Genomic DNA, 57,671 nt, shown 5'->3' with positions numbered 1-57,671 from the left:
CGTAGGGATCATACGGCTCTACGATCCTCTCCTCATCTTCGGTAGCCGGACCCGGTTTGAAATAGTTATTTACAATATTATAACGGCCGTTTTCACCGCCGTAAATGCTGTTATCTTCCCAGTTGTAGATCACATTATTTCTGAAGTCCACAAATTCCCCATCAAGATTTTCAGTAGTTTTTGAGCCACTGAAACGAGGGTTTCTGCTGTGGTTGCTGGCAATTAAATTATGATGAAAAGAGACATTTTCGCCACCCCAGATTCCGCCGTAACCGTGATCTCCTTTGGAATGCACAGAACTGTTAAGCGCTTCAGAAATGATACACCACTGCATCGTAAAGTCCTTATTCTGGTAGAAAGAGGCATTTTCATCTGTGGCCCAGCTTACAGAACAGTGGTCTAAAATGACATTTTTGACACCCCGTCCTTTAAAGGAATCATCGGCAATGCCTTGTTTGTCGCCCATCCTAAAGCGCATGTATCTAATGATGACATTATCATCTTTTACTGCCACAGGATAGCCCTTAATGGTAATGCCATCTCCCGGCGCAGTCTGCCCGGCAATGGTAAGATTGCCTTTGTTGATATCTAATGGCCTTTCGAGTTCTATAGTGCCTGAAACTGCGAAAACAATAGTACGAGGACCATCCTTTAAAATGCCTTTTCTAAGACTTCCTTCTCCATCATCATTTAGGTTTGTAACGGTGTAAACAATGCCGCCCCGGCCACCGGTTGCATACCTTCCAAAGCCCTCTGCTGAAGGAAAAGCCAGTTGCTGTGCCTGTAAGGGCAAGCCTACCAGTATAGCTGCAATTAAAAATTTTATTTTCTCCAGGCAATTGCGCATATTTTTTATTTTTTTCTCTTTAAAAGTTTTCTAATAATATTGGATCTTAAAGGCTTTCGTTCCGTCTTCAAGACTCCTTCTACCATAAATTTAATTAGGCAAAATCAACCGGATTATAAAAACCCGGTTAATAGTGCCTAGTAGAGTAGATTTCTAAACTTATGTTTTTAAATAAATATTCTTTTTCTAATCATTAGAATTATTTAGAATTCAAAAGCTCCAAGATCTGGTGCAGCACCATTGTAAGGTAAGCCTACATCCACTCCTGCGTCAATCAAATCACTGTCTGATTCTAAATGGAAAAAACTAACGTCGGGGAGGCTACCGTCAGGCTTCCTGGGACCTGTTAATTCAGAATAATCTATACTCACAAAATCATTTACAGAAGATTCAACTCCCTCCATCCAACTGTTATTGGTCACATCAAGAGTAGTCGCATTGATGCTGCCGACTTCCCCAAGAACATTACTATTCTTAATTGTTAACTTTTCAAGTGGATTTGTACTGCCAAAACCATAATTGGTTCCGTTATCATAAGCAGAGCAATTGTAAAGTGTCACCTCTCCTCTATTACTGTTGTGGTCAAAGCCATCATACCTATTTCCTACAGCAATAGACCTTATGTAAATCGCATTATGCTTCAAATCTTTGTTATCACTACCACCCGTTTTAAAGCCGTTTCCGTCACCACCGCTTACAGAACCATCTTTGAGATATCCATTTTGGATTGACCAGCAATCTTCATGAATAGTAGTGACATTATCTGCATTTCTTAAATAACCGTCCCAACCATCATCAAGGTTTTGCCACGCCCTACATCCCACGAATTTATTACCGGTACCTACATCTAATTTGCTGGCAAATCCGTCCGCATTTTCTAGTGTAGAATCTGCATTGAAGAAAGAGTCACAATTAAGTATAGTATTGTTCGCAGCACCACTGTTCAACTGAAGCCCTGTATCTGCACATTCAGAAAAAGTACAGAACTCAACAAGGTTGTTGCTTCCTGTTATCTGCATTCCATTGTCTCCTGCCTTAGTAACATCAATGCCTTTGATGTGCCAGTAATTTGCCTTCAACTCTATACCTCTATTGGAAGAATTTTCAGCCATTGAAGAAAAATCGAATTTTGGCCTGGTGTCATCACCGGGATGAGCCAACAATGAGATCATATTACCCGCACTACCACTCGTGTTTATTTCTATGGTAGCATCGAAGGTATAATCACCTCCACGGATGTATATATTTTCACCGGGAATGGCCACTGAAATTGCATCCAGAATTTCCTGTGATGTAGAAACCACTTTACCGTCTATTGAGGAAGTATTATCTCCGGTACGGAATGAGTAGGTGTTACTTAAAGCGCTATTCTTTCCATCTCTGGTTTCAATACGCCAGTAGTAGACAGTATTGGGTTCTACTTCAACATCTATGGTAGAAACTGTAAGTCCTTTCCATTCTTCAGATGGTTCCTGGTTGCCATCAACCTCATCAGCAAATAATGTATAGGTAAGAGGATCTCCATCAATATCTGCGGAAGCAGCTTCCCAGGTTAAAGTAACCTTACCATCAACAGGAGATACCGTTACCCCGGAAGCAGGTGAAACTAATGTAGCCGGAAAAGGTGCATTATTAGATCCTGCCTCACCCGCAACATAAAATTTATGAGGATCTGAACTGGTAGTCTCTTCTCCCGCATTTTTTGCCACCACACTCCATGAATATGGATAACCTCTTTCGAGTCTAACTACAAGTGAGGTCGAGGTAAGGTTAGGTCGCTGTGTTACTTCCTGCGTTACCAGATTGGTAATTAAAAGATCATACCTTTCTGCATCAATAGCTTCATTCCATTCAAAAGCTACTTCGGCCATATTCGCAATAACGTCTCCTACTTCACATTCTGTATTATTTTGCGGCATAACCAGTTCGGCCTTTCCGGGAGGTGTAGCAGAAATTATTTCGGCATCATCATCTTCTGAACAGGAAACTGTTATAGTGCCCAGCAGAATAATGAAGAACATTTTTATACAGGATATATTTTTTATGTTTTTCATAATTTAATCACTTTAATAGTTTGACTTACCGTGGCGGATTTCAATTGAAGGAAATACACACCTTCCCTGTAGTTGGTAAGGTTGAGTGGAAGCAATCTATCTACAGGAATTCCCATTCTTCCTGAGAAGTATTCCTTTCCATTAAGGTCAAGCAGGGAAACATGTATATTGGGATCTAACCCATTGATATAGACCTTAAGATCTCCCCGGGTTGGGTTTGGAAACAGTACAACCTCTTCAGACATTAATACCTCATCATAAAATATTCCCTGACAGCCAGAATCTGTGTAGACAGCAAGTTTATTCGTGCCTGGCTTAAGATCTAAGGTTACTTGAGATTGTGATGTGGTCGTGATATTCCCGTTATGTTCAATTGTGTAAAGATTGGCCCCATCTAATGATAAGGTCACGGTATTAGCCGCATAATCTACCGAAGAATAAGCTTCTAAAGGAGTTGGTCCTTCTACTGTTATTTTAAAACACTGCTCATACCCATCCTGTCCATCAACAGTCATACAGATATCATAACTACCCGCAGCTAAATTTTCAATCTTTGCTGAAAAGTTGTTAGAAGATGAAAGTGTAGCAGAACCTGTACCTGCACCAGATAATGAAACATTATAGGTATAATTTCGATCTTTGGCAGTGATGGATACAAACCCGTCTCCGTTTCCATTACAGCTCACATCATGCACAGCTATGTTGAAATTATCTGATGGCAAATTGAAGACTTCACATCCAAAAACATCAACGATCGCTCCTTCAGTAGAATTAGGACAGCTATCCTCACTATCTACAAGTCCGTCGCCGTCACTATCATCACATACATCTCCAATCCCGTCACCATCAGAATCGGCCTGGTCGGCATTTGGTGTGAATACGCAATTGTCATCCACATCAAGTATCCCATCATTATCAGAATCATCAGTCGCTATTAGGTTTGGTAACGGGTCCCAGCCATCATTCCCTTTAGTGAAATTAAAAGGTTTGATCTCGGTGTCATCATTAAGCACTGGGGAATCGAGTACTGTAGACCACGACACACGATCGTCCATGTGATTTTCTCCGGAAGCTTCGACTGTTCCGTATTCGTACATTTTTTCAGATTCACCTCCAAGGGAGCTTTTCCAGCCTTCTGGTTCGATCAAAGACTTTCCTTCAAAACCTGGATAAGTAGAAACGGCAATATTGGTATTATAGAAAACAACTTCGCTGGTGTGTGCCTGCCATGGCCTTCCAAAAAAGCCAGGTTTGGAACCCTGATTTGAAGCTGTATTTACACCTGGTATTGTTGAAATAATATTAGTTTCGTACATAAGGAACCCTCTTCCTCCGTCTTGTTGCGCAGCAGTAATATAAGCAGCATCACTACTTACATCACTTGTATTAAGAACCAGGTCAGATTTGTAGAAAACAGCGGTCATTCCGCCAAAAATGTAATCTACAGCACCCATCATAGCTCCTTTATAGATCACCACCCTGGAATCAGACCCTCCGTAGAAGGAATCCTGTCTTCCCACGATTCGACATTTGTCAAGAATGATCTTGTCTGAGCCACTCGCAATCCCTATTGCCGCGGCACGTTCAACAAAGCTTCGATCCTGCACGCTGGTATTGCCATAATCGGTAGGACGTTCACCTCTGTTACCGCTAACCATTACCACTACGTCTTCAGATTCTTTTTGAGAGATATACTGGTTGAAGGAATTTTCGATAATTAGATCTTCAGCAATAAAACCGTCTGCTGCAACCACTAAAGTAGCATTCCAGTAAGAACCATTAGTAGTTCCTGAAACGTTATTGTATGGTTGACTTCCATTGGCTTTATTAACCTCCAGCGCATCTTCGCTCCATTTATTATCAGTTCCCTGGCTATAATAGTTGTAACCATAACCATAATAGGAGGTGATACGAACGGCGTTATCTGCAATACCTACACCTTCATTTGTCAATTCAATACTTGGAATGGATGCGGCGTTCTTTAGAGTAATATTATCTTCCTTAATTACTACCATTTCCTCGTAATTTCCTGAATCTATAAGAACCGTTACACGTTCATCATTAGGCCTGGCCATCCTTGAAATTGCAACGAGAGCAGCATTTATGGTTTGATAATCTTTATCTTTTCCTACTGTAATTACTTCAGAATAAGCCACCACATCTATTACCTCAATATTGGTAATATAGGAAGTAGCATTAAATGTGATCTCAGCCATTCCTGCTTCGGTACCCGGATAAGTATAGGTAACATACTCCATTTGTGAAGTACTGCCACTGCTGGTGGTTATTGCATCACCGCCGTCAATGGTAAAGTCGGCAGCATAATAAAAAGTAACCACCATTTTCTGTCCGGGCTGCATGGGAACCGAAATTGTGCCTTCGCTTCCTGCAGACAAATGGCCTTTGGCCTGCTCATTTTTAATATTTCCTGTAAAAATTAGACCCTTATAATATTCTGTTTCAACAGTAATATTTGTATCGTCAAAAGTCCAATTTGAAACACTTTCAAAGTCAAGCGTTTTGGTTACTGCTTCTCCATCCACAGTCAAATAAGAAGTAAGGGAAAGTTCTAGTGGATATGCTTCCAAACCAGATACATTTACCTCATAAACCCCGTCTCTTAGAGCTACAGAATTTATATCTGAGAAAGTATATAAGTAATCTGGTTCATTAATATTTGTAAAGGTTAACGTTAAATCCCCTTTTTGAGCCTCAGTTAATCCATTAGTTTCGATTGTTACATTCTGTAATGGTTTTGGTTTAAAAACAACATCTGTAGTTGTTGCTCCAGTAATTTGAACGGTATTATCGGGGATGTGAAAATCGTTCACTCCATCTGCCTCTATAGTATATTCAATATTTGGTTGCAACTGTACAGAATAGGCTTCAGCATCAACATCAAGCATAGGCTGAGGAACATAAATACTATTGGCATCTGGATCTGGAGTAAAAGTAAGAGCCAGATCTGAGATATTTTCTCCCAGACCAATCACCGATCCAGAAACAGTAAAAAGCTCTACTTTTTGGATAGTTATGTCGTAAGATGTAGTGCTTTCAGTTACCTCCAGGCTGCTACCATTGGAAATAATATAACCATTGGCTCCTTCGAGAGATAGATTATATTCATAACCTACCGGTAATTTTACTTGGTAAGTTCCATCTGTTGGTATGACATTCCATTTTTTTCCAGCGCTATTTGTAAAAGTTATAGAATAATCAACAGGAATCCCTGATGCGGATGAAAGATCTACATTCCCATTGAGGCTGGCGTAAATAGCCGGAGTTCTTATAATTCTAAAATAGCTTGGTTTATCGGCCGCGTCATAGATATTGTAGGTTCCGCTGGCTTTTGCAACAAAGTTTACCTCCATGGGTTCACCGCCCACACTTACAACATCGTCCTGTAGGTCTGGATCTGCAACATATTCAAAATGAAGTTGACCAACTCCATCCTGACCAAGAACCCAAAGTGTCACTTCATCATCTTCACTAAGCTCAAGGCTCATGTACCTGTCGCGCGCTCCTCTCGAATTAATATAAACTCTTCCCGTAAATTCCTCAGATGAAACATTTTCATCATATCGGGTAAGGTTGGTATTAGAAGTACGTAACCTGTCGTTTCCGCCGCCTACCCAGCTCAAATCACCTTCAGTAAAATCCGGGAAGACATTGCCTGCAGTTCCCGGAGGAATGGACTCATCATACCACGAATTGATAATATCTTCAGTTAATTTATTATTGTACTGAGACTCGTCAAGTTGTGCTGCCCCAAAATCCCAAACATCTGGTAGACCATTGGATGTACCACTGCCAATTTCCTCTACAGTAATGTTGTAAGTGGAAGTACTTTCATCGACACTTAAAGTTGTACCGTTAGTAATTTCATATCCTTCTGCTCCTTCCAGGGAAATGCTATATTCAAAACCTACAGGTAAATCTACCTGATAAGATCCCCCATCAACTTCAGCACTCCAGGTTTTTCCTGACTCGTTAGTGAAATTTATGATGTAGTTATTGGGAATTCCTGCAGCATCAGTTAGATCTACATTCCCACTAAGTGCAGCATAGGTAACAATTTTACGCGCTATTCTAAAGTAGCTAGGCTTATCTGTATCATCATAGATACGGTAGGTCCCTGCAGCTTTTGCAGTAAAGCTTAATTCAGTAAGTTCATCTCCAACAGCTACGATATCGTTTTGCAAGGTTGGATCTGAAATATATTCAAAATGGATATTTCCGTTACCTTCTTGAGTAAGCGTCCATATAGTTACAACATCATCCTCATTAAGATCTATACTGAAATACCGGTTTGTGGCTCCTGATGAATTTATATAGATCCTTCCCTTAAATTCGTCGTAATCTGAAATATTTTCATCGTAACGGGTCAGATTTGTATTAGAAGTTCGTAATCGGTCACTACCGCCTCCGGTAAAGCTTAGATCACCAACAGTAAAATCTGGTAATTTATTATCTGAGCTTCCTGGCGTAATGGATTCATCGTACCATGAATTGATGATCTCTTCAGTTAACATATTTGAATATTGAGACTCATCAAGTTGTGATGCACCAAAATCCCAAACCTGGGTAAGGCCCTCAGAGGGGATTGATACAGCCTGCTCAGTAACCACCTCTAACCCGGGAAGGTAGGTATCATTACCTGTTCCGGCAACAGTCTTAAAATTTAAAGTTGTAGCAGGCCCAGTATAGGTAAATTCATAGGTATCCTCAAGGTCATTGACTACCTTTGTTGGTACTTCGCCCAAAGATGCTCCTGTAGACACATCTGTACCTATCATGTTAAGACCCGAATGTTTAGAACCTATGAAGCGTATGGTAGCGCTCCCCTCTACAGAAACATTTATTTCCTGATCAATTTTGAGATTGAGCCCATAGGTCTCTGAGTGAAATGTGTAATCTCCTCCCAGGGTTAGTTTACCATCAGGGCTTTGTTTAGCACTTATTATAGTCCCATCGGTAAAATCATAGGTGACTATATTTTGCTCCTGGGAGTACCCAGTAAAAATCCCTATTAAGAGAAAGAGGGATATGAAGTGTAATTGTTTAATCATTCTTTACAAGATTTAAAATTAAAAATACATCCTATCCTATGTCAGGATTCTTAACTGCTTTTAAATTTAAAAGCGCGTAGCTCTTCTTTTTATGTTTAAGGATTATCCTTTTGAATACTCTTATCTCAGTAAAGTGTAAAAAAGGGTTTGCGTCATTACAACGCACCCCCTTTTTCGCATCTAAACTAACCTACCATCTTATCTCCAACGGGGGTCACCCACGTTATTATCTATTAATGTTTGATTTGTGACAGTAAAATCTCCTGTTGACGGATCAACAAAACCTGGATCAAGTGTCATATAGTTACTATCATCGAAAATATATTGCGAGGTATCATAAAATCCTGGAGCATTGAAGTAATTATTGTTACTAAAGCTTGGAGACTCGTCAATACCAGATCTATCGGCATAACCTTCGGATGCAGTATTTACGATTAACGTATTTCTTACGGTTACGTCATTCGATACAAACCGGACATATAACAACCTGCTACTATCTTTATTAGAACTGGCGTAAATGGTGGTGTTTTCAATAAGGATATTGGCAGTTAAACCAGTTTCATTAGACGTTCCACTGGCATCCATCCTAATAAAATCACGGTCTGGGGCAACGTTATAAAAAGTACTTGCATCAATGTGGACATTCAGAACATCTGAACTTCTAAAATCTATAAAATCCCCACCTGCAGTTAAAATGTTGTAAATAATACTGTTTTCCACAGTAAGTGTTTGTAAAATCGCACCAGTTTCATTTCCAGCAATAAACGAGCGGCCATAATCATGTATATTACTTCCACTAATAAATAAGGAATTGAAATTTCCGGCACCTGTATATCTTATTGCATCTGATAGTAATGCTGCACCTTCACCACCATTTAAATCAAGATCTATTAAGGCAACATCTGTAGCACCTCCCACGATTTCAAAATTCAAAGTCAACAAAGGCTTATCGAAGCTTCTCAAGCCTCTTATGGTAAGAGATTTATCCAAAGTTATGGTACCTGTTTGCTCGGTATAATCTCCCGGTTCCAGAACAAGAATGGCACCTTCTTCTGCATCAGCTATCATTTGCAGTAAATCATCTTCTGGAGTAACTAATATGCCATCACCTATGTCAATCCCGGTGGTAAATTCTTTTACTCCCCTTATTTGGCTTCCGTTAAGTAAAACAGCAGTATACTCAGTTTCTGAGGTAAGACCAGTCACTATAGCCACTCCGTTAGCCATTTCCTCTGCTGTAATGGTATAGGTAATATCCCCGGGACTGAGTTTAATTTCGGTAATCTCACTTCCGGGAGCCCATCTAAATGTTGCTTCTTTTGCCAGAAAATCACCGGGTTGTTCTTCAATAAAGATTTGTTCGGTTAAAGTTCGTACCGTAGTTACTGCCCAGGAGGAATCATCAAGTCCTCTCTCACTTATTGCTTTTACTCTAACAGAATATAAAGTTTCACTTTCTAAAGGCACCAGGAACGGTAATTCATCTGCATTCACCTCAACTGTTTTGACAATATTGTTGAATTGTAATGAATCATTAGAAAACTCCACTATATAACTATTTGCATCTCCGTTTAGGGTCCAGTTCAACTCTACATTTACCTGATTCCTTACGAACGCCTTTAAATTTACTGGAGCAAATTCCCGGCTTACCGGAAGCTCTTCGATTAGCTCTTTATCATAATCACAGGCCGTAATAGTAACTGCAACCAGGAGAGCTATTAGTAGACTTTTAAAGATATCTTTTACTTTCATAATTTATAAATTGATTCTGTTTCTTGGGTTCTAGTACCCGTAATCGTTCACCAATTGACCATTACTCGCATCAATGAAAACCTGCCATATGGGCCAAAATTGTCTGTTATCTGGATCAACTCCCGGCTTGTACAACGAGTTAATTATTTCATCCAGGGGCTGGTTCCATGAATAGGAAGTATATTCTGGCCCCGGGTTACCCGTCTCACCTCTGTTTAACCCATAAACATCCAGAGTTATACCGTCTTCTTTGTATTTGAAATACAGGGTGGTTGGTACATTTACGTAATCACCAGTCCTGTTGGCAAGATTTTCTAACTCCTGTCTTTCTTCATCAAGCTTTTCACCTAAAAGGTTCCAACGGATAAGGTCCATTTTACGATCCATTTCCCCTGTAAATTCATACTTGTATTCTTCAACAATAGCATTGAACATTGCTTCTTTAGAACCAAGGCCATCGACATAGGCATCTACTTTTTCTGCATGTACTTCGGAAGGAAATGCCCTGCGTCGAATCTCTTTAAGATATGGCGCTGCGGCTCCCGGGCCTTCCAGTTCATTTGCTGCTTCGGCTGCAGTTAGAAGAACTTCAGCATATCGCATATAAATAAAGTTTACTCCATCATCATTTGTAGAAGTTACTTTACGATCCATCCATTCATATCGATACTTTCCGAAGTACCACCTGTTTATACCCGTGAGTTCTTGTTTAGCAATACCATCTACTGCAGCACCCCACTCAAAGGGTACAGCCGAAACATCTCTACGAGTATCGCCTTCATCAAAATCATAATATATTGTTGGCGTAGGCCCGGCATTACCACCTCGCGGTTGCTCTGTAAACTGGTCTACAGTGTTATGAGGCACAGCAAATGAAAATAACACCCTGCCACGACCATCGGCGAAAGGTATTTCCCAAAGAGATTCTCCACCCGCATTGGTGTCTTCACTATTGTACTTCCTCCAGAAGCCTTCAAAAGATGGTTCAAGATGTGCCCTTCCACTGTTTATAACAGCACGGGCTTCTTCAAGAGCCAGACGATACATTTTCTCAACAGAGAGATCTGGATCATTGCTTCTTCTCACCCCATCAGGATATTGTTGATATCCGGCAGCTACCAAAGCAAGACGAGCCCTGAATCCTTTTACAAAAGCCTTATTTATACGTTCTACGGAAGAGGTTGTAGCATTTTCATTTGGCCATGCAACTAAAGTTGCTGCTTCTCCAAGATCTGCAATAAGTTTCTTGTATATGGTATCGCGACTGGTTTTTGGTAAGTATAGTGTCTCTGAAGAAATTGGCTCAAAACGAGCAGGAACATCTCCCCAGGTTTTCATAAGATCTGCATAATAAATTGCTCTATATGTTAGTGCCGCTCCTAAAAGTTGACCAAAAGCATTCCCGGGTTCAGGATTTCCAAAGAGACGAAGATTTTCTATAGCTATGTTTGCTCTCTCAATCCCCTGGTACATCATAGCCCAGGCATTATTATCTGTATTCATCCTGGAATTGCTGGGCTTGGCATCATAATACAACAAGTCGGCATCCGAACCTTCACTTCCAGAACTGTAGTTGTACTCAACATCAGTATTAAACCCGTAGTAAGGAATCCATCTTCCCCTATAGGAGTTAGTCTGTCCCATGGGTTCAAGAATGCCATCCACAGCTCCCTTCGCTAAATCAAGCGTAGAAAAAATAGTCGATTTATCGAGTGTTGAATTTGCAGGTGCTTCCAGGAAGTCTTCATCCAGAAAATCATCCTCGCAAGAAACCACCACGAATATTAGAAGCAATACCGAAAAGATTTTAAATAAGTTTTTCATTTTCAAGTAATTTTTTTTTAAAAATTAAGGTTTAAACCAAATACCACTTGCCTACTTCTTGGAAATGGAGAATAATCTACTCCTGGTGTAAGTGGCGTTTTTCTTCTGGTAGAAACCTCAGGATCAAGACCAGAATAGTTGGTAAGAACAAACACATTATTTGCAGTTGCATACACTCTTAATTTGGTCAAATTAGCTTTTGCTACAAGAGACTCAGGCAAGGTGTAACCTAATGTAAGTGTATTCAATCTCAGGAATGAACCATCTTCCACTGCCCAATCACTAAATACATAATTACGCATGTAAGGCGACCACATAGTTGTGTTAGCATTGGCAGCTGCCAGTTCTTCAGGGTCGCTTATAAGCTGGCCGGTTTCAGGATTAAGATTCGTCCACCTGTTACCATCTGCCATTACAGTACTTAGATTTCTGTATTGACCACTTTCACTAGCAGTTGTAAACTGAATTTTATTAGCATTATATACATCATTCCCTACGCTAAAGTTGAAGGCTGCAGAAAAATCAAATCCGTAAGCATAAGCATCTATGACAAACCCTCCTGTGAAATCGGGATTTGCATCACCTATAATAGAATTATCTTCAATATTCACTACGCCATCTCCATTTATATCTTTTAGTTTTAAGGATCCCGGCATTAACTCCCCTACAATATCTGTAGCATCTACTACATCAGATTTAAGAGTGTAAGAATTAAGTTCAGGGTCATAATTAAAATCTGACACTTCATAGCGACCATCATTCTTAAAACCATACATGGCTCCAACCGGATGTCCTACCCAAACAGCATAATCCCCATTAGAAATCTCTGAAGAAGCCCAACCAGAATAATCCTGGTAATCTTCTAAAGTACCCAAGGAGTTAATCTTGTTCTTATTGGCCGACATATTCAAGCCAAAACTCAATCCATAATTCTCCTCTGCTAGCGGATAAAAATTTAAAGACCCCTCGACCCCGGTGTTCTGAATCTCCCCAAGGTTTCGGTATTGAAATTCATATCCTGAACCCGGTGTTCTAAAAGCAAGTAATAGATCTGTGGTCACATTTTTATAGGTCTCCACACTACCTTGTAGTAGCCCCTTCATAATTTCGAAATCAATACCTGCATTCTGTGTCACAGTAGTCTCCCATTTCAAATCAGGATTAGCCAAAGCGTTGGAAGCCGCCCAGTATGTGGGGATGCCATTAATATAAGTGGTGGTTTTTGACTGGAAGCTCTGTACCGTTTGACCAGCGGGAATATTATTATTTCCTGCCTCACCATAACTTAATCTTAATTTTAGAGCATCCAGCCATTCTACGTCTTGCAGGAAGTCTTCTTCATTTATTTTCCAGGCTACTGCGGCAGATGGAAAATACCCCCATCGGTTATCGCCCAAAAATTTACTTGATCCATCAGCCCGGAAAGTTGCAGTAAGTAAATATTTACTTCTGAAATCATAATTTACACGACCAAAGAAGGACAAAAGCTTGTCATCAGGTCGGTAGAAATTGTCCACGCTTTGTGGAATACCCTGGGTAGTTAATTTTCTTGTTGTCTCAAAATCAAAATCTTTAGGGAATCCCTGAATTTCAGCCGTTTCTTCATTATCCTTGGTTAGAATCATTTCCTGCCCTACCAATAATTTGAGATTATGATCTTCTCCAAGATGTTTGTTAAAGTCATAGTTAATGGTGTTGGCATTCCTAAAGCTTTCACGCTTTCGATCGCTATAGACCAACGATGGCAATCCCTGGTTGTCGGCAGATGGTCTATTTCTTGCGTAATAAGTAGACCTACCATAATAGCGGTAGTCTTGCTCAATACGATAATCAAGACCAAAGTCAGATTGAAATCTTAGATTATCCATAATATCCCATCCAAAACTTCCAAGCATATTATAACTCCTTCTTAGTTGCTGTCTTTGGTTATCGGCAGTAGCTACAAAAGGATTAACCAAATACCCTGTCAGGGCCTCATCGGTGTTAGTTGTAGTAAGACCAGAAATAGGTATTGGAGAATATTGAACACTATACTTAAGTCTTGAATCTGCAGAGGACACTTCATTTTGCTCATTGGTTCCTCCACCATCAATCTCAGTATCTGAATATCTTACTGTAAAAGACAAGTCTACCTTTTCACCTGCCTGGCTCTTAAGTGCCAGTGACAGGTTATCTCTTGTATAAGCTGAACCCAACATTATAGTATTTACATCATAATGGGCATAATTAAAGCTGTAGTTGGCTTTCTCAGACCCACCTCTAATAGAGATATCATGACTTTGAACTTCACCCATGTTTCCATAGACTTGTTTTTGCCAGTTATTTCCTTCCTGGCCCACATATAGGTCGTAATCCTGCCAAAGACCAAAAAGCTGCTCATAGGAGTCAAGGTTCTCTGGATCATCTAGTAAAGCATATTCATATTGCCACTTAACGAAATCTTCCGGACTCAAAACATCAATGGTATTAGCAATTTTTTGAAAACCATGAAAAGCATTTACACTCACATTGATCTTCCCATTAACCCCATCTTTGGTAGTTATGATAATAACCCCGTTAGCCCCTCTGGACCCATAAATAGCTGTAGATGATGCATCTTTTAAGACCGAAATACTGGAAATATCGGTCGGGCTGATATCAGACATACTGGCCACAGGAAATCCATCTACAATAATTAAAGGAGAACTATCCTGTGTTAATGAACCATTACCTCGTATTCGAATATTAATTTCGGCATCTGGTGAACCTTCGGTAGCGAGCACCTGTACCCCGGGAAGTCTCCCTGTAAGGGTTTCAGCCACACTAGCCCTGGCCTGTTCATCTAGTTTTTCTCCGGAGATGGAAGCCACTGACCCTGTTAAATCTGATCTTCTGGTAGTACCATAACCTACTACTACAACTTCATCTAAAGCATTTTGATCCAACTCAAGTGCCGCATCAATGGTAGTTCTACTGTCTACTTTAACTTCGAGAGGGGCAAACCCCACGTAACTGAATATTAAAACAGCATTAGGACTCGAAACTGTAATAGAAAACTCACCGTCAAAATTTGTCATAGTTCCGTTAGAAGTTCCTTTTTCAAGAATATTGACACCAGGAAGAGGTTCCTGAGTTGCTGCATCAACTACAGTTCCATTCACAGTAGTTGTATTCTGAGACTGCGCATCAACTCCTAGCAGCAGGAGAAACCCGCAAACCAAAAGAAACTCCTTAGAGAAAAGACTAAATAATTTCATACTCATAATTCTGGACTAAAATTGGTTAATCATTTAATAGTTCTGGTTAAGCTATCCGTCATTCAAAGGAAATTGCAACTAAATCGTTTTCGTTATTTCTATTGAATATTCCCAGCCATTTGAGAAAAAACAACATCAAAAAACTGGAGTTCTTATCATTTAGTTAATGAGCTTCCTTATTATTTTAATATTTGATAATTAAAACAGATTTATAAGCTCTTTTCCACAATGTAATCGATTACACAAACCTAGAGAAAAGAATCAATAAAAGCAATTTTTACATAAATAAAATTAATAGAAATTTAATACAGATGTAAAACCAGTGTTAAAAAATGTGGGGATTAATCGACTTAGAGCGATTTTAAGTCAGGGAACAATACCACAAATCGATAAAGAGGAAATACTTTTATGCAATCGATTGCCTTAAATAAAATGAGGGAAAGTGCGAGAAATAAAATGTAAAAACATTCATATGACAGGTCGGTGCCTCATCATTCACTATTAAAGAAAGTGCAGGGAATTAAAATTATACTTCAGCAATTATATCAAGGAACAGGCTCTCAAAAAAGTCATTTTTGAGCACCTGCTGAAGGTCTTCCAGATATACTACTGCTATAAGTTGCACTAGTGTGGAAAATTTTTAAATCAGAAAGCTTTTAAGACCTTTTCTAACTCCGATCGTCTCAACTTCAGGAAGAGCTTTTCGTCTTTTAAGGAAGCTCAATGGAACTTTAGAAACTGTTATTTTTGATGATAAGACAGAACTTCATTCTTTTTTAGAAATAACCTTCCTTACCGCTTCATAAATTCTGTGCTTTGCAGCACCATAAGGTCTAAAAGCTGTAGCTCGTTTTCTTTTTCTAATAGTGCGTGAGATACCCCTTTTTTGTGCAGATAGGCAATAAAAGCCAGGATCTCTTCCTTATCGATCTTTAAGACCTCCTGAAAAAATTCGTGGTCATACCGGTTCAGCAACTCCCGCTCAAGCAGGTCATAACCTGCCCTTGCTCTTCGTATTTCCTGAGACCTGTCTTTTGGAGCCGGAGCTACAAGATCTACAAGGCCGCCAATGATCTTTATTGGCTGAAAACCATATTCCATATTTGCCGACATTCCCGGATTTGTAACACCTGTCTGGGCATCGGGTGAAAAGGTGTAATCCATACCCATGATTTCCGCGGCAGACCAGGTGGGAAGGTCTAGCTCTAAAACGGGAATGTTTTTAAGATCTGCTGCAAGGTTTCCGGTGAGGTTATGAGGCTTTATTACTACTTCTGCAAGTTCATTAATATCTTCGGTAATCTCTACCTGCAAAATTTGCGTACTTACCATATTCTTATCAACTACCACCAGAAGATCTCTATATTGTACAGCCGAAATGTAAAGAGAATCATTTAAGCCCGCACTAATCGTAAAATCTCCATTCCTGTTAGAAACACTACCTTTCCCGGTGGTTTTGTTGTAGATCGAAATTCCCTGCGCGTCAGCTTCCGCAGGTACTTTTATGCTTCCCTTAATTTCGACTTCCCCTATAGATTGAGCAGCAGCCGTAAACGAGGTGAAAAGCAAAATAAAAATGTAGATATGCTTCATATTATAAATAACGACCAAATTCAGGCATAATTACATCAAATGCGTAATAATTAAAGAAAAATATTAAAACTCACCTCTCAAAAATGTCAATTTTACTGGGTGTTTTTTCTTAACTCTTAATCTTCAGAAGGAGAATTCGCCTTCTGCTGTTTGTATTTCTGGCTTTGCGCTACTAGAAACTCTATTAGCAACATCTCATTCTTTGGTTTCAGCATTTCTTCCGTAATGCCATTATCTGCAGCAAAATAAATGAAATCTGATATATCCTCTTCCGGGATATTAAGCTGATCCTGGAAAAATTCATCATCATGAAGTTGAAGAATTTGCTCATCAAGGTCGTCATCACCGCCCACCGTTGTCGTGACATCACGAGAGGTGAAAATATTCCTAAAGATGTTGGCAAAATTCATTCCGCTGTAAATCATCCCACTACGCATAGCTGCATTGGGAGGAGAAACCAGTGAATCGGGTCGAAAAGTGTGATTATACGGATTAATTTCTGCAGCAGATTTTGTAGGGAGATCGGTCGATACCACAGGAATAATCTTTACATCTACCTCTACATTTCCTGAAAGATCATACGGGCTCACTACAACTTCCGGTAGTTCGGTTACTGCTTCAGAAATAAAAACGTTGAGCTGCCGGTTCTCTACAACGCCTTCATCTACCACTACTGAAAAATCCTGAAATTGAAGTGCCGAGAACTGTAAGGTATCTCCGGCCACCACTCTTATGGTAAAATTCCCCCGATCATTTACCACCGTGGCACTTTTGGCCGTGCGGTTCACTACGGTAATACCCTGGGGCGTCTCCCCTACCGGCGGGGTTACACTACCATTGATCTGCACTCTGTCCTGAGACAAAACTGTGAAGGAAATAAAGAAAACAATACAGGATAATAAAGATTTCATAATGCTGATTTTCTTAAAGGAACAAAATCTATTCTTTATAAAAATTTAATTCCCGACTAAACTTTCGTTAAATATCCTTCAACCCAAAATATATATTCATTAGCCTCTGAAGCCTTGTTCAAGCCATTTTATTTACCATCTTAACCTGCTTTCTCTTCAGAATTGGCCAAATTTTAGAATCTCCCTGTGTCATATTTTTTAATTTTACATCAATTACTAAACAAGCCGCATGAAAAATCTTATTCTTGCCAGTACTTCTACCCTGCACAACCAGGAATATCTTGAATATTTACTGCCCCTCCTAAAAAGCCATTTTAGAGACTGCAGCAACATTCTGTTTATTCCCTATGCCCGCCCCGGCGGAATCTCTCATGAAGATTACACTGCAACTGCACAAAAAGCTTTTGAAAAAGCAGGCCTTAAGATTAAAGGCATCCACGAATTTGATTCTCCGCATGAGGCTGTGAAACAGGCTGACGGATTTTTTACCGGTGGAGGCAATACCTTTCTCCTTGTACAACAGCTCTACAGGCACGATTTGCTTGCTGTACTTAAAGAGGCTGTAAACCACGGAAAACCTTACCTGGGTACCAGTGCCGGGACTAATATTGCCGGGCTCACAATGAAAACTACCAATGATATGCCTATTGTGTACCCGCCATCCTTTAATACCCTTGGGCTCGTGCCTTTCAATATCAATCCGCACTACCTGGATCCCGATCCTAAATCAACCCACAAAGGGGAAACCCGCGAAACACGTATCATGGAATTTCACCGTCACAATACACCACCGGTAATAGGCCTTCGCGAAGGGAGCTGGCTGGAAGTAAAAGGAAAAGACATTAAGCTTAAAGGAACACTTACCGCCCGAATTTTTGAAGCCGATAAAGAGCCCTTTGAAGTAGAACCGGAAACAGTGCTGAATGACCTCAACTAGCGTAGATTACCAAAAGATCCTCAACCAGATCAACCAGGAATTTATAGACCAGCCACGGTCGGGCAAAGTGGCATCTTACATCCCCGAACTGGCCAAGGTGCCATCGAACAAATTTGGCATGCACCTCTATGATCTTGACGGAAGTAACTATTGCTTTGGCGACAGCCAGGAACGCTTTTCTATCCAGTCAATTTCCAAGGTTTTCACCCTCTCCCTTGCCATGAAAGTCATGGGAGATAAGCTGTGGAACCGGGTGGGCGTTGAACCTTCGGGAGACCCTTTTAACTCTCTTTCGCAGCTCGAGAACGATTCGGGTATTCCCCGGAATCCTTTTATAAACGCGGGAGCGCTTGTAGTAGCCGATGTACTGGTATCTTCCTTTAGTAATGCCAAGGCTGCACTCCTCACCTTTCTTCATGAAATAACCGGAAACCCCCAAATTGATTTTGATCCCGTGGTGGCCGCCTCCGAGCAGTCTAAAGGTTACCGTAACTACGCCATGGTTAACTACCTAAAATCTTTCGGAAATATTGAGAACGATGTAGAAGATGTGCTCGATTTCTATTTTCACCAGTGCTCTATCGCCATGTCTTGCCAGGAACTGGCTAATGCTTTTATTATTTTCGCAAATAACGGTACAACCATAGGCTCTGAAAGAGAGTTTCTCACCGGCCGACAGGTAAAAAGGGTTAATGCGCTCATGCAAACCTGCGGATTTTACGATGAAGCCGGGGAATTTAGTTTTGAAGTGGGCCTGCCGGGAAAAAGTGGCGTGGGCGGCGGCATAGTTGCTGTTCACCCCGACAGGTTTGCAGTGGCAGTATGGAGTCCGCCGTTGAACCCCAAAGGAAATTCAGCGTTGGGAATGGCTTCCCTCGAACGCCTCACTACCCTCACCGGATTTTCAATCTTTTGATATTTCTGAAAGTCAGATTGATCCTTGGCTCCTTAATTCTTTTTGACTTCGGAAGGCTGTGCAACCAGTTTTTCTGAGTATCTCCGGTCATAAGCAGAAGGCTGCCCGGTTCAAGCTGAAGTTCTATTTTTTCGGCTGAAGTTTTGTGCTTAAAAACAAATCTACGTTCAACACCCAGGCTTACAGAAGCTATTGCCGGCTGCTTTCCCAACTCTGCTTCTGCATCACTGTGCCATGACATTCCCTCTTCCCCGCTGTGGTAGAGATTGAGCAGGCACGAATTGAACTCCAGGCCCGTCACCTCCTCTACCCTTTTTCGCAATTCTAATAACTCCGGGATCCAGAGCTTTGCTTTTTTTGTCATTTTTGAATAGGTGTACTCAAATTCGCGGTCGCCATACCAGGCAGTCTTTCGGGCGGTAACAATTTTCTTCCCAAAGATCATAACCTCATCATGCTGCCACGCCACCTCATCCAGCAAATTATTGAAAAAACGCTGCTCTTCACTTTCGTTAAGTATTTTTCCGAAGTAGTAACTTTTCCCATCACTGGGTAATATATTTGGAGGATAAGCAGTCTGCATCACTTTTAAGTTTATAATTAAAAGGTGTTACTGCTGAAGTTAAAAAAAATTCCTGAAGTCCCAATATTAGCTCAGAAGGAAGAGATTTCCATCTCCATCTCGTACTGGTTTACGGGATTCGAAAAATGCCATTTTTGAAGGGTATTTATCAGGCTCTCTCTTGCGGCACTTACATTTTTCAGCTTAACTTCTTTTGCTAACCAGCCTGCAGCAGTCAGAAGCTCGGGGTAATTATCTCTTTTTGAAAACAATTGAATGATATTCCCGCCATTATCGATCACCAGGTAAGCTTCAGGAGAGTCGGGATCTCCTAAACACCAGGTTTGAACCCGGTTTTGCATCAATGCTACAGCTTTGGCCGTATGGTCCCAGGAATAAAGCGCTTCCTCATAAAGCCCACTCTGAATTACCTGCGAAAAATGACATTTTTGAAGGGTAATTTCCGAAGAAGTTTCAGGAAGAGATCCGGTAAAGCTGCGGAGTTGTCGGGTAATCTCGAAGCCTATGCGGTTATACACTTTTAAAGCCCTTTCATTCTCACAGATCACTTCCAGCAGACATTTTTCAACTCCGTGAACCTTTAAAACAGGAATAGCGTGTTCATAAAGTTGATCTACGATTGCCCTTCCGCGGTAATTAGCTAGCACTCCTGTGCCGGTGTTATATGCTGTAAGTGACTCCCGGTGTTGATCCACACAATTTATAATATAGCCCACCAGCTCATCTTCATCAAACATTCCAAAGGAGAGCTCCCAGTTTACACGGGCAATGGTGAATCGCTCCCACCAGTAGTTAGGATCTTCGGGCAGTTTTATAAAATAACCTTCAAAAGCAGAAAGAAAGCAGGAAAGCACATTTTCAAAGGGAACGCCGGCTAGATTTTTTATCTTCATGGATCATTCTAAAAAAGGTTTAAAATTAAACGAATCCATTATTTAATCAATCTATCATTTCCGGGATTCGTAAAAAGGGAAGTCTGTTGAAGAATTATACTAAACCCTTTAGATGAGATGGCGTTCATTCGTAACCTAACGAGGGAATTTCCGAAGCTTCGGAAGTTGGCGCGGATTTGTAATCCGTGCAGCAGCAAAAAAACCCCCGACTTTCGTCGAGGCTTTGAGCGGGAGACCGGGTTCCCCTCGACGGAGTTTATCCCGAGCCTGACGAGGGGCTCGGGATAGGCTTCTCACCCAATCTCCCGCAAAAAAAAAGCCCCGACTGTCGTCGAGGCTTTGAGCGGGAGACCGGGTTCGAACCGGCGACATTCAGCTTGGAAGGCTGACGCTCTACCAACTGAGCTACTCCCGCGTTGATATTGCTCTGCAAATATATATCGAAAGTTTTTATTGCTCAAGAAAAATTTACAGCTTTTTTAAAAAGTGATACCCTTTGATTTCATAACCTTCATTGAGGTAAAACTTATGACTTCGGTAGTTTTGAACGTAACTGTTTAATTCTGAAGTTTCACAGCCTTTTTCGGTCGCGTATTTATAGATAAATTCAAATAAACTTTTTCCTACGCCTTTGCTTCGGTATTCTTCCTTAATAAAAATATGATCGGGTTCACAAGAACGCCCCGCATAATGCCGCGTCATAAACCACAACCCAAATACACCCACCGTTTGCTCATCATGTGTGATCTTAAAGCATTCGTAATTTTGATCAAACATTTCAGAAAACCTTTGGGTAAGGATCTCGTTTGAAAATTGCTGCCCCATTAACTCCTGTACCATAGGCAGGATATGCGGAATTTCTTCCTTTAAAATCTTGTTAAATGCAAGGTTCATCCCCATCTTTTCTGCAAAAATAGTCATATTTTTAGCTACCAATCATTTAAAAAACACAATGAAAGACACAGATAAACCCGGAAAAATTCAGGACCGCATAGAACAGTCCCTACTCAACGAACGCAAAATTTTTCTTTGGGGCACAGTGAACGAGAAAACTGCAAAACATGTTATTGAAAGAATGATGTACCTGGATGCCACGGGAGATGATGAAATACAATTCTATATAAGCAGTCCGGGAGGATACGTAACATCGGGCTTTGCAATCTATGATACGATGCTGAGCCTCAACAGCCCGGTTTCTACCATTTGTACAGGCCTGGCCGCATCTATGGCATCAATCCTACTTTCGGCCGGGGCTAAAGGACGAAGATTCATTCAGCCGCACGCCAAGGTGATGATCCACCAGCCAAGCGGAGGTGCGCAGGGGCAGGCTTCCAATATTGAAATTCAGGCTGCCGAAATATTAAAGATCAAAGAACAAAGCGCTCAAATTCTTGCCGACAATTGCGGCCAGCCTTATGAACGCATTTATAAAGACTTCAACCGTGACTACTGGATGAATGCATCAGAATCTGTAGACTACGGAATTGTAGACGAAATAATTCAAAAAGGATAAAATGAACAAAGATATTCAGCATAAAGAAACAGACGGAAAAGGGATGTTCTACATTGAAGATGACGGCGAAATTGTGGCTGAACTCACCTATACTCTGAAAGACAACCAGATCATGACCATTGATCATACCGAAACCGATCCAAAATATAGCGGCGAAGGCCTGGCCAGTAGCCTCGTAAAACACAGTGTTGACTTCGCCAAAGAAAAAGAGATCAAGATAGATCCTCTTTGCGCTTATGCCGCAAAACAATTTGAAAGGCATGAGGAGTACCGGGAGGTGCAGGCCACCGAAGGATAAATGATCCGCCAAATATCAGCCGAAGAAACTTATAAGGTCCGCCAGGAAGTACTACGCCCCGGCCGACCTTTAAAAGAGTGCTTTTTTGAGGGCGATCTCGAAGAAGACACCATTCACCTGGGGTTTTTTGAGGAAGAACAAGTAGTGGCGGTTGCCACTTTTGTAGCCCGTAAAAATGCCATTTTTGAAACCCCAATACAGTACCAGCTTAGAGGAATGGCCGTACTGCCTTCTCACCGCAACCAGAAACTGGGAGAAAAATTGCTTCATAAGGGGGAAGAAATCTTGAAAAGTAGAAATCCGAATACTTTACTGTGGTTCAATGCGCGCGAAACTGCCGTGGAATTCTATAAAAAGTATGGATATTCAACTACAGGCCCTGCCTTTATGATCCCAAACGTGTGCATGCATATTGTGATGTACAAAACACCTACTGAATTATGAAAAAGAGCTTTTTACTACCCTTATCGATCTTATTTTTAAGCCTTGGTGCCTGTACCGGCGACAAAAACAATCCGGCAGACAGGGCTTCATCTGATAAAGCTTCAGAAAAAATTGCAGAAGCCTCACCCGATGGCATCAAGACAGAAATTTCTTCCAAAAATGACATTTTTGAGGGGGGACTTTTAGAAGAGGTATACAGCGGGAGGGATTACAAATCTCTTTGGCGCGATGGAGAAACCATTCATTCCCTGTATAACAGCCTGCAGGAAGCCGATGAAGAAGGCCTCAATTTTAAAGATTACCACGGAAAAGAGATTGATTCACTTTTATCAACTGCCGACCTGAGTTCACAACAGGCCGCACGCCTTGACCTGCTGCTTTCGGATGCTTTTCTCACCTATGCCCGCCACTTATACTACGGAAAACTTGATCCTGAAAAGCTGCACGAGTTCTGGGGAATTAGCCGGAAAGAAAAAGACTTCGGAAAGCTTTTGAAAGATGCTGTTGAACAGAAGGAAGTAAGCGCAATCCTGGAAGACCTGAAGCCTTCTCACCAGGTTTACCAGGGGCTCAAAAAAAGCCTTGCTGATTATAAGGAACAAAAGACTCAGGAAACTGCAATAAACAAGATCTCACGAGGAGAAATTATTGAACCGGGGCAGACAGATCCCCGAATTCCTGCTATTATACAAAGGCTTCAGGAGCTTGGGGTCTTTAAAGCTGATACTTCAGGCATTGGGCAAACCTATTCTGAAGCTTTGGTAGATGCAGTGAGAAAATTTCAGCAGAAGAAAAGTATTCAAACTGACGGAATTATAGGAGATGCCACCATTGATGAACTTAATAAAGGACCACAAGAAGTTTACAATCAAATACTGGCAAATCTAGAAAGATGGCGCTGGTACCCGAGAGATTTGGGTGAGCATTACATTTTGATCAATATTCCCAATTTTAAACTGGCAGTAATCAAAGATGGCGACACCATAAGGAAACATAACGTGATCGCCGGAGCTAAAGAACGCCCCACCCCTATTTTTTCGGATACTATAGATCACCTGGTGATCAATCCTACCTGGACGGTTCCGCCAACGATCAAGTCGCAGGATGTACTTCCAAAAATGGCAGCAAACCGCTCTTATTTAAGCAATAACAACATGACCATTACCACCCGTAGTGGTGAACGTGTAGACCCATCAAGCGTGGACTGGAGCAGCGATGAAGCGCTAAACTACAACATCACTCAAAGGGCCGGACCTGCGAATCCGCTGGGGCGGGTAAAGATCATGTACCCGAATAAATATCTTATTTATTTACACGATACCCCTGCAAAAAGCCTGTTTAGCCAAACCCAGCGCGCAGAAAGTTCGGGCTGTGTGAGGGTAGAAGATGCTGTTGATTTGGCTGCTTACGTGGTAGAGAACCAGGATGACTGGCAAAAGGAAAGGATCCATGAAATCATTGAAACCGGGGAAACAACTACTGTAAAAGTGAACCGGCCCATCCAGGTCCATCATTTTTACTGGACTGCCTGGCGGGCCGGGAATGAAACTGTTATTTTAAATGACGTGTACGATCTCGATGAACAGATCTACACGAAATTAACTGAATAGCTTTTTAAACCGATTGAGAATTCAAATAAGTGGAGTTAGAGATATAATCCTTATTCGTGTGGTAAATGAATAAGGCCGACCCTCCCTTGATCTTATTGATGATCTCTTTGGAAACTTCTGTCGGTACGGCAGGGCATCCGTAGCTACGGCCTAACCTGCCAAGCCTTTTGATAGACGATTCCTGTGCATAATCTGCACCGTGGATCACTACATATCGGTCACGGGCATTTGAGTTAAATTCCTCTTCCATGCCATCGATGAAAAGTGAAAGTCCGTTTTTTCCGTAGTAAGTTTCCGCAGTAACATAGAATCCGAGGGAACTCTGCAGCGAATTTGGTGTGTTTGAGAATTTAGTTGCCATATTTCCTCCGGTGTTCTTTCCATGAGAAACATAAGTATGGTAAATGATCTCGTTGGTTTCCATATCAAGGATCCACAATCTTTTTTCGGTGGAAGGAAGGCTGAAGTCTACGATACTCAACAGTCTGTTTTCAATCTTTTCTTCATTTTCAAGTTTGTTATACCCGGTAATTGCATAGGTAAAAGAAACCTTTGAAGGCATTTGTGCATTTACAGCAGCGAATTCCTCGTAAAGAAGATTAATCTTCTCTTCGGCAGTTAATTCGGTTTTTACCTCGATCACTTCTTTTTCAGAAGTTTTTTTAGCAAAGACTTTTTCAGAATTTAAGGAATTGGTGGTAAAGGCAAAGGAGGCACTTATTGTAAGAAGAAGAGCAAATACAGTTGTGTTGTTTATCATATCTTTTTGTTAAATAGTTAGTTGCCTATAATGTTTCAAAGGTCATACCAAAAAGGGAAGATGATCAATTAATTCAGTAATAATGAGTATTTTAACATTCACCTCCACCTCTTATAAGAACTGCAAAATCTTAAAAATATTGTATAATTTAAACCTTTAAGTGTTAAAAAATATCTTTTGAGCTATTTCTGCTTTTCAGCCTAATTATAACGGCCTTACAAGCTTTCCTTACTATGCATATTTCGTATCTTTGTGAAAATACCCTAATTCAATGAATAAAAAAGTAATATTGATGATCCTGGACGGCTGGGGGATCAGCAATGACCCCAACACTTCGGCCGTTGATAAGGCAAATACACCTTTTATTGATTCCCTTTATAACAAATACCCTCACAGCAAGTTACGCACCGACGGAATGAACGTTGGCTTACCTGAAGGACAAATGGGCAACAGCGAGGTTGGCCATATGAACCTTGGTGCCGGACGAATAGTTTACCAGGACCTGGCAAAGATCAACCTGGCGGTACAGAATAATTCGCTTGGAAAAGAGCCGGTTTTGGAACAGGCTTTCAACTACGCCAAAACGCATAATAAAGCCATACATTTTATGGGCCTTGTAAGTGATGGCGGAGTGCATTCTCACATTAATCACCTTAAAGGACTACTCACCGCTGCTGAAGAATTTGGCATCTCCCAAAAATATGTGCACGCTTTTACTGATGGTCGTGATGTAGATCCCAATTCGGGAAAAGGTTTTATTGAAGACCTGGAAGATCATTTAAATAAAACCAATGGTAAACTGGCTTCGGTTATTGGTAGATATTATGCCATGGACCGCGATAAACGCTGGGAGCGCACAAAATTGGCCTATGATCTTATAGTGAATGGCAAAGGAGAACCCTGTCAAAACGCTGTGGAAGCTATTCAGAAAAGCTATGATGAAGGCGTTACCGACGAATTCATTAAGCCAATTGTGATGACCGATAGCCAAGGCAATCCTGTGGCTAAGGTTTCAGAAGAAGATGTGGTGATCTTCTTCAACTTTAGAACCGACCGCGGAAGACAACTTACAGCAGCTCTTACGCAACAGGATTTCCCGGAGCAGGAAATGAAGGCTTTACCACTGTATTTTGTAACTATCACCCGTTACGATGAAACATTTAAAAATGTTCATGTTGTTTTCAGCAAAGAAGATATCAAAGCTACGCTTGGTGAAGTTCTTGAACACGCCGGAAAGTCACAGATAAGAATTGCCGAGACAGAAAAGTACCCACATGTTACTTTCTTCTTTTCTGGCGGAAGGGAAAACCCTTTTCACAAAGAACGCCGCATTATGATCAACTCTCCCAAGGTGGCAACTTATGACCTGCAACCTGAAATGAGCGCTTATGAACTGACTGACGCTATTGTGCCTGAAATCAATCAGAAATCGGCCGACTTCATTTGCCTTAACTTTGCCAATCCAGATATGGTTGGGCATACAGGAGTTTTTGAAGCCGCGGTTAAAGCCTGCGAAACAGTTGATGAATGTGCCAAAAAAGTTGTGGATGCTGCCGTAGCTAATGACTACTCTGTACTTGTAATTGCCGATCATGGAAACAGTGAGTTCATGATCAATGAAGATGGCAGTCCAAATACAGCACATACTACCAACCCGGTACCGTTTGTTCTTATAGACAACGATATAAAAGCGGTTAAGGATGGTATTCTTGGAGACATTGCACCTACAATTTTAAAGTTGATGGGCGTTGAACAACCTGAACTAATGACACAAAAACCACTCTTTTAAAGATGAAGATATTCCTTTATTTATTGCTGTTGATCACGGCGTCCAATTGCGGAAATACCGGAAATACAGAGAATGAACAGAAGACGACAGAACCGGTTTCACAGGAGGAAGAAGCAGGGAACTTAATTGGAGAGATTAATTTTGAAGATTTACAACAAGCGCCCTATTCTGCCTGGTTTGACCCAATGTACCAATCCTATAAACCGGGAGAGGAAGCACTCAGCACAATTAAAGAGAATATTAATGAGTACGATATCATGATGTTCATGGGAACCTGGTGTGCCGATAGCCAACGGGAAGTTCCGAAATTTTATAAGTTACTGGAGCTTAGCGATTATGATTTAGACAGGCTGCAGGTAATGGCGGTAAGGGAAGACAAAACCCTCCCTAATGAAATGGAACAGGAGTATGATGTTATTTACGTTCCCACTATTATCTTTTTTAAAGATGGTGAAGAAGTAGGCAGGTTTGTAGAATACCCGCAGGAAGAGCTGGAAGATGATATTGCAAAAATAGTTTCGGGGCAGGAATACAAGCACTCTTACGAGTAGTTTTCGCTGCCATTTAAATTGTTATTTTTGCATATGCCCAAATTGTTGACAATAGCTGTAGATTTTGACGGAACATTGGTGGAAAACCGCTATCCCGAAATAGGCAAACCCATTTTGTTTGCTTTTGAAGCTTTACAGAAACTTCAACAGGAAGGACATCAAATCATACTCTGGACTTATAGAAGCGGAGTTAAATTACAGGAAGCTGTAGACTTTTGCGAGAGCAAAGGCATCAGCTTTTATGCAGTCAATAAAAGTTATCCGGAAGAGGAATTTGAAGAGAAGGCCATGAGTCGTAAGATCCTGGCCGATCTTTTTATAGACGACCGCAATATTAATGGTCTCCCCCCCTGGGGGGAGATCTATCATCAACTTATAGAGACTTCTAAAGTTGATCCCGTGCTGCCCAAAAAAAAGAATAAATTGCTAAGTATTTTTAAAAAGTTATGATCATACAAAGAACCAGAGAAGAAATTGAACTTATTCGCCACAGCGCCCTAATCGTGTCGAAAACACTTGGAATGCTGGCTTCTGAAGTTAAGCCGGGGGTTACCACCCTGCAGCTCGATAAAATGGCCGAAGAGTTTATTCGTGACCACGGTGCCGAGCCGGGTTTTCTTGGAATGTACGATTTCCCCAATTCTTTATGTATGAGCCCCAATGCCCAGGTGGTACATGGTATTCCTAATAACGAGCCTCTCAAGGAAGGAGATGTGATTTCTATTGATTGCGGAGCCTTTAAAAATGGATTTTACGGAGATCATGCCTACACCTTTGGGGTAGGAGAAATTGCCCCTGAAACACAAAAATTACTGGATGTTACCAAAGAATCCCTCTACATAGGGATAAGAGAATTTAAACTGGGGAACCGTGTGGGAGATGTAGGTTTTGCCATTCAGCAACATGCCGAAAAGAACGGTTTTGGCGTGGTAAGGGAACTGGTGGGCCATGGCCTGGGAGAAAAAATGCACGAAGATCCCGAAATGCCGAACTACGGAAAACGCGGCCGCGGAAAGAAATTCATTGAAGGTATGGTAGTAGCCATTGAGCCTATGATCAATGCCGGTACACACCGAATTAAACAATTACGCGACGGCTGGACCATTCTCACTGCAGATAATAAACCAAGTGCCCACTTTGAACATGATGTAGCTTTAATTGATGGAAAGCCAGAACTATTATCAACTTTTCATTACATTTATGAGGCGCTGGGAATAGAAAGCAATGAAGAAGAAGAATTTAGGGCACAAACAATCAACTTCCATGATTAAAAATTTTCGCCAGGAAAAATGGCTCCCCTACTCCAGAGAGAAATGGCAAGACCGCTTCAGGTATGCTGTTTCTAATTACGGGAGAGTGGTGAGCTATGTGAAAAATCCTGACGGAGACCTATTAAAAGGAGGCAAGTCGCAGGGCTTCCTCACCTTTGTCGCGACCCTCAAAAATGGCAAAAAACAAGCCTGTTATATTCACCGGGTGGTTGCCGAACTTTTTCTTCCGAAGAAAGAAGGAGACGAATATGTTATTCACAAGAACTACAACAAGACAGAAAATAAGGTGAGCAACCTTGCCTGGGTGACAAAAAAGGAGTGGGTTGCGCATCAGCAGAACAATCCGCAGGTAAAGGAAAATAAGCTGAAGCGAAAGCTGGGCACCATAAAATGCTACTCCAAGCTAAGTTATGCCCAGGCCACAGTACTTAAGAAAAAACTACTCGACCCCAACCGAAAAACCCGCATAAGGGTGCTGGCAAAGCAATTTGGGGTTTCAGAAATGCAGCTCTACCGCATCAAATCGGGAGAAAACTGGGGAGATATCAAGGTATGATTGGAAAAGCTTTCAAGTTTTTTCTGAACAGGATTCCCCGGCCTGTACTTATTCGCCTTAGCTATGCGGTAAAACCCCTTTTTGTACTTAGCCTCCGCGGAAGTAAATACACAGATCCCATTGACGGCCGAAGTTTTTCAAAGTTTTTGCCCTATGGGTACGGGCAGCAACGAGAAAACGTGCTTTCGCCCTCTACCCTTTCCCTGGAGCGGCACCGGCTATTATGGCTTTACCTGAAAGACCACACCACTTTCTTCACAGCCCCGCATAAAGTACTGCATTTTGCCCCTGAACAGGCTTTTTACAAACGTTTCAGGAAATTGAATAACCTTGATTATACTACCACAGATCTCAACTCACCTTTAGCCGACGTAAAAGCCGATATTTGCGACCTTCCGTTTGAAGATAACAGCTTTGACTTCATCTTGTGTAACCACGTCCTCGAACACATTCCCGATGACACTAAAGCAATGCAGGAAATATACAGGATCCTTACTCCTGGTGGCACTGCCATTCTGCAAATTCCGCAGGATTTAAACCGTGAAAAAACATTTGAAGACGATTCCATTACAGATCCTGCCGAACGCGCAAATATCTTTGGCCAATACGACCATGTAAGGGTGTATGGACGAGATTACTTCGACAAACTAAGAGAAGTTGGCTTTAGGGTAGAAGAAGTAGACCTTACCTCTCAAATGGATTTACAACTGGTAGATAAATACCGGCTCGCAAAGGGAGAAATTATTCCGGTGGCAAGGAAGTAGTTGGTTATTGGTTAATTGGGGATTGGGAATTGGGGATTAGGGATTAGAAATTTCTCATGGGAGATAAAGTGAATCAGAAGGTAAATAGCCAGAGAATTTTGCTGGGAATTACCTGGAGAACCATATCAGAAGATACCAACCTAATGTTCTCAATACTCTATACTCACTACTAGACTATAAGTCTTTCATAAGTTCGTCAAAACCCGGGGTGGCATATTCCTTCATTTCACCTCCAAGCGTAGAATAAATAAGGAAAGCGTCCAAATTATCTTCCTGCGAAAGTACCATTTTTGAGAGGTCAAATCCCATAGCCATAAAAGCAGTGGCATAGGCATCGGCCAAAGCGCAATTTTCAGCAAGAACAGTTACGCTAAGCAAATCACTTTTTTGGGCAAAACCGGTGAGCGGATTAATGGTATGCACATATTGTGCACCAGTCTCAGGATCTGTACGGTGTTTGCGGTAATTCCCCGAAGTTGCCATGGCCTTGTTCTGCAAGCCTATGGTAGCAGTTAATTCCCTTTGCCCCTCCTCCTGGGTGGGGTCATCTATTCCCACAGTCCAATAGGATTCTCTCTCTCGGTTTACCCCTTTTGCCAAAAGCTCACCGCCCAATTCAATCAAATAATCATCAACACCTTTAGAATTGAGGAAATGACCTATAAGATCAATGGTATAACCTTTAGCAATAGCATTAAAATCGAGATAAATTTGGGGAGTTTCTTTTATAAGTCGGTCCCCTTTTAATTGAAGTTTATCAAAGCCAACAAACTGCATAAGAGAATCTATAGTCATTGAATCTATTTCTTTAGGGCCATTTTCAGGGCCAAAACCATATTGATTTACGAGATCTCCCACAGTAGGATCAAAGTAGCCGTTACTTTTGCGCCACACTTTTTTAGAGAGTTTAAATACATTCTGAAAAAGAGTGTCTACCACTACCAGGCTGTCTCCCCTATTTATCCTTGAAATATCTGAAGATTCCCTGTAGGTGCTCATAGACTGATTTACCCGTTCAAAAATAGAGTCGAGAGCTTTCTCAAGGGGAATGTCTTCTTCGGAATAGTAGCTTATGGAGTAGGTAGTGCCAAGGGCTTCTCCAAAAGCGCTTCTTTCCTTATCTGCCTGCGAACATGAAACAATCAGGGCACATAACAGCAGCAATCTAACAGCAGGTCTCAAAAATGTCATTTTTAGATTTCTTTTAATCCGGGGTAATTAACTACGTAATCTTCTGAACTCATTACGGGCAATTCATAGTCTTTGGAATTTGCGAGCCCCACGCCGGCATAAAAAGTACGGGCATCAAATTTTAAAGCCTGCTCTTTTACAGTTTCCAAAAAAATCATATCAATATCTCGCGGATCGTGTGGATATTCTATTGCCCGCACTACAACAAAGTGCAACTTTTTATCCCTTAAAGCCACGAACTGAGGGTCTTTTTTAAAATCACTATTGACCCCTAGAAATTCATATCCCTGTTCTTCCAGATCTTTACCTACAATGTTCATTGCAAGATTATGCAGTTCCTGATCGGTTAATTGTGACATAGCTCAAAATTAGTCAATTCAGCTTAATATAATGTGCCCAAATCAAAAACAGCCACCAAAAGGCAGCTGTTTTTAAATATTTTAACTTCTTCAGGTTACCCTCCAAAGTCATCAAATCTTACGTTCTCTGGTGGCACTCCAAAATCTTCGGCCATTTTCTCTACGGCCTTGTTCATTAATGGAGGCCCACAGAAATAGAATTCAATTTCTTCCGGCTCATCGTGCAGGCTAAGGTAGTTATCGATAACCACCTGGTGAATGAATCCTACGAAACCGTCTCCTTCTCCTTCAATTCCATCTTTCACTTTCCAGTTATCTTCTTCAAGAGGTTCAGAAAGGGCAATATAGAACTTGAAGTTCGGGAAATCTCTTTCCAAAGCTCTAAAATGTTCAGTATAGAACAACTCACGTTTAGAACGCCCACCGTACCAGTAAGTTACTTTTCTTCCGGTTTTAAGAGTTCTGAAAAGGTGATATAAGTGTGAACGCATTGGCGCCATCCCGGCTCCCCCACCAACGTAAAGCATTTCGGCATCGCTGTGGTTGATAAAGAATTCACCATAAGGTCCTGAAATAGTAACCTTGTCTCCTTTTTTCTGATTGAAGATGTAAGAAGAAGCTATCCCCGGATTTACTGTCATCCAGTCGTTCTTAGCACGATCCCATGGCGGAGTCGCCACACGAACGTTAAGCATAACCCTTCTTCCTTCGGCAGGGTAAGAAGCCATAGAATAAGCTCTCTCCACTACTTCAGGATTCTTCATTACAAGTGGCCACAAGTTAAATTTGTCCCACTCCAGTTTAAATTTATCAGGTTCTCCCGGGTGTTCTTCAGGGTGAGCGGTGATATCCATATCTTGATATTTCACCTCACACTTCGGGATTTCAATCTGTATATATCCTCCAGCCTTATAATCCATATCTTCAGGAATTTCTACAACAAATTCCTTGATAAATGATGCTACGTTGTAGTTACTAACTACAGTAGCTTCCCATTTCTTGATACCAAAAACTTCTTCAGGAATGGTAATCTTCATATCCTGCTTCACTTTTACCTGGCAACCAAGACGCCATCCATCGGCAATTTCTTTACGGGTAAAGTGTGGTTCTTCTGTTGGCAGGATAGTCCCACCACCTTCAGCAACAATACATTTACACTGTATACAGGTACCACCTCCACCACAGGCAGAAGGAAGGAACAGTTTGTTCTCACCTAAAGTAGACAGAAGCGTACCTCCCGAACCTACTTCGATATCTTTTTCGTTGTTAATATTGATCTTTACAGGTCCCGATGGTATTAACTTGGCTTTTGCTCCCAAAAGAACAGCAACCAGGATTAAGATTAGGACTAAGAATACAATAACACTTGCTATAATTACTTCCATTGCTTTCTCTCTATATTTTGATTCCCATGAAACTCATGAATCCAAGAGCCATAAGTCCGGTGATTATAAAAGTGATCCCCAAACCTTTGAGCGGCGCAGGAACGTTTGAATAAGCGATTTTTTCACGAATAGCTGCAATTCCAAGAATAGCCAGGAACCAGCCAATTCCACTTCCCAAACCATAAGTTACTGCTTCCCCAATACCCGAGAAATCTTTTTGCTGCATGAACAGCGCACCTCCAAGAATAGCACAGTTTACTGCGATAAGCGGAAGGAAGATCCCCAGGGCACCATAAAGTGCGGGAGCAAACTTTTCAACTACCATTTCTACAAGCTGTACCATAGCTGCAATTACGGCGATGAACATGATGAAACTTAGAAAACTAAGGTCGATGGTTGCATATTCTTCATTCAACCAGGAAAGTGCACCCGGCCTTAAAAGATATTTATCAAGTAAAAAGTTGATGGGCACGGTCATTGTCAATACAAAGATCACCGCTGCACCTAATCCAACCCCTGTTTTAACGGTCTTGGATACTGCGAGGTACGAACACATTCCCAGGAAATATGCAAAGATCATGTTCTCAATGAAGATGCTTCGTACGAATAAATTTATATAATCCATAGTCGGTTTTTTTGAAGTTATAGATTAGGCTTCAATTAATTTACGGTTTCTTGAGCGCTGTACCCAAATAATGATCCCTACCACTATAAGTGCCATAGGAGAAAGGAGCATTAAACCGTTGTTCTCATATCCAAGAGCGTAAAGCCCTGTAGATTCTGCCAGTGTAGCTCCTTTGTGCCCAAGGATCTCGTAGCCAAAAAGCTTACCAGCTCCAAGAAGCTCACGAAAGAATGCTACGATAATAAGGATCAAACCATATCCTGCAGCATTTCCAATTCCATCAAGAAAAGACTTGTAGACACCGTTACCTAAAGCAAAAGCTTCAAGACGTCCCATTACAATACAGTTGGTAATGATAAGCCCAATGAATACCGACAGTTGTTTACTTACATCATAAGCATAAGCCCTAAGCACCTGGTCTACCAATGCCACCAAAGAGGCTACTACCACAAGCTGAACGATAATCCTAATCCTGTTTGGAATTAGGTTTCTGAGTGCTGAAATGATCATGTTACTAAAAGCCATAACCGCAGTTACCGCAATTGCCATTACAATAGCAGGCTCTAATTGCACCGTAATCGCAAGTGCAGAACATATCCCCAGAACCTGAACGGTAATAGGGTTATCATCGTTAAGAGGATCTGAAAGCAATTTCCTGTTGGCCCTTGATAAAAAGTGCTCTTTCTCTTCTGAATCAGAAAGAAAAAGGATCATTGCATCTTTCTTACTTTCCTTGTCTACCTCAGCAATTTGCTCAGGTCTATTTTTTGTCTCCTGTGCCATAACTATAAATTACTTGCAACGTTTAATTCTGTTTTGCTCTTGAAATAAGGCAGGTAATGCTGAAGTCTTTCAGAAATCATATCTGAAACCCCATCTCCGGTAATAGTTGCACCCGAAATTGCATCAACCTTATTATCATCCTTAGAAGTACTGCTGTTTCCTTTAACAACAGATACCCCTATAAGTTCTCCATTCTCATCAAAGATCTTCTCATCGGTAAAGCGCTCTCTAAACCACTCCTGCGTAATCTCGGCACCAAGTCCCGGAGTTTCCCCAAGGTGATCAAATACGGCACCTTTGATGGTATTTACATCATCCTGTAGAGCAATGTATCCAAAAATGGCATTCCAAAGCCCCGCTCCTCTAAGCGGAATGATGTAATAGGTTTCCCCGTCAACTTCGGCTATATAAAGCGGAAAGTTTTGTTCGGTATCAACCTTTTTAAGCTCTTTGGCAAGGTCAACATCAAAGGCATTCACTCCTTCTTTCTCCTGCCCCTCATTATTTAGAACAAGTTGTTCTTTAATGTACTGCTCAAATAAAGCTTCGGCTCCGGCCCTGTCGGTTTCAACACCTACTGTCGCAAGGATGTTTTGCATCTTTTCCTGGCGCATGTTTTCATATTGCCTTGGCTGCAACGAGGTAGCCGCAAAAGCAAGAACCACCCCTACTACCACAACCATAATGATGGCAAAAATGAAAGTATACGAGTTGGTGTTCGTCTTATTTACTGTTTTCTCTTCCATAACTATACTACAGTTTCAACTTGTTTGTTAATACCTGCTGCCTTTCTTTTTACACGGCGTTTAATATTGCCCTGAATCACGTAGTGATCTATAGTTGGAGCAAATACGTTCATTAAAAGAATTGCCAGCATCACCCCTTCAGGATATGCAGGGTTAAATACCCTGATCATTACCGACAAGAAACCAATCAGGAATCCATAGACCCACTTCCCTTTATAGGTTTGTGCCGCCGAAACAGGATCTGTTGCCATGTAAACAATACCAAAAGCCAAACCTCCGGCTAAAAGATGATTGTACCAGGGGAAATTTGTAAGTGAGTTACCTTCCACTCCCATTGCAGGAAGCGCGTTAAAGATCAAGCCCATTACAGAAGCTCCCACTACTGCGCTCAACATGATTCTCCAGCTACCTACTTTTGTAAAGATGAGGAAGAGTGCTCCCAGCAGACACAATGCTGCTGAAGTTTCTGAAACTGATCCGGGAATCATTCCCCAGAACATATCCATGGTAGTGTATTCAACCGGCTGTCCGGCCGCAAGGGTTCCTAAAATCGTTTCTCCCGAAACACCGTCTACCTGGGAAGCGTTCATTACCCACACCTGGTTACCCGACATATAAGTAGGATAAGCAAAGAAAGCAAAGGCTCTGGCTGTTAAAGCAGGGTTTAAGATATTCATTCCCGTTCCACCAAAGGCTTCTTTTCCAATAATAACAGCAAATACAACCGAAATTGCAAGCATCCATAAAGGCAAGCCTACAGGCATGATCATCGGAATTAAAAGTCCGGTTACCAGGTAACCTTCGTTCACTTCATGCCCTCTAAAAATGGCAAAAGCGAATTCAATTCCCAAACCTACCGCATAGGAAACTACGATCATTGGCAGGATCTCAAGTGCGCCGTGACCAAATGCATCCCAGAAATCAACTTCAGGCTGAATTTGTTTGAGGTACTGGTATCCCACATTCCACATACTAAAGAGCAGCACCGGCAGCAGGGCGATCACCACAGTGATCATCACCCTCTTTAAGTCTACCGCGTCCCTCACATGGGCACCTTTTCTAGTAGTGTGATTTGGAGTAAAAAGAAAAGTATCAAGCGCATTAATTGCCGGAGAATACTTTTCAAGTTTCTTACCCTTAGCAAAGGGCTCCTTAAATTTATCTAATTTTTGTCTAATCCATTCCATAGTAAACAGTTTATCCAACTTCGGTGATCATGAGATCCAGCCCTAAGCGTATTATTTCTTGCGCCTCTATTTTTGAAGTGTTCACATAATCTACAAGTGCAAAATCTTCGGGAGCCACTTCATAGATCCCAAGATTTTCCATTTTTTCAATATCTGCCGCCATGCAGGCTTTTAACAGCTGCATAGGGAAAATATCCATTGGCATCACCTCTTCCATTTCCCCTGTCACCACCAATGCTCTTTCTTCACCGTGTAGGTTAGTGTTCACCTCAAATTTCTTATTTGGGAACATCCAGCTTAAGGAAGTACGTGAGTTAGAAGGAATGTTATTGTAGGTAAACGGCAACCATCCAAATGCACGATACTTATTACCCTCGGGTATTAAAGTAAGCTCATTTGGGAAAAAGCCGATATACTGCCCGGTATTCACCTGCTCTCCTGTGAGAACATCTCCGGAAATCACCCTTACATTTTTTGTGTCTACAGCGCCCGAAAGATCAATTACCGGAGCTCCAATTCGGGTTCTAAAGTACTTCCTTTCCTTGGCCTCACTTCCACACACAGCTACTGTACGTACTGGCGTGAACTTACCGCTAAGGAAAAGATCTCCAATGTTAGCAACATCTTCAGGCTTTACAGTCCAAACCCGATCTCCCATATTGATTGGATCGATCTTATGGATCTGTACTCCCACGTTGGCAGCAGGATGCGGACCAAAAACGTTGTGAATTTCCACATTTTTAAGACCTTTAAAGACCCCACTACCCTGTCCGTTTACAGAAACATGCACCTTCCCCGGGGTTAACCTGGTAAGCGCATTAAGCCCGGCCTGAAAAGCCTCCATGCGGTCTTTCAGAATAAACTCTACATCTGCAGAAAGCGGCGCAGTGTTCATTGCCGAAACAAAAATAGCTTTTGGGGTATCTTTAGGATCTGCCGGAATATCGTAAGGACGCTGATTCAGGAAAGCCCAGCTTCCACTTTCGAGGATGCGGCTTTTCACAGCATCGGCTTCAGCGTTTAAAGGATCAAGAGTACCAAATTCCCGGTAGTCATCTGAAGCATCAGCCTCGATTACCACCTCAAGAATGCGGCGTTTCTCTCCTCTCACAATTTCCTTTAAAGTACCACTAACAGGAGAAGTGAAACGAATCTTATCGGTGTATTTAGAAAAGAAAAGCTCATCACCCACCTTTACTTTTGCACCCTCTTTTACCACCATCTTTGGTATGACCGAATGGAAATCGGGCGGTTTTACAGCATAGGTTTTGGAGCGGGGTGCGTCAACAAGGGTCTTGTCGGCTTCACCCTTCAGGCGAAGCGTAATCCCTCTTTTAATTCTAATGTCGTTGGACATAGGACGAAGTGTTAAATTTCATTTAAAATCGGGCAAATTTACTCATTTCCGACCCACAAATCCCAATTTAAAATGAATAAATTCCCCTTAGATTTTGTTAAAGTGAACAAATAATGATGCTAATCAGTTTTTGAGTATATTTAAATTTATTTTTGGTGCATGAAGTTAAACTTATCCTTCTTTTTCTTTTTATTCCTGGGAATTTTTTCTGCTGCCGCACAGACGGTAGAAAATCCTCCTCCAAATTTTATAAGAACCGTAATCTTTACTGGCTCTAACGAGTATAGCGGAGTGCCTGTCATTAAACTGGGAGAACCTCTGTTGCTCACTTTTGATGACCTGGTAGGCGATGAGGCCAATTACTATTATACTATTGAGCATTTTAATTACGACTGGACACCTTCAGAATTACTTAAAAATGAGTATTTAGAAGGCTTTGATAACGTTCGCATTACTAACTACGAGAATTCTTTCAATACGCTTCAGCTTTACTCTCACTACGAGCTGCGCATCCCCAATGACAATACCCGTTCGCTTAAAGTTAGTGGTAATTATTTAATAAAGATCTTTAACGATAATAAAGAACTGGTATTCTCCCGAAAATTCATTGTTTACGAACCTCTTACCCGTGTGCAGGTAGCCGTGCGAAAATCTTCGGAAGTGAGAAATATTCAAACAAAACACGTGGTGAATTTTGAAGTAGACTCGCCCGAATTCATTATTCGCAACCCGGAACAATCAACCTGGGCGGTTATCCTTCAAAACAACAATTTAAAAACCGCGATCTACAACATACGCCCACAGTACCACATTGGCACCAGCCTTATTTATAAATACAACGACCTCACTTCCTTCTGGGCCGGTAACGAATTCCTTAGTTTTGACAGCAAAGATCTGCGGGCGGCAACCGTAAAAATACAGTACATTGACCTCCAGGATCTATATCATCATTACCTCTTCCCAGACGCAATAAGGGCATTTGAACCCTACACCTATAACCCCGATATCAACGGAAAATTTTTGGTGAGAAAATTTCAAGCGCTTGAAGACGACATTGAGGCTGGCTACGTGTGGACCCATTTTGCCCTCGCTGCCCCAGAGCCTTTTGAAGGAGGTGAAGTACATCTTTACGGCGAGTTTAATAATTTCGTGCTTGATGAAAGCACAAAACTCGAATACAACCCTAACTCCGGCGCTTATGAAACGGCACGCCTCTTCAAACAGGGATACTACGATTACAAATATGTATTTCTTCGGAAGGATGGCATTCTTGATGAAGGTTTTATAAGCGGAAATTTTGTTAGTACCGAAAACGATTATACCGTGCTTATCTATTACCTGCCTCCCGGCGGAAGGTTTACCAGGGTTATTGGAATGGGCTCAGCTACTTCATTAAACATCAGCAATTAAGTTATCTGCATAGTTTCTCATGAACGAGGGTCATAATTTACCGAAGATATACAAGGAGCGGCATAGACTGAAGTACCGCAGCACAGAATGCCTAAACTGCCATCATCCTCTTGATATCAGTGATGAGTTTTGCCCAAACTGTAGTCAGCTTAACAGCACCAAAAAGCTGGCTTTTAACGATTTTTTCAACGAATTTTTCGCCGGAATTTTTGCTTACGATTCCCGATTCTACAGAACGCTGGGAGCCCTGCTTTTTAAACCCGGAAAAATCTCAAAAGATTACATTCAGGGAAAGAGGGTGCGCTATGCCAATCCTTACCGGTTTTACCTAAGCGCTTCCATTATTTTTTTCCTGCTTTGGAGTGTCACTCACGAAGTTGAATCACCCATTAACTTCGACCTGGAAGGCAGTGCTGAAGAACAAAAGGAAGTTGATTCCATTTTAACCGCCCAGGGTATAGAAAACCCGCCTTTAGAAGTATTTCTTCCTGCCAACGACAGCATCTCAACCCCAGAGTATATTGCGGAAAAAGACCTGGACACCATGAGCTTTTTAAATGCCCGAATAAAGCAATGGCAGGTATTTTCAGATCATTATGAAGCTACCGGGATGAGAAATTCCAAAGTTGCTTTAGACAGCCTCAATTATTCAAATTCCCGCTTTAATCAATGGTTTTACAGGAAAACCGTGAACTCAAAAATATTCGGTTCAGATGCTAATCTTTTCTGGAGTTATTTTTACAGCAAGCTGCCGTTCATCATCTTCTTTTACCTTCCGGTTTTTGCGCTGTTCATCTGGCTGCTTTATTTGAGGAGGCCTTTCACATACATGGAACATCTCATCTTTACCTTCCACAATCAAACCACCTGGTTTGTGCTTTTTGGAATAGCAGTGGGCATTAATACGCTCTTCAACAGCAATTTTGCCACCGCGCTTGCCATGTTCATCTTCGCTTTTTACCTCTATAAAGCTTTTAGAAAATTCTACGGACAGGGAAGAGTTAAAACGTTGATAAAGTTTATTATAATAAATATTATATTCTTTACTTTAGCTTTATTAGCATTCATATTTTCGGTGCTGGCTTCATTTGCGATCTACTAGCATGATTCAACAAATTACCAGAGGCATAAAAATCTCTATAGAAACAAATTTTGAAGGGACTTTCTATAAAAACTATAGAGTCCACTTCGCCTTTGGCTATCAAATCACTATTGAGAATCAAAGCAAAGATTCTGTGCAACTCAGTTCCAGGTTCTGGAAGATAAAAGATGCGCTTAACCGCACAGAAATTGTGGAAGGTGAAGGAGTGATAGGAAAGAAACCGGTTCTAAAACCCGGAGAATCCCACACCTACAAAAGCGGATGTCTGCTCACCTCACCATTTGGATCTATGAGCGGTTTTTACAGCATGATCAATTTTACTTCCACCAGGAAATTCAGGGTCACCATCCCCTCTTTTAAACTCAGTGCCCCTTTTGCGCTAAACTAGTTCAAGGTTTAACGTTCAAAGTTTGTGGTTACGTCGACTCCGTTCGGAGTTACATTATTTTAGCGTATCTGGAACTTTTTCAAATCTTCAAATTATCACATCCTCAAATCACCTTATAAAAATATCATTTTTGAAACCTCATCTTTTCCTCAATCCAAAAAGCAGACCACTGTAATATTATTGAAATTTGGTGCTTATATTATTGGAATTTCCACGCCTTACCTCTCTAAAATGGCATTTTTGGAAGGTATTTCTTTGGTTAGTTATTCATTATTCTCTTTTAACGAAATCTGAGTTATTGAGAGTGAGATTATAGTTTGCCAATTCCGTAGTGTGAGTTGCCGGAATGACGGCGGTGTAGCCTTCATAATCATTGGGGGTGAGTCTCCTGCTGAAATAAACGGTATTGTCGCTGTTCTTATCAGCAAATATGGTCCTTTCAACCGTTCCGCTGCCGGTATTGATATCCTCCACGTCCTGATAAAACCGCGGATTTACTGTTACTGGAAGATGCCCGATGTCATTCATTTCAATCACCAGTTTTACGGGAAAAAGATGTAAAAGACCCAGGTCTATGTTCGAGTTTTTCCCAATATAAGGGATGTCAAAGGTGCCATTGTTGTAATCCCACATATTGGGCCTGCTTTCAACGTGAAATTGGTAAAGGTCCCCCCGGCCTGAAGTTTCAAATTCTAAGAGATAGTCGCCATTTTGGTCTGTATAGGTAGAATCGATCCATTGGATAAATTCGGTATGCATGTAGATGCTTTTTTGATGCGTTTTGTACTCAGCGACTTTGATCTTGAGGTTTTCAAAGGGAAGTTCATTCTGCCGGTCATAGATCCTTCCCTCTATAGTGGTTACCACGCCTGCTTCTATAGGGTCACCATCGCAACTCCATAAAATACCGGCTAAAACAATAATGAAAATTTTTCTCATTTTTCAACTTTTAAGACTGATTCAAAGGCTGCAGAATTTGCAAATAAGTCATAGTTATTTAAAGGTAGCCAAAAATGGCATTTTTGAAACCTCATCTTTTCCCCATCCAAAAAGCAGACTAATGAAATATTGTTGGAATTTGGTGCTTGTATTATTGGAATTTCCACACCTTACCTCTCTGAAATGGCATTTTTGAAACCTCATCTAAGGTTCAAGATTCAAAGTTTTAGAACCCATAATATCTTTCGCAGTTAATTTGCTAGCTGTTACCAGTTCCTCGGCTTAGAGCAACATTTACTTCCCGGGTATCTGGGGAATTTTCAAATTTTCAAATTATCAAATTATCACATACTTAAATTACCTTATAAAAATGGCATTTTTGAAACCTCATCTGTGGCGAGATCTTTATAGAAAAAACTTTTTTGCCCTTCGGAAACAATAATCTGAGAAACGCTCACGGTCTTTACAAAACCCCGGTCCATGATCACGCCCTGTTCCTTATCTCCCTTCCCTGCTGAAAAGTGGAAATTGAGTAATGCTTCGGGATTAATATTCTCTTGCTGCTGAAGTTGAAGTTCTAAAAACCACTCTTCCCGCAGCTGCTTCATTTCTTCAGAATAAAGCGGACTTGAGGACCAGATGTGAGGCTTCAGGGGTAACTTTTTATAGTGTTTTTTAGTGCCATCCCAAACAAATTCAGCAAAAAAGAGCGCTTTTTGCCAGTCGGCTGCTACAATGGTGAAAGGTTCGACTTCAAAAAGCTCATATTCTTCCGCAGCTTCAGTAAAATCTTCAGCAGCCAGAAGATCTTTTACCACTAATCCCCTGCTTTTGCCGTAAGGCAGTTTTCTTTCATGCTTTTTAAAGGCACCATTCAGCAGACAATTAGCACGTTTGCGATCACTCACTCCCAGCCAGGTGCCCCCGGCCAAAACATCTTTCGGAAATGCCATTTTTGAGCCTGCAACCTCGTAAGTTTTTGGCGGTAGTGTTTGCCTCCCCGGAGCCTCATCACGACTGGAAGTAAGAACAAACGAATTATGGCCTTTTAAAGGCAGGATAGTAACCGTACACATTATGAAAAAATTAAGATTTTTTACCTTTTAGGTGCTGATTTTGAGTAAAGTTCAGTAAAAAATTGAGTAAGTAAAACTATTTTAATTTTTTTACCTTTACGACCATACATTTAGAAATCAAAAAAAAAATTACAACAGTATGGGAAAAGGTGTATTCCAGGTTCCGCAGGCAGTAAATGAACCCGTAAAGTCATATGCCCCGGGAACACCCGAAAGAGAAGCCGTTTTAAAGGCTTATAAAGAATTGTACAACAGCAAGGTAGAGGTACCACTTTATATTGGTGGCGAAGAGATCAAAACTGGTGATACAGCACCTATGAATCCGCCGCACGATCATCAGCATCACCTTGGTGACTATCATAAAGCTTCAAAAGAGCATGTGGAAAAGGCGATACAATCTGCGCTTGATGCCCGCGAAAAATGGGCAAATCTTGAATGGGAACAACGTGCAGCTGTTTTCCTGAAAGCCGCCGAACTTATTGCCGGTCCTTACCGTTATAAGATCAATGCTGCTACCATGATTGGGCAGTCTAAGAATATATTTCAGGCTGAAATTGACTCAGCTTGTGAATTGATAGACTTCCTTCGTTTCAATGTAGAATACATGACACGCATTTATGAGGAACAACCTGAATCTTCTTCGGAAGCATGGAACAGGCTCGAATACCGCCCTCTTGAAGGTTTTGTATATGCAGTAACTCCATTTAATTTTACGGCTATTGCCGGTAATTTACCCTCGGCCCCTGCATTAATGGGGAATGTTGCAGTTTGGAAACCAAGCGACTCGCAGGTATATTCGGCCCAGGTAATTATGGAAGTATTTAAGGAAGCCGGATTGCCAGATGGGGTAATTAATATGGTGATGGGAGATCCAAAAATGATCTCAGACACTATTCTTGAGAACAGGGATTTTGCCGGACTTCATTTCACCGGAAGTACAACGGTATTTAAGAACCTTTGGAAGCAGATTGGTGAGAATATTCACAACTACAGGTCGTACCCACGTATTGTGGGAGAAACAGGGGGTAAGGATTTCATTATCGCCCACCCAAGTGCAAAACCAAAGCAGGTTGCAACGGCTATTTCGAGAGGAGCATTTGAATTCCAGGGACAAAAATGTAGTGCTGCATCAAGAGTTTACATCCCTAAAAGTATGTGGGCAGAAGTTAAAAATTACCTTGTAGAAGATGTGAAGTCTTTCAAGATGGGATCACCCGAAGATATGAGCAATTTCATCACTGCGGTAATTCATGAGGCTTCGTTCGACAAGCTGGCGAAATTCATTGATGCTGCAAAAAATGACAGTGATGCAGAAATAGTAGTTGGTGGAAATTACGATAAATCTAAGGGCTGGTTCATAGAACCTACAGTTATACTTACAGAGAACCCAAAATACAGTACGATGTGTACAGAGCTATTTGGACCTGTGGTAACTGTATTTGTTTACGAAGATGATCAATGGAATGAAACCCTGAAACTTGTTGATGATTCTGAATACGCTTTAACCGGAGCCATCCTTTCACAGGATCGTTACGCCGCTGCCGAGGCCACAAAAGCTTTACAGAATGCAGCCGGAAACTTCTACATCAACGATAAGCCCACGGGTGCAGTTGTTGGACAGCAGCCGTTTGGCGGAGCCAGAGGAAGTGGTACCAATGACAAGGCAGGATCTATTTTGAACCTGTACCGCTGGATCTCTCCACGAACTATTAAGGAAACATTTGTTACTCCTACAGATTATAGATATCCCTTCCTGGGAGAATAGTAAAAACAACCTTTTTATTAAAAGCCGCTGGAAAATGTTTTCCTGGCGGCTTTTTTTTTGACTCTTTTAAACCTTTGCCAAGGCAAGGGTTTTTATCATAAAATTCTTACATACAGAAAGTTAAATTAAAATAGAATAAGTTAAATCCTCACCTCTGAACGTTTTTTGCGGCCTTTAGCCGAAAGCCCTGATAATTTAAGTTAATTCGCAGTACCTTAGACTGTTAAGTCATCCCTCGGTCTTAACTCCCCCTTCCCCAATATGCTGTGAATATGGTTAAAAAACTATTCTTTAAAGTTTTCACTTTTTGGGCTCTTATTCTTACCTCGATTTTGGGGTGGGGGCAATGTCCTACGTCTGTAAATATCACTGCATCATCAGGAACTACTATATGTGCAGGAGAATCTGTGCAATTTACCGCCGCCCTGGATGGAACCGGAACAAATATTCTTTACCAGTGGCAGGTTAACGGTCTAAACCAGGGCTCAAAAACTTCTTCCAATACTTTTACCAGTAATACTCTTCAGGATGGACATACTGTTAGAGTGGTTGTTACAGCCGATTGCTTAGCTACACCTTTGACGAGTAATTCTCTTGCAGTAACTGTGAACCCAATTCCCACAGTAACTACTGCAAATACAGCAACAATATGCAGTGGTGCAAGTCCCAATATCGCATTGACTGCTTCTACACCCAGCTCGTATTCCTGGACATTAGGAACCGTTACAGGAGGCATTACAGGTGCAAGTGCAGGATCGGGATCTACAATAAATCAAGTTTTAACCAATCCCAGCAATGCAGCAGCAGGAACGGTTCAGTATATCATCACACCTACTGCTACAACAGGAAATTGTGAAGGCAACCCTTACACAATTACGGTAACAGTAAATCCAAAACCGTCGGTAACAACCACAAATTCAATCGAGGTATGCAGTGGAACAAGTCCGAATATCTCCTTAAGCGCCTCAACACCCAGTTCCTTTTCCTGGATAGCAGGTACTATCACAGGAGGAATAACAGGGGCAAGTGCTGGTTCGGGATCAACGATCAATCAAACACTCACGAACCCAGGCAGTACACCCGGGACAGTTCAATATGTCGTAACTCCAACCGCTAATGCAGGAAGTTGTACAGGTGCATCATATACAATCACAGTAACAGTTAATCCGAAATCTTTAGTAACTACTGCAAACACTGCAACCGTATGCAGTGGTGCAAGTCCCAATATCCCATTGACAGCTTCTACCCCCAGTTCGTTTTCCTGGACTGTAGGAACCGTCACAGGAGGCATCACGGGTGCAAGTGCAGGATCGGGAACTACAATTAATCAGGTTCTTAATAACCCAGGCAGCGCAACAGCAGGGACAGTCCAATATATCGTAACACCCACCGCTACTACAGGAAGTTGTGCAGGGGAAGCTTATACCATTACAGTAACAGTAAATCCAAAACCATCTGTAACAACAGCAAATTCTGCAACAATATGTAGTGGTGCAAGTCCTAATATTCCATTGACTGCATCTACACCCAGTACTTTCTCCTGGACCCTAGGATCCAATACTGGAAATATTTCAGGTGCAAGTGCAGGATCGGGATCCACAATAAACCAGACCCTAACCAATCCCAGCAACTCAGCAGCAGGAACAGTTGAATATATTGTAACACCAACAGCGACTACAGGAAGTTGTGCAGGGGAACCTTATAAGATTACGGTAACAGTAAATCCGGAACCATCTGTAACTACTGCAAATACAGCAACAGTTTGTAGTGGTGCAAGTCCTAATATTGCACTGATTGCATCTACACCGAGTTCTTTTTCCTGGACCTTAGGATCCATTACAGGAAATATTTCTGGTGCAAGTGCAGGATCGGGAACTACCCTTAATCAGACACTAACTAACCCCAGCACCTCGGCAGCGGGGACAGTTGAGTATATTGTAACTCCTACTGCAATTACAGGAAATTGTGCAGGTGAGGCTTACTCAATTAAAGTAACAGTAAACCCGAAACCTTTAGTAACTACTGCAAACAAGACAACAGTATGCAGTGGCTACGGACCTAATATTTCATTGGCTGCTTCTACCGCAAGTTCATTTTCATGGACCGTCGGAACCATTACAGGAGGTATTACAGGTGCAGGTGCGGGAAATGGAACCACAATAAATCAACCTTTAAGCAATCCCAGCAGTACAACAGCAGGTACAGTAGAGTATATGGTTATCCCTACGGCTACTACAGGAAGTTGTGCTGGAGAACCTTACACAATTACTGTGACGGTAAACCCGACTCTCGTACCTTCTGTCACCATCTCATCAACTTCAAATGATATTTGTACTACAACAGCCTCGGGCTCAACTCCGGTAACCTTTACCGCCACCCCGATTAACCCGGGAACAAACCCATCCTACCAATGGAAAAACGGCACAACCAATGTAGGTCCTAACAGTCCTACATTTACAGCAAATTCCTTAGCTGCTGGTTCTCAAATCTCAGTGGTAATGACTTCAAATGCTATCTGTGGATCACCTGTGACCACTACTAGTAATGTTATTAGTATGAAAGGTTTTACACCTCCTGCGGCTCCCGTGTTTAGTCCTGCTCCAACACAAGGTGGCCCTGTTAATACTACTCTACTTTGTCCTCCAAATACAGGTCTGGTTTATACCGTGGCCTCAGATCCAAATGTCACCAGCTATAACTGGACATTACCAACGGGTTGGACGATTACTGCTGGAGCCGGAACAAACTCTATTACCATAAACAACAGTAATTTAAATGCAGGAATATATAATTTAATTGCAACTGCGCGAAATGCTTGTGGAAGTAGTTCTAAAACTTTGCCGGTCACTATTGAAAAGGCTGCCTCCGTCTATGCAGGCGCGGATACTTCCATTTGTATGAATGGAAGTTATAGTATAACTGATTCAGATTATAGTGGCTATATAAATAGTGGTGGTCAAAATGCCCCAACCTGGACTGTAAGTCCTGCTGGAAGTGGTTCTTTTAGCAACATAAAAGCCAAAAATCCTACTTTTTCTCCTTCAAAGGATTTTACAGGCTCTATTACCCTAACTCTCACAAGTACAAAAACGACAGGGAATTTTAATTGCGCTCAACTATCTGACAAAATGATTCTAACTGTGAACGCACCACCTGCAATCACTACTCAACTTTCGACGACTCCACAAGTCCTATGTCTTAATGCTGCTGCTTCTCCCTTATCAGTTACAGCTAGTGGAGCCGGGTTAACATATCAATGGTATACCAATACCACCAATTCTATTACCGGAGGTACTGCAATCAATGGAGCTACATCTGCTACTTATACTCCGTTAACTACTGCTCAGGGAACCACATATTATTATGTAGTTGTCAGCGGAACATGTACTCCGCCAGTGACCAGCAACGTGTCAGGGCCGATAACCGTGAACGCTCCACCTGCAATTACAGCTCAGCCGTCAACCAGTGAACAAGTCGTATGTCTTAATGGTACTGCAACCCCATTATCAGTTACGGCTACCGGCGCCGGATTGACATATCAGTGGTACAGCAATACAACTAATGCCAATACCGGAGGTACTGCAATTAATGGAGCTACTTCTGCTACTTATACACCAGTAGCAACAACAGCAGGAATTCGGTATTATTATGTAATCGTCAGTGGAACATGTACTCCCCCGGTGGCCAGCGGAGTATCCGGCGCGGTAAATGTTCATACATCTCCCGCAATCACTGCACAGCCTTCTACAACTGATCAAGCTTTGTGTCTGAATGATACTGCCACAGAATTATCTGTCACAGCTACCGGAGAAGACCTAACCTATCAATGGTACAACAATTCAACTAATTCAAATGCCGGAGGTACTGCAATAAGTGGGGCTAATGCCGCTACTTATACTCCGGTAACCAGTACTCCAGGGACTTTATATTATTATGTAATTATCGGTGGATCCTGTACTCCTGAAGTGACAAGTAATTTTTCTGGAGCAGTAACTGTTAACTCCTCACCCAATATTACTGCTCAACCTTCAACCAATGAACAGATTTTATGTGTGAACGATACTGCCACTGAATTATCGGTAACAGCTACCGGAGAAGATCTAACCTATCAATGGTACAGTAATTCAACTAATTCAAATACCGGAGGTAATGCAATAAATGGAGCTACTGCCGCTACTTTTTCTCCGGAAACCAGTACTCCAGGCACATTGTATTATTATGTAATTGTTGGGGGAGCATGCACTCCTGCAGTGACCAGTGATATTTCTGGAGAGGTAACTGTAAACTCTCCACCCACTATCACTACTCAGCCTTCTACAACTGAACAAACTTTATGCTTGAACGATACTGCTACAGAATTGTCTGTAACTACTACCGGAGAAGAACTAACTTACCAATGGTACAGTAATTCAACGAATTCAAATACCGGAGGTAATGCAATAAATGGAGCTACTGCCGCCACTTTCCTTCCCGAAACCAGTACTCCAGGAACTTTATATTACTATACTATCGTTAGCGGAACCTGTACTCCTGAAGTGACAAGTAGTGTTTCAGGAGCGGTAACTGTAAACTCTCCACCCAATATCACTGCTCAGCCTTCTGCCACTGAGCAAATCTTATGCCTTGAGGATCCTGCCGCAGAATTGTCGATTACAGCTACAGGAGAAGATCTGACTTACCAATGGTACAGTAATTCAACGAATTTAAATACCGGAGGTACTGCAATAAATGGAGCTACTGCCGCCACTTTCCTTCCTGAAACCAGTACTCCGGGAACTATATACTATTACGTAATTGTAGGTGGAGCATGTACACCTGAAGTGACCAGTGATGTTTCAGGTGCGGTAACCGTAAATGAACCGGTAGAGATCATAACAGATCTTGACGATTCGACACCAATAGAAGCTTGTGCAGGTTTCCCGGTTGAATTTTCCATAGAAGCAACAGGAACCGGTCTGACTTATGAATGGACAAAAGATGGAAATCCTGTTGGAACCAATTCCCCCACCTTAAATATCGCCCAGGCCGATGCTTCTGATGCCGGATTTTATACTGTTCTGGTAAAAGGGACAGCTCCCTGCTCCAATGTGCAGTCCACGAAACAAGTCGAACTCAGAGTAAATCAAACTATCACTATCACCAGTCAACCTGAACCTACCCTTCCTGTCTGCCTGGGAGAAAATGCTGTTGAAATTGGTGTTGTCGCTACCGGAAACATCTATGACTATGTTTGGAGAAAAAATGGGATACCAATCTTCGATGGTTCAAAATACTCGGGCACAACAACCGCAAATTTGATCATTAAAAATTTAGCTCTGGAAGATTCTGATATTTATGATGTAATAATTAGCAGTCCTGAAGGAAGTTGTTCGCAAATTATTTCTAATCCGGCCACAGTAACTGTTTATTCACCTCCTGAAGTTGAAGCGGGAGAAGATATAGAAGTTTGTAGCACTTCAACGAGTATTGACATTGGTACAGGAACTACTGCCGCAAATTACAGCTCTCTCGCCTGGACCACTAATGGAGCAGGACAAATCTTAAATGCAACAGATTTAAATGGAGCAACTTATGCTCCTGTGGCAGCAGACTTTGGTAATACCCTTATATTTACTTTAACTGCTAAATTCGAAGTTGGAGGTGTTCAGGTATGTGAAGATGCTGTAGATATTAGAAGTCTAACAATAATACCTCAACCAGTCATAACTGAATTCAGCTATCATCCCAGCGACAACAGTGCTGTTTCCACCGAATTTTGTGAAACAGACATTGCCACCTATACCCCACATATTGCCGGAAACAACCTTACTAACGGTACCGGAATATTTTCAGTAGATAACACTGCTTTAGCGATCGGCCCTACTACCGGAGACATAACTCCAAATGGCACTAGCCCGGGAGAGTTTACAATAACTTATACCTACACTATAACTTCCCAGGAAGCAGGTTGTACAGTTGCCGAAAAGATCTTCAAAGTAACCATAGGAGAAAAACCTGTAGCCGATTTTACTTATGGGGAGAATCCATTTTGTAGTGATTCAGAAAATATTACTCCCAGTTTTCTAAATGAAGGAGTGGCCGGCACTTTTAGCTCTTCTACTGAAGACCTTGTATTTGCAAATGCAGCTACGGGAGAAATTGATGTGGCCGCCAGTGCACCCGGCACCTATGAAATTATTAATACTGTAGATTATTCTACCCAGGGTTGTGCTATAGTAACTCATGCTGCATCTATTACAATTAATCAAAAACCAAATCCCAATTTCTCCTACTCTACAACAGAATTTTGCTCAGCTTCTGAAGTGGAACAAACAATTGCCCCAATTCTGGAAGATGGTGCAGTTACGGGTAGTTTTACTTATACAGCAACTCCCGAAGGAGCTATCCTTGCTCTGGACACAACAACGGGAAATATTGATATAATGAACAGTGATGCCGGAAGTTACGTCATTACGAACACGGTGAATGTTGACGCCGATGGGTGTGATGTGGTAGAAGGTTCTTTTTCAATTAATATCGAAAAAAAATCCGATGCCTGGTTTGAATACAGCAGTACTTCCTTTTGCATCTCCACAAAAAGCGCCTCGGTAGTGAATGGTTTTGAAACCGGGGGAACTTTTTCCAGCCCCACTTTGGGAAGTCGCATTAACGCTACTACTGGTGCAATTACCTGGACTGATACAGATAACATTACCGGTACGCACGAAATTACTTATATTATTGAAGGGAAAGGAGTTTGCGAAGACGTAAGCAGTACTGTGGAAATAAATATTGATCCATTACCAGTTGGCGGGAAATTAGCTTTTGAAGATCTTGTTAATACTAATAACAACGGCAGGATCTTCATGATATGCCAGGGGGCGACTTCTGGATATTTACCCATTACCCTATCAGGTCATACAGGAAACATCCTGGCATGGAAATATAGTATTAACGGTGCTTCCTGGATTACAATTCCGGGAGAAGAAGGAAATTTTACCGGCAATGTGTTATCTGCCTCTACAATACAGGGTTTAAACCTACCTGAAACAACAGTGTTTAGGGTAGAAATAGGTAGTGGGGCCTGTAGCCCTAATGTTTTCTCCCAAACTGCAATTCTGAGTGTTATTCCGACAGATATAACTCCCAGCCCCGTAACAGTAAGTGAAAGTGTTGTCTGTTTGGGAGATACGGTAACCTTAAGTTCAGAAACGGGTTATACCAACACCGTTCCCACAGTTGAAAACGGGAATTTTGATAATGCAGGACTTAAAAATAAAGGATGGCGTTTTAGACTCGACGGAAAAGATATGAACTTCGAAACCAACGCCAACAATACCAACCAGGATTTTTGGTCAAGAGCTACTCCACATAATTTTAACACAGCAAATTATAATACGAGTCCATACTCAATGAGTCCTATGAGGTGGGATTCGGGAATTGAAGATGGAAATAAAGGTTTTGCACTGGTCTCAGGGGCTCATAATGCTACCATGGAAACGAACATTTTCAGTATAGGCTCAATGGATCAAGCGATTGTAACTTTCGATCAGGCCTACAACCTAACACCCGGAGCCACAATAACTGTAGAAATTTCCGAAGATGGAGGAAATACATATCAGGCAGTTCTATTTACCATGAGTGGTAGTGCCTCCAGTGGTAATTACAGCAGCTTTGGAACCGGCACTCCCCAATCCCGCCCTAAGAACAAAATGTTGTTAGACCTTGGGAACTATCTAGGTAAAAATAATCTGAGACTAAAGTTCGCGTTTGATGGAGCGAGGAACGGAGATCTTTGGGCTGTAGATGGTATAAAATTACCTGAAGGCCCTCGAAATGTTACTATTGAATGGAACGACTATACAGATCCTCAACAGGTTATCACCATTGGAACCACAAATTCTGTTCAATATGCCCCAAAACAAATTGGTCTTAATGTTTTTGAAGTAAAGACAAAATTAGTTTTTGATTCTACCGGTAATGCCTGTGAAGTAGCCGAAAATTCCGAAACCATAGAGGTGTTTGTTTTTGACAAATACACTACTTCTGTCTCAGCGGAATATGGTAGCTGCGGAAATTTTGAAGCCCAACTTTCTGCTTCCGTACTAAATGGGAAAAATGAACCTGTAATAACTTACCCGACACCCGATGGTTATATAGGCAAGTGGTCAATTGATGCGGTAGGTGCTACTTTAGTAGACTCCAATCCAAATGATAATATTGCTGCCGAAAATGATCCCAATGCACTTCTTCATACCACAACTACGGGTACTTATAATGTTTCCTGGATCCTTGAACCTACAGAAAAGGATGAAAATGGAAACCTTTATGAAAATCCGGAAACCTGTGCTCCTCAAGTCAATTCAGTAGAGGTAATTATTAAGGGCTGTATTGCTTTAGACTTTGATGGGGAAGACGACCACATACTCATTGATGATCCCTACAATGAAGTTGTAAGTTTTGAAGCCTGGATAAGGCCGAAAATCGCCGGAGGAACTATTATCTCAGGTCCTAATATGCACATCACTACTCCAGGCATTGTCACCCCAAATTCAAGATGGTATCATATCGCAGTTTCCAATGGAAAATTATATATAGACGGAATTGAAAAAACAAACCTCAGTCTAGGCAATGGAAATGGTTCTCAAACTATAATAGGCGCCGATTTGATTAATGGCCAGGCTACCAATTTTTTCTCGGGCTGGATAGAGGAAGTTAGATTATGGAAAAAAGCGCTGACAGTTGAACAGATTAGATTTATGATGAATCAGCGTCTTATTGCGAATGGCACTCAAATGGGAGAACAAATTCCTATGAATGTACCCGGCGGACTGAATTATTCAGACCTGGCAGGATACTACAGGCTGATCTCAGCAACACCCGAACCTTTACCCACTAGTCCAGTTATTTTCTTACCAGAAGATATGCCTCTTGATGGGTTAACCCCAGATCGTGCTGCAACAGCATCTCCGGGAAGGTTAGTCAATATGGAAACGAATCAGGAGAATACTGCACCCCTTCCCTATTATTCTGGTAAAGATGGAATTTGGGGAACAGATGATACCTGGTTGCGCCCTGAAGTTTGGGACCCTCCGCATACAGGTACTATTGATTGGAACATAGTAAAAACTTCTCATCATATCACTTCCGGTAATCGGAATATTACAGTCCTGGGCTTATTATCTGAAAGTAATGTACTTGATATGGAAGGAGCGAATCCCACAGGATGGACGAGCGGTGGAAGTGGAAATAGACTTTTTATCTCCCATTACCTCCTGCTTGATGGTATTATTGACCTCAATGGAGAATCACAACTTATTCAACCTGATGGAAGTATCGTAGATCAGACTTCGGGTATAAACCGGGAAATAACAGGTTTCCTGGATAGAGACCAACAAGGAACTGCCAGCAGCTATAATTACAATTACTGGTCTTCCCCTGTAAGTCCCAGAAGCCTTAACGCCGATTATTCTGTAGGAACAGTTATGATGGATGGCACAACCCCCACCCCCGCTAAGATCAATTTTGGCAACGCCTACAATCACGCCGATGCAGGTTTTACAAACCCGCGCAAAGTGAGTGCTTACTGGCTTCACAAGTTTCATGGTACGGCAAATAATTACTTTAGGTGGGAACATATTGGAAGTACAGGAGCTTTGCAAGTGGGGGAAGGCTACAGTATGAAAGGTACCTCTGGTAGTGCAGCTATACTCGACCCACAAAACTATACCTTTAGAGGGCTCCCAAACAACGGTACCATTTTAATGGAAACTATGAATGCCACGGGCACAGGAGAAAATTATCTTTTAGGGAATCCATATCCCTCTGCTATTGATGCCGATGAATTTATTCTAGACAATATGCGAGACGTCATCAATGGCCGAAATACTTCCAACGTCTTTAACGGAACCATATATTTCTGGTCCCATTTTGCCAATAAAACTCATTATCTCGAAGAATATATTGGCGGCTATGCTACCTATAATCTCTCAGGCGGTGTAATTGCTGTGGCTATAGATGACCGGATTAATGCTACTGAAGATGAAGGCGGGCGCATTCCGCAGCAGTTCATTCCGGTAGGCCAGGGCTTTTTTGTCAATACCCGCTTAGATCCTGAAATTGTAAATATTTCAAATATAACTATCCATGGCGGACAGGTTACTTTCAGGAATAATCAAAGACTATTTATTACTGAAAATGATGCTAAAAAATCAGTTTTTCACTCCCAGGAAAAGAAAGAAATTTCTGGAATTGAGGGTACAAATACCTCAAAGGCAGAACAACAGCGTATTTGGCTGAAATTTAAATCTCCAAAAGGATATCACCGACAAATTTTAGTCACTGCCGATCCCAATGCTACCGATAACTTCGATTTGGGTTATGACGCCCCTCTTATTGAAAATAATGTTGAAGATATGTACTGGTACTTTAACAATAACGAATTTGTGATACAGGGAGTAGAAGATTTTAATGTGGAGCGGGAACTTCAGCTGGGGGTGAAGATAAAAGAACAAGGAGTTGTAAAGATTAGCATAGATAGATTGGGTAACATTGCAGAAGATCAGGAAATATTCCTGAAAGACAGCATCACAGGCACAATTCATAATTTAAAAAACGAACCATATACTATAGAAGTTGAAGAAGGTGTCTTTACAGATCGTTTTAAACTGGTCTTTAAAGATGATGAAACACCTGTAGTAGAACCCGAAGATCCGGTTGTTGTAGACGATGGGCCTTTCAAAGTCCAGTACCTGAATGAAGACAGAATCATTTTAATTAAAAATCCCGAACTGATAAAGGTCAATAGAATCTATCTGAACAACCTTACAGGACAGCAGGTTCACGTCTATTACAATATCCCGTTAACAATAAAAGAAGAGCTACCTGTAGAACGCTTTAGTGCTGGAGTATATATTCTGAAGCTGCATACAGCACAGGGAATCATTACCAAAAAAGTAATTCTGGAGTAAATCGACTTTAAAGAATACTTACTAAAATTTTCTTAGCTTTATGCACTTTAGCCAAGTTTGGAGCCTTTAATCTATTAAAATAAAGTAAAAATTTAAGGCTTTGTTTTTTTTCCTACTTTTACCACCTGATTTCTAATGGTTTGGTATGGAGAAATATTTTACTCCTGTTAAGATATGGATACTATTTTTACTAGTCGGCTCCCCTGTATTGGGTGCCTTCTGGTCGAGCCCAGATCTTAAATCCTTTAGTTACCCTCAACCATCTGAAAATTATACCGCTCCCTGGTATGAATCGCCTAAAGGAATTTTTGCCCTTGGCTTCAATGATAATACTGAAAATGCCACGGTCACAGCTCCAGCTGATGTTCAAAAGAGGACCGATTCCGGCAAATGTTCAGCATCCATAAATATTCCGGAAGCATCTTTTACCGGGAACAGTCTTACCTGGTCCATGAGTGGTGCAACAAGCGATTCCGGTACAGGACAGGTAGGCACACATACTTTTGAAAAAGGGGTAACTACTATTGTTTTCACTTCTATCGGCGATAATTCTTCTACAGATCAGGATTCTATGACGGTTACCATTAAGGACGAAGAAGCGCCAGAAATAAATGTGGGAAGCAATATTTCCAAGAACACAGACAACGGAAAGTGTACCGCTTCCATCGCTATTCCGAATGTGAGTTTTAGCGACAACTGTTCGGGGGAAACCTTGAGCTGGACAATGACCGGAGTGACTTCAGGAAACGGAACAGGTCAGGTAGGCACTAAAACTTTCAGCATTGGAAAAACTACCATTAATTACACCGTCACCGATGCAGCAGGATTAAAGGCTTCAGGATCTGTCGACATTACGGTTACAGATGATGAGGCGCCAAAAATAACCCTCGGAAATGACATTTTTGAGAGTACAGATACAGGAAAGTGTACCGCATCTATCCCTATTCCGAATGTAAGTTTTAGCGACAACTGTTCGGGGGAAAACTTGAGCTGGACCATGAGCGGTGTTACTTCAGGAAACGGAACGGGTCAGGTGGGTACCAAAACCTTCAATATTGGAAAAACTACCATTAATTACACCGTCACCGATGCAGCAGGATTAAAGGCTTCAGGATCTGTCGACATTACGATTACAGATAATGAAGCTCCAAAAATCACCCTTGGAAATGACATTTTTGAGAGTACAGATACAGAAAAATGTACTGCATCCATCGCTATTCCAAATGTGAGTTTTAGCGACAACTGTTCAGGGGAAACCTTGAGCTGGACCATGACCGGAGTGACTTCAGGAAATGGAACAGGTCAGGTAGGCACCAAAACCTTCAACATTGGAAAAACTACCATTAATTACACCGTCACTGATACAGCAGGATTAACCGCTTCAGGAGCTGTCGAGATTACTGTTACAGATGATGAGTCTCCAGAAATAACCCTCGGAAATGACATTTTTGAGAGTACAGATTCAGGGCAGTGTACGGCTTCCATCGCTATTCCAAATGTGAGTTTTAGCGATAACTGTTCAGGGGAAACCTTGAGCTGGACCATGACCGGCGTTACTTCAGGAAATGGAACAGGTCAGGTAGGAACTAAAACCTTCAGTATTGGGAAAACTACCATTAATTACACCGTCACCGATGCAGCCGGATTAACGGCTTCAGGAGCTGTCGACATTACGGTTACTGATAATGAAGCGCCAAAAATAACCCTTGGAAATGACATTTTTGAGAGTACAGACACAGGCCAGTGTACCGCTTCCATTGCTATTCCTAATGTGAGTTTTAGCGACAACTGTTCAGGAGAAACCTTGAGCTGGACCATGAGCGGTGTTACTTCAGGAAATGGAACAGGTCAGGTGGGCACCAAAACCTTCAGCATTGGAAAAACCACCATTAGTTACACCGTCACCGACGCAGCGGGATTAACGGCTTCAGGAGCTGTCGACATTACGGTTACCGATAATGAAGCGCCAAAAATCACCCTCGGAAATGACATTTTTGAGAGTACAGATACAGGAAAGTGTACCGCATCTATCGCTATTCCTAATGTGAGTTTTAGCGATAACTGTTCGGGGGAAATTTTGAGCTGGACCATGAGCGGTGTTACTTCAGGAAACGGAACAGGTCAGATAGGGACTAAAACCTTCAGCATTGGAAAAACCACCATTAATTACACCGTCACCGATGCAGCAGGACTAAAGGCTTCAGGAGCTGTCGAGATTACTGTTACAGATGATGAGGC

At 41.5% G+C, this 57,671-nt stretch carries 40 protein-coding genes and 1 tRNA gene (1 of these 41 running past the window's edge); 18 read left to right on the top strand and 23 right to left on the bottom strand.

The window, feature by feature from the left end:
- The 8 genes from OQ279_RS08655 to OQ279_RS08620 form a co-directional block, all read right to left on the bottom strand.
- A protein-coding gene (locus OQ279_RS08655; RefSeq protein ID WP_266069497.1) for a pectinesterase family protein crosses the window boundary here: on the bottom strand, positions 1-847 show its 5' portion. Its footprint begins 1,409 nt before the window's first position; the window shows 847 of its 2,256 coding nt (coding positions 1-847); it begins with the start codon at positions 845-847; its stop codon lies beyond the left edge, outside the window.
- Between the two features lie 203 nt (positions 848-1,050).
- On the bottom strand, positions 1,051-2,901 hold the full coding sequence (locus OQ279_RS08650) for a right-handed parallel beta-helix repeat-containing protein (protein ID WP_266069496.1): 1,851 nt from the start codon (positions 2,899-2,901) through the stop codon (positions 1,051-1,053).
- Entirely contained in the window at positions 2,898-7,970 is a 5,073-nt protein-coding gene (locus tag OQ279_RS08645; protein ID WP_266069495.1) for a pectinesterase family protein, read from the bottom strand. The genes OQ279_RS08650 and OQ279_RS08645 overlap by 4 nt, the downstream gene beginning before the upstream one ends.
- A gap of 198 nt (positions 7,971-8,168) precedes the next feature.
- Positions 8,169-9,722 carry a DUF5123 domain-containing protein gene (locus OQ279_RS08640; RefSeq protein ID WP_266069494.1) on the bottom strand — a complete coding sequence of 518 codons (1,554 nt, stop codon included), beginning with the start codon at positions 9,720-9,722 and terminating at the stop codon, positions 8,169-8,171.
- Positions 9,723-9,752: 30 nt separating this feature from the next.
- Positions 9,753-11,546, bottom strand: a complete 1,794-nt coding sequence (locus OQ279_RS08635) for a RagB/SusD family nutrient uptake outer membrane protein (RefSeq protein ID WP_266069492.1) — start codon at positions 11,544-11,546, stop codon at positions 9,753-9,755.
- Positions 11,547-11,563: 17 nt separating this feature from the next.
- The gene (locus OQ279_RS08630; RefSeq protein ID WP_266069491.1) at positions 11,564-14,782 is read right to left on the bottom strand and encodes a SusC/RagA family TonB-linked outer membrane protein; all 3,219 of its coding nucleotides are present in this window, start codon (positions 14,780-14,782) and stop codon (positions 11,564-11,566) included.
- A 792-nt stretch (positions 14,783-15,574) separates the two neighbouring features.
- Positions 15,575-16,375, bottom strand: coding sequence for a BamP family beta-assembly machinery protein (locus OQ279_RS08625; protein ID WP_266069490.1), 801 nt, complete (start codon positions 16,373-16,375; stop codon positions 15,575-15,577).
- Positions 16,376-16,491: 116 nt separating this feature from the next.
- Entirely contained in the window at positions 16,492-17,286 is a 795-nt protein-coding gene (locus tag OQ279_RS08620; RefSeq protein ID WP_266069488.1) for a BamP family beta-assembly machinery protein, read from the bottom strand.
- A gap of 229 nt (positions 17,287-17,515) precedes the next feature.
- Between OQ279_RS08620 and pepE the strand changes: the two genes are divergently transcribed.
- Together pepE and OQ279_RS08610 are read left to right on the top strand one after the other, a co-directional pair.
- A complete protein-coding gene (gene pepE, locus OQ279_RS08615) occupies positions 17,516-18,223 on the top strand; it encodes a dipeptidase PepE (RefSeq protein WP_266069487.1) in 708 nt (235 codons plus the stop codon).
- On the top strand, positions 18,210-19,139 hold the full coding sequence (locus tag OQ279_RS08610; RefSeq protein WP_266069486.1) for a glutaminase: 930 nt from the start codon (positions 18,210-18,212) through the stop codon (positions 19,137-19,139). Before pepE ends, OQ279_RS08610 begins: the two co-directional genes overlap by 14 nt.
- On the opposite strand, the gene OQ279_RS08605 is transcribed toward OQ279_RS08610, so the two are convergent.
- The 4 genes from OQ279_RS08605 to OQ279_RS08590 form a co-directional block, all read right to left on the bottom strand.
- Positions 19,117-19,722, bottom strand: coding sequence for an alpha-ketoglutarate-dependent dioxygenase AlkB family protein (locus tag OQ279_RS08605; RefSeq protein ID WP_266069485.1), 606 nt, complete (start codon positions 19,720-19,722; stop codon positions 19,117-19,119). The two genes, OQ279_RS08610 and OQ279_RS08605, sit on opposite strands and share 23 nt — an antisense overlap.
- A 71-nt stretch (positions 19,723-19,793) precedes the next feature.
- Complete coding sequence (locus OQ279_RS08600) at positions 19,794-20,615, bottom strand: GNAT family N-acetyltransferase (RefSeq protein WP_266069484.1); 822 nt, start codon at positions 20,613-20,615, stop codon at positions 19,794-19,796.
- A gap of 342 nt (positions 20,616-20,957) precedes the next feature.
- Positions 20,958-21,030: transfer RNA gene (locus tag OQ279_RS08595), tRNA-Gly, on the bottom strand.
- Between the two features lie 53 nt (positions 21,031-21,083).
- Entirely contained in the window at positions 21,084-21,536 is a 453-nt protein-coding gene (locus tag OQ279_RS08590; protein WP_266069483.1) for a GNAT family N-acetyltransferase, read from the bottom strand.
- A 31-nt stretch (positions 21,537-21,567) separates the two neighbouring features.
- Here OQ279_RS08590 and OQ279_RS08585 point away from each other — a divergent pair, with 31 nt between their 5' ends.
- Genes OQ279_RS08585 through OQ279_RS08570 form a run of 4 tightly spaced genes read left to right on the top strand, consistent with a single transcriptional unit; the run spans position 21,568 to position 24,480 of the window.
- Positions 21,568-22,128, top strand: coding sequence for a ClpP family protease (locus OQ279_RS08585; protein ID WP_266069482.1), 561 nt, complete (start codon positions 21,568-21,570; stop codon positions 22,126-22,128).
- 1 nt (position 22,129) lies between these two features.
- Positions 22,130-22,426, top strand: a complete 297-nt coding sequence (locus OQ279_RS08580) for a GNAT family N-acetyltransferase (RefSeq protein WP_266069481.1) — start codon at positions 22,130-22,132, stop codon at positions 22,424-22,426.
- A complete protein-coding gene (locus OQ279_RS08575) occupies positions 22,427-22,870 on the top strand; it encodes a GNAT family N-acetyltransferase (protein ID WP_266069480.1) in 444 nt (147 codons plus the stop codon).
- The gene (locus OQ279_RS08570; RefSeq protein WP_266069479.1) at positions 22,867-24,480 is read left to right on the top strand and encodes a L,D-transpeptidase family protein; all 1,614 of its coding nucleotides are present in this window, start codon (positions 22,867-22,869) and stop codon (positions 24,478-24,480) included. Before OQ279_RS08575 ends, OQ279_RS08570 begins: the two co-directional genes overlap by 4 nt.
- A 4-nt stretch (positions 24,481-24,484) precedes the next feature.
- On the opposite strand, the gene OQ279_RS08565 is transcribed toward OQ279_RS08570, so the two are convergent.
- Entirely contained in the window at positions 24,485-25,240 is a 756-nt protein-coding gene (locus OQ279_RS08565; protein WP_266069478.1) for a murein L,D-transpeptidase catalytic domain family protein, read from the bottom strand.
- 271 nt (positions 25,241-25,511) lie between these two features.
- Between OQ279_RS08565 and gpmI the strand changes: the two genes are divergently transcribed.
- Genes gpmI through OQ279_RS08535 form a run of 6 tightly spaced genes read left to right on the top strand, consistent with a single transcriptional unit; the run spans position 25,512 to position 30,171 of the window.
- The gene (gene gpmI / locus OQ279_RS08560) at positions 25,512-27,029 is read left to right on the top strand and encodes a 2,3-bisphosphoglycerate-independent phosphoglycerate mutase (protein WP_266069477.1); all 1,518 of its coding nucleotides are present in this window, start codon (positions 25,512-25,514) and stop codon (positions 27,027-27,029) included.
- A 2-nt stretch (positions 27,030-27,031) separates the two neighbouring features.
- On the top strand, positions 27,032-27,580 hold the full coding sequence (locus OQ279_RS08555) for a thioredoxin family protein (RefSeq protein WP_266069476.1): 549 nt from the start codon (positions 27,032-27,034) through the stop codon (positions 27,578-27,580).
- 33 nt (positions 27,581-27,613) lie between these two features.
- Complete coding sequence (locus tag OQ279_RS08550) at positions 27,614-28,030, top strand: BT0820 family HAD-type phosphatase (protein ID WP_266069475.1); 417 nt, start codon at positions 27,614-27,616, stop codon at positions 28,028-28,030.
- A complete protein-coding gene (map, locus tag OQ279_RS08545) occupies positions 28,027-28,851 on the top strand; it encodes a type I methionyl aminopeptidase (protein ID WP_266069473.1) in 825 nt (274 codons plus the stop codon). The genes OQ279_RS08550 and map overlap by 4 nt, the downstream gene beginning before the upstream one ends.
- Positions 28,844-29,407 carry an HNH endonuclease signature motif containing protein gene (locus OQ279_RS08540; protein WP_266069472.1) on the top strand — a complete coding sequence of 188 codons (564 nt, stop codon included), beginning with the start codon at positions 28,844-28,846 and terminating at the stop codon, positions 29,405-29,407. Before map ends, OQ279_RS08540 begins: the two co-directional genes overlap by 8 nt.
- The gene (locus tag OQ279_RS08535; protein WP_274704456.1) at positions 29,404-30,171 is read left to right on the top strand and encodes a class I SAM-dependent methyltransferase; all 768 of its coding nucleotides are present in this window, start codon (positions 29,404-29,406) and stop codon (positions 30,169-30,171) included. Before OQ279_RS08540 ends, OQ279_RS08535 begins: the two co-directional genes overlap by 4 nt.
- Before the next feature lie 174 nt (positions 30,172-30,345).
- On the opposite strand, the gene OQ279_RS08530 is transcribed toward OQ279_RS08535, so the two are convergent.
- From OQ279_RS08530 to OQ279_RS08495, 8 genes are all read right to left on the bottom strand, one after another.
- Positions 30,346-31,362, bottom strand: a complete 1,017-nt coding sequence (locus OQ279_RS08530; RefSeq protein ID WP_266069471.1) for an FAD:protein FMN transferase — start codon at positions 31,360-31,362, stop codon at positions 30,346-30,348.
- Positions 31,363-31,364: 2 nt separating this feature from the next.
- The gene (locus OQ279_RS08525; protein WP_266069470.1) at positions 31,365-31,721 is read right to left on the bottom strand and encodes a DUF8840 domain-containing protein; all 357 of its coding nucleotides are present in this window, start codon (positions 31,719-31,721) and stop codon (positions 31,365-31,367) included.
- Positions 31,722-31,816: 95 nt separating this feature from the next.
- Positions 31,817-33,106 carry an NADH:ubiquinone reductase (Na(+)-transporting) subunit F gene (nqrF, locus tag OQ279_RS08520; protein ID WP_266069469.1) on the bottom strand — a complete coding sequence of 430 codons (1,290 nt, stop codon included), beginning with the start codon at positions 33,104-33,106 and terminating at the stop codon, positions 31,817-31,819.
- Positions 33,107-33,116: 10 nt separating this feature from the next.
- Positions 33,117-33,731 carry an NADH:ubiquinone reductase (Na(+)-transporting) subunit E gene (gene nqrE / locus OQ279_RS08515; RefSeq protein WP_266069468.1) on the bottom strand — a complete coding sequence of 205 codons (615 nt, stop codon included), beginning with the start codon at positions 33,729-33,731 and terminating at the stop codon, positions 33,117-33,119.
- A 24-nt stretch (positions 33,732-33,755) separates the two neighbouring features.
- The gene (locus tag OQ279_RS08510) at positions 33,756-34,514 is read right to left on the bottom strand and encodes an NADH:ubiquinone reductase (Na(+)-transporting) subunit D (RefSeq protein ID WP_266069467.1); all 759 of its coding nucleotides are present in this window, start codon (positions 34,512-34,514) and stop codon (positions 33,756-33,758) included.
- 2 nt (positions 34,515-34,516) lie between these two features.
- Positions 34,517-35,260: a Na(+)-translocating NADH-quinone reductase subunit C gene (locus OQ279_RS08505; RefSeq protein ID WP_266069466.1), complete on the bottom strand. Its 744-nt coding sequence runs from the start codon at positions 35,258-35,260 to the stop codon at positions 34,517-34,519.
- Positions 35,261-35,262: 2 nt separating this feature from the next.
- A complete protein-coding gene (locus tag OQ279_RS08500; protein WP_266069465.1) occupies positions 35,263-36,447 on the bottom strand; it encodes an NADH:ubiquinone reductase (Na(+)-transporting) subunit B in 1,185 nt (394 codons plus the stop codon).
- Positions 36,448-36,457: 10 nt separating this feature from the next.
- Positions 36,458-37,804, bottom strand: coding sequence for a Na(+)-translocating NADH-quinone reductase subunit A (locus OQ279_RS08495; RefSeq protein ID WP_266069464.1), 1,347 nt, complete (start codon positions 37,802-37,804; stop codon positions 36,458-36,460).
- 159 nt (positions 37,805-37,963) lie between these two features.
- Here OQ279_RS08495 and OQ279_RS08490 point away from each other — a divergent pair, with 159 nt between their 5' ends.
- Genes OQ279_RS08490 through apaG form a run of 3 tightly spaced genes read left to right on the top strand, consistent with a single transcriptional unit; the run spans position 37,964 to position 40,704 of the window.
- A complete protein-coding gene (locus OQ279_RS08490; protein ID WP_266069463.1) occupies positions 37,964-39,214 on the top strand; it encodes a type IX secretion system plug protein in 1,251 nt (416 codons plus the stop codon).
- Between the two features lie 19 nt (positions 39,215-39,233).
- Complete coding sequence (locus OQ279_RS08485; protein WP_266069462.1) at positions 39,234-40,316, top strand: DUF3667 domain-containing protein; 1,083 nt, start codon at positions 39,234-39,236, stop codon at positions 40,314-40,316.
- A gap of 1 nt (position 40,317) precedes the next feature.
- Complete coding sequence (gene apaG / locus OQ279_RS08480) at positions 40,318-40,704, top strand: Co2+/Mg2+ efflux facilitator ApaG/CorD (protein ID WP_266069461.1); 387 nt, start codon at positions 40,318-40,320, stop codon at positions 40,702-40,704.
- Between the two features lie 270 nt (positions 40,705-40,974).
- On the opposite strand, the gene OQ279_RS08475 is transcribed toward apaG, so the two are convergent.
- Together OQ279_RS08475 and OQ279_RS08470 are read right to left on the bottom strand one after the other, a co-directional pair.
- The gene (locus OQ279_RS08475) at positions 40,975-41,643 is read right to left on the bottom strand and encodes a hypothetical protein (RefSeq protein WP_266069459.1); all 669 of its coding nucleotides are present in this window, start codon (positions 41,641-41,643) and stop codon (positions 40,975-40,977) included.
- A gap of 362 nt (positions 41,644-42,005) precedes the next feature.
- Positions 42,006-42,719 (bottom strand): NRDE family protein, encoded by a 714-nt coding sequence (locus OQ279_RS08470; RefSeq protein ID WP_266069458.1) that lies wholly within the window; start codon positions 42,717-42,719, stop codon positions 42,006-42,008.
- 139 nt (positions 42,720-42,858) lie between these two features.
- Between OQ279_RS08470 and pruA the strand changes: the two genes are divergently transcribed.
- The 3 genes from pruA to OQ279_RS08455 form a co-directional block, all read left to right on the top strand.
- Positions 42,859-44,484: an L-glutamate gamma-semialdehyde dehydrogenase gene (gene pruA, locus OQ279_RS08465; protein ID WP_266069457.1), complete on the top strand. Its 1,626-nt coding sequence runs from the start codon at positions 42,859-42,861 to the stop codon at positions 44,482-44,484.
- 272 nt (positions 44,485-44,756) lie between these two features.
- Positions 44,757-55,433 carry a PKD-like domain-containing protein gene (locus tag OQ279_RS08460; protein ID WP_266069456.1) on the top strand — a complete coding sequence of 3,559 codons (10,677 nt, stop codon included), beginning with the start codon at positions 44,757-44,759 and terminating at the stop codon, positions 55,431-55,433.
- Between the two features lie 145 nt (positions 55,434-55,578).
- The coding region (locus tag OQ279_RS08455; RefSeq protein ID WP_266069455.1) for an HYR domain-containing protein at positions 55,579-57,671 on the top strand (2,093 nt) is incomplete at its 3' end.

The organism is Salinimicrobium profundisediminis, assembly GCF_026241755.1.
GTDB classification, from domain to species: Bacteria; Bacteroidota; Bacteroidia; order Flavobacteriales; family Flavobacteriaceae; genus Salinimicrobium; species Salinimicrobium profundisediminis.
This window is presented reverse-complemented; position numbering and strand designations above follow the sequence as displayed.

Excerpts from the sequence above, each read along its gene's own strand:
- OQ279_RS08650 (WP_266069496.1), bottom strand. The coding sequence starts at position 2,901 with ATGAAAAACATAAAAAATATATCCTGTATAAAAATGTTCTTCATTATT.
- OQ279_RS08645 (WP_266069495.1), bottom strand. The coding sequence starts at position 7,970 with ATGATTAAACAATTACACTTCATATCCCTCTTTCTCTTAATAGGGATT.
- OQ279_RS08640 (WP_266069494.1), bottom strand. The coding sequence starts at position 9,722 with ATGAAAGTAAAAGATATCTTTAAAAGTCTACTAATAGCTCTCCTGGTT.
- OQ279_RS08635 (WP_266069492.1), bottom strand. The coding sequence starts at position 11,546 with ATGAAAAACTTATTTAAAATCTTTTCGGTATTGCTTCTAATATTCGTG.
- OQ279_RS08630 (WP_266069491.1), bottom strand. The coding sequence starts at position 14,782 with ATGAAATTATTTAGTCTTTTCTCTAAGGAGTTTCTTTTGGTTTGCGGG.
- OQ279_RS08625 (WP_266069490.1), bottom strand. The coding sequence starts at position 16,375 with ATGAAGCATATCTACATTTTTATTTTGCTTTTCACCTCGTTTACGGCT.
- OQ279_RS08620 (WP_266069488.1), bottom strand. The coding sequence starts at position 17,286 with ATGAAATCTTTATTATCCTGTATTGTTTTCTTTATTTCCTTCACAGTT.
- pepE (WP_266069487.1), top strand. The coding sequence starts at position 17,516 with ATGAAAAATCTTATTCTTGCCAGTACTTCTACCCTGCACAACCAGGAA.
- OQ279_RS08610 (WP_266069486.1), top strand. The coding sequence starts at position 18,210 with ATGACCTCAACTAGCGTAGATTACCAAAAGATCCTCAACCAGATCAAC.
- OQ279_RS08605 (WP_266069485.1), bottom strand. The coding sequence starts at position 19,722 with ATGCAGACTGCTTATCCTCCAAATATATTACCCAGTGATGGGAAAAGT.
- OQ279_RS08600 (WP_266069484.1), bottom strand. The coding sequence starts at position 20,615 with ATGAAGATAAAAAATCTAGCCGGCGTTCCCTTTGAAAATGTGCTTTCC.
- OQ279_RS08590 (WP_266069483.1), bottom strand. The coding sequence starts at position 21,536 with ATGACTATTTTTGCAGAAAAGATGGGGATGAACCTTGCATTTAACAAG.
- OQ279_RS08585 (WP_266069482.1), top strand. The coding sequence starts at position 21,568 with ATGAAAGACACAGATAAACCCGGAAAAATTCAGGACCGCATAGAACAG.
- OQ279_RS08580 (WP_266069481.1), top strand. The coding sequence starts at position 22,130 with ATGAACAAAGATATTCAGCATAAAGAAACAGACGGAAAAGGGATGTTC.
- OQ279_RS08575 (WP_266069480.1), top strand. The coding sequence starts at position 22,427 with ATGATCCGCCAAATATCAGCCGAAGAAACTTATAAGGTCCGCCAGGAA.
- OQ279_RS08570 (WP_266069479.1), top strand. The coding sequence starts at position 22,867 with ATGAAAAAGAGCTTTTTACTACCCTTATCGATCTTATTTTTAAGCCTT.
- OQ279_RS08565 (WP_266069478.1), bottom strand. The coding sequence starts at position 25,240 with ATGATAAACAACACAACTGTATTTGCTCTTCTTCTTACAATAAGTGCC.
- gpmI (WP_266069477.1), top strand. The coding sequence starts at position 25,512 with ATGAATAAAAAAGTAATATTGATGATCCTGGACGGCTGGGGGATCAGC.
- OQ279_RS08555 (WP_266069476.1), top strand. The coding sequence starts at position 27,032 with ATGAAGATATTCCTTTATTTATTGCTGTTGATCACGGCGTCCAATTGC.
- OQ279_RS08550 (WP_266069475.1), top strand. The coding sequence starts at position 27,614 with ATGCCCAAATTGTTGACAATAGCTGTAGATTTTGACGGAACATTGGTG.
- map (WP_266069473.1), top strand. The coding sequence starts at position 28,027 with ATGATCATACAAAGAACCAGAGAAGAAATTGAACTTATTCGCCACAGC.
- OQ279_RS08540 (WP_266069472.1), top strand. The coding sequence starts at position 28,844 with ATGATTAAAAATTTTCGCCAGGAAAAATGGCTCCCCTACTCCAGAGAG.
- OQ279_RS08535 (WP_274704456.1), top strand. The coding sequence starts at position 29,404 with ATGATTGGAAAAGCTTTCAAGTTTTTTCTGAACAGGATTCCCCGGCCT.
- OQ279_RS08530 (WP_266069471.1), bottom strand. The coding sequence starts at position 31,362 with ATGACATTTTTGAGACCTGCTGTTAGATTGCTGCTGTTATGTGCCCTG.
- OQ279_RS08525 (WP_266069470.1), bottom strand. The coding sequence starts at position 31,721 with ATGTCACAATTAACCGATCAGGAACTGCATAATCTTGCAATGAACATT.
- nqrF (WP_266069469.1), bottom strand. The coding sequence starts at position 33,106 with ATGGAAGTAATTATAGCAAGTGTTATTGTATTCTTAGTCCTAATCTTA.
- nqrE (WP_266069468.1), bottom strand. The coding sequence starts at position 33,731 with ATGGATTATATAAATTTATTCGTACGAAGCATCTTCATTGAGAACATG.
- OQ279_RS08510 (WP_266069467.1), bottom strand. The coding sequence starts at position 34,514 with ATGGCACAGGAGACAAAAAATAGACCTGAGCAAATTGCTGAGGTAGAC.
- OQ279_RS08505 (WP_266069466.1), bottom strand. The coding sequence starts at position 35,260 with ATGGAAGAGAAAACAGTAAATAAGACGAACACCAACTCGTATACTTTC.
- OQ279_RS08500 (WP_266069465.1), bottom strand. The coding sequence starts at position 36,447 with ATGGAATGGATTAGACAAAAATTAGATAAATTTAAGGAGCCCTTTGCT.
- OQ279_RS08495 (WP_266069464.1), bottom strand. The coding sequence starts at position 37,804 with ATGTCCAACGACATTAGAATTAAAAGAGGGATTACGCTTCGCCTGAAG.
- OQ279_RS08490 (WP_266069463.1), top strand. The coding sequence starts at position 37,964 with ATGAAGTTAAACTTATCCTTCTTTTTCTTTTTATTCCTGGGAATTTTT.
- OQ279_RS08485 (WP_266069462.1), top strand. The coding sequence starts at position 39,234 with ATGAACGAGGGTCATAATTTACCGAAGATATACAAGGAGCGGCATAGA.
- apaG (WP_266069461.1), top strand. The coding sequence starts at position 40,318 with ATGATTCAACAAATTACCAGAGGCATAAAAATCTCTATAGAAACAAAT.
- OQ279_RS08475 (WP_266069459.1), bottom strand. The coding sequence starts at position 41,643 with ATGAGAAAAATTTTCATTATTGTTTTAGCCGGTATTTTATGGAGTTGC.
- OQ279_RS08470 (WP_266069458.1), bottom strand. The coding sequence starts at position 42,719 with ATGTGTACGGTTACTATCCTGCCTTTAAAAGGCCATAATTCGTTTGTT.
- pruA (WP_266069457.1), top strand. The coding sequence starts at position 42,859 with ATGGGAAAAGGTGTATTCCAGGTTCCGCAGGCAGTAAATGAACCCGTA.
- OQ279_RS08460 (WP_266069456.1), top strand. The coding sequence starts at position 44,757 with ATGGTTAAAAAACTATTCTTTAAAGTTTTCACTTTTTGGGCTCTTATT.